This is a genomic window from Thioclava sp. JM3 (assembly GCF_002213185.1).
GTDB classification, from domain to species: Bacteria; Pseudomonadota; Alphaproteobacteria; order Rhodobacterales; family Rhodobacteraceae; genus Thioclava; species Thioclava nitratireducens.
Window position 1 is genome coordinate 331,642 of the sequence record NZ_NBOB01000005.1, and the last position, 55,475, is coordinate 387,116.

General features: G+C 63.9%; 57 protein-coding genes (2 of these 57 only partly in view). 32 read left to right on the top strand and 25 right to left on the bottom strand.

Going from position 1 to position 55,475, the window contains the following annotated elements; all coding sequences use genetic code 11:
- Positions 1-117 carry the final stretch of an MlaD family protein gene (locus B6V73_RS11610; RefSeq protein ID WP_088725313.1) on the top strand. The gene continues 1,908 nt to the left of window position 1, outside the view, so 117 of the gene's 2,025 nt are visible here — the last part of the coding sequence; its start codon lies off the left edge, out of view; it ends in the stop codon at positions 115-117.
- A gap of 12 nt (positions 118-129) precedes the next feature.
- On the top strand, positions 130-693 hold the full coding sequence (locus tag B6V73_RS11615) for a PqiC family protein (protein WP_075776698.1): 564 nt from the start codon (positions 130-132) through the stop codon (positions 691-693).
- Here the strand turns inward: B6V73_RS11615 and B6V73_RS11620 are convergent.
- The 5 genes from B6V73_RS11620 to B6V73_RS11640 form a co-directional block, all read right to left on the bottom strand.
- A complete protein-coding gene (locus tag B6V73_RS11620; RefSeq protein ID WP_240504133.1) occupies positions 681-1,214 on the bottom strand; it encodes a flavin reductase family protein in 534 nt (177 codons plus the stop codon). The genes B6V73_RS11615 and B6V73_RS11620 overlap by 13 nt on opposite strands.
- 80 nt (positions 1,215-1,294) lie before the next feature.
- A complete protein-coding gene (locus tag B6V73_RS11625) occupies positions 1,295-1,762 on the bottom strand; it encodes a DoxX family protein (RefSeq protein WP_240504129.1) in 468 nt (155 codons plus the stop codon).
- Positions 1,759-2,532, bottom strand: coding sequence for a DNA-binding domain-containing protein (locus tag B6V73_RS11630; RefSeq protein ID WP_088725315.1), 774 nt, complete (start codon positions 2,530-2,532; stop codon positions 1,759-1,761). The genes B6V73_RS11625 and B6V73_RS11630 overlap by 4 nt, the downstream gene beginning before the upstream one ends.
- The gene (locus B6V73_RS11635; RefSeq protein ID WP_088725316.1) at positions 2,516-3,358 is read right to left on the bottom strand and encodes a DUF692 domain-containing protein; all 843 of its coding nucleotides are present in this window, start codon (positions 3,356-3,358) and stop codon (positions 2,516-2,518) included. Before B6V73_RS11635 ends, B6V73_RS11630 begins: the two co-directional genes overlap by 17 nt.
- Positions 3,359-3,415: 57 nt before the next feature.
- The gene (locus tag B6V73_RS11640; protein ID WP_088725317.1) at positions 3,416-3,688 is read right to left on the bottom strand and encodes a DUF2282 domain-containing protein; all 273 of its coding nucleotides are present in this window, start codon (positions 3,686-3,688) and stop codon (positions 3,416-3,418) included.
- 154 nt (positions 3,689-3,842) lie between these two features.
- On the opposite strand from B6V73_RS11640, the gene B6V73_RS11645 reads away from it, so the two are divergent.
- Together B6V73_RS11645 and B6V73_RS11650 are read left to right on the top strand one after the other, a co-directional pair.
- Positions 3,843-4,391: a sigma-70 family RNA polymerase sigma factor gene (locus B6V73_RS11645; RefSeq protein WP_088720049.1), complete on the top strand. Its 549-nt coding sequence runs from the start codon at positions 3,843-3,845 to the stop codon at positions 4,389-4,391.
- Positions 4,388-5,017: a DUF1109 domain-containing protein gene (locus B6V73_RS11650; RefSeq protein ID WP_088725318.1), complete on the top strand. Its 630-nt coding sequence runs from the start codon at positions 4,388-4,390 to the stop codon at positions 5,015-5,017. The genes B6V73_RS11645 and B6V73_RS11650 overlap by 4 nt, the downstream gene beginning before the upstream one ends.
- A gap of 3 nt (positions 5,018-5,020) precedes the next feature.
- Here B6V73_RS11650 and B6V73_RS11655 read toward each other — a convergent pair whose 3' ends face one another.
- From B6V73_RS11655 to B6V73_RS11665, 3 genes are all read right to left on the bottom strand, one after another.
- Positions 5,021-5,806 carry a 3'(2'),5'-bisphosphate nucleotidase CysQ gene (locus tag B6V73_RS11655; protein ID WP_088723525.1) on the bottom strand — a complete coding sequence of 262 codons (786 nt, stop codon included), beginning with the start codon at positions 5,804-5,806 and terminating at the stop codon, positions 5,021-5,023.
- Positions 5,793-7,142: a metallopeptidase TldD-related protein gene (locus B6V73_RS11660; RefSeq protein ID WP_088725319.1), complete on the bottom strand. Its 1,350-nt coding sequence runs from the start codon at positions 7,140-7,142 to the stop codon at positions 5,793-5,795. Before B6V73_RS11660 ends, B6V73_RS11655 begins: the two co-directional genes overlap by 14 nt.
- A gap of 69 nt (positions 7,143-7,211) precedes the next feature.
- Entirely contained in the window at positions 7,212-8,702 is a 1,491-nt protein-coding gene (locus tag B6V73_RS11665; RefSeq protein WP_168174889.1) for a DUF2125 domain-containing protein, read from the bottom strand.
- A gap of 118 nt (positions 8,703-8,820) precedes the next feature.
- On the opposite strand from B6V73_RS11665, the gene B6V73_RS11670 reads away from it, so the two are divergent.
- Positions 8,821-9,438: an enoyl-CoA hydratase/isomerase family protein gene (locus tag B6V73_RS11670; protein ID WP_088719978.1), complete on the top strand. Its 618-nt coding sequence runs from the start codon at positions 8,821-8,823 to the stop codon at positions 9,436-9,438.
- Between the two features lie 60 nt (positions 9,439-9,498).
- Here the strand turns inward: B6V73_RS11670 and B6V73_RS11675 are convergent, their stop codons facing one another.
- From B6V73_RS11675 to B6V73_RS11690, 4 genes are all read right to left on the bottom strand, one after another.
- The gene (locus B6V73_RS11675) at positions 9,499-9,840 is read right to left on the bottom strand and encodes a DUF2853 family protein (protein WP_075776688.1); all 342 of its coding nucleotides are present in this window, start codon (positions 9,838-9,840) and stop codon (positions 9,499-9,501) included.
- A gap of 100 nt (positions 9,841-9,940) precedes the next feature.
- On the bottom strand, positions 9,941-10,285 hold the full coding sequence (locus B6V73_RS11680) for a TraR/DksA family transcriptional regulator (protein WP_075776687.1): 345 nt from the start codon (positions 10,283-10,285) through the stop codon (positions 9,941-9,943).
- Between the two features lie 99 nt (positions 10,286-10,384).
- Complete coding sequence (gene ahcY, locus B6V73_RS11685; RefSeq protein ID WP_075776686.1) at positions 10,385-11,776, bottom strand: adenosylhomocysteinase; 1,392 nt, start codon at positions 11,774-11,776, stop codon at positions 10,385-10,387.
- A 73-nt stretch (positions 11,777-11,849) separates the two neighbouring features.
- Positions 11,850-12,359 (bottom strand): hypothetical protein, encoded by a 510-nt coding sequence (locus tag B6V73_RS11690; RefSeq protein ID WP_075776685.1) that lies wholly within the window; start codon positions 12,357-12,359, stop codon positions 11,850-11,852.
- 130 nt (positions 12,360-12,489) lie between these two features.
- Between B6V73_RS11690 and B6V73_RS11695 the strand changes: the two genes are divergently transcribed.
- Both B6V73_RS11695 and B6V73_RS11700 read left to right on the top strand, forming a co-directional pair.
- A complete protein-coding gene (locus B6V73_RS11695; RefSeq protein ID WP_088725321.1) occupies positions 12,490-12,870 on the top strand; it encodes a hypothetical protein in 381 nt (126 codons plus the stop codon).
- A gap of 88 nt (positions 12,871-12,958) precedes the next feature.
- Positions 12,959-13,543: a hypothetical protein gene (locus tag B6V73_RS11700; RefSeq protein WP_088725322.1), complete on the top strand. Its 585-nt coding sequence runs from the start codon at positions 12,959-12,961 to the stop codon at positions 13,541-13,543.
- Positions 13,544-13,597: 54 nt separating this feature from the next.
- Here the strand turns inward: B6V73_RS11700 and B6V73_RS11705 are convergent, their stop codons facing one another.
- The 3 genes from B6V73_RS11705 to B6V73_RS11715 all read right to left on the bottom strand — a co-directional run bounded on the left by B6V73_RS11705 (position 13,598) and on the right by B6V73_RS11715 (position 15,259).
- Complete coding sequence (locus B6V73_RS11705; protein WP_075776682.1) at positions 13,598-13,912, bottom strand: H-NS histone family protein; 315 nt, start codon at positions 13,910-13,912, stop codon at positions 13,598-13,600.
- A 66-nt stretch (positions 13,913-13,978) separates the two neighbouring features.
- Positions 13,979-14,533: an ActR/PrrA/RegA family redox response regulator transcription factor gene (locus tag B6V73_RS11710; RefSeq protein ID WP_088725323.1), complete on the bottom strand. Its 555-nt coding sequence runs from the start codon at positions 14,531-14,533 to the stop codon at positions 13,979-13,981.
- A gap of 63 nt (positions 14,534-14,596) precedes the next feature.
- Positions 14,597-15,259, bottom strand: a complete 663-nt coding sequence (locus B6V73_RS11715; RefSeq protein WP_088725324.1) for an SCO family protein — start codon at positions 15,257-15,259, stop codon at positions 14,597-14,599.
- A gap of 105 nt (positions 15,260-15,364) precedes the next feature.
- Between B6V73_RS11715 and B6V73_RS11720 the strand changes: the two genes are divergently transcribed.
- The 8 genes from B6V73_RS11720 (at position 15,365) to trxA (ending at position 27,336) form a co-directional block, all read left to right on the top strand.
- A complete protein-coding gene (locus tag B6V73_RS11720) occupies positions 15,365-16,747 on the top strand; it encodes an ActS/PrrB/RegB family redox-sensitive histidine kinase (RefSeq protein ID WP_088719983.1) in 1,383 nt (460 codons plus the stop codon).
- Positions 16,748-16,843: 96 nt separating this feature from the next.
- Positions 16,844-18,442, top strand: coding sequence for a PAS-domain containing protein (locus B6V73_RS11725; RefSeq protein WP_088725325.1), 1,599 nt, complete (start codon positions 16,844-16,846; stop codon positions 18,440-18,442).
- Positions 18,443-18,488: 46 nt separating this feature from the next.
- Positions 18,489-18,983 (top strand): tRNA (adenosine(37)-N6)-threonylcarbamoyltransferase complex ATPase subunit type 1 TsaE, encoded by a 495-nt coding sequence (gene tsaE / locus B6V73_RS11730; RefSeq protein WP_088725326.1) that lies wholly within the window; start codon positions 18,489-18,491, stop codon positions 18,981-18,983.
- Positions 18,976-19,971, top strand: a complete 996-nt coding sequence (locus B6V73_RS11735; protein WP_088725327.1) for a phosphotransferase — start codon at positions 18,976-18,978, stop codon at positions 19,969-19,971. Before tsaE ends, B6V73_RS11735 begins: the two co-directional genes overlap by 8 nt.
- Entirely contained in the window at positions 19,947-20,630 is a 684-nt protein-coding gene (locus B6V73_RS11740) for a nucleotidyltransferase family protein (RefSeq protein WP_088725328.1), read from the top strand. The genes B6V73_RS11735 and B6V73_RS11740 overlap by 25 nt, the downstream gene beginning before the upstream one ends.
- Positions 20,623-23,574 (top strand): double-strand break repair protein AddB, encoded by a 2,952-nt coding sequence (gene addB, locus B6V73_RS11745; protein WP_088725329.1) that lies wholly within the window; start codon positions 20,623-20,625, stop codon positions 23,572-23,574. The genes B6V73_RS11740 and addB overlap by 8 nt, the downstream gene beginning before the upstream one ends.
- Positions 23,571-26,960, top strand: coding sequence for a double-strand break repair helicase AddA (addA, locus tag B6V73_RS11750; protein ID WP_088725330.1), 3,390 nt, complete (start codon positions 23,571-23,573; stop codon positions 26,958-26,960). The genes addB and addA overlap by 4 nt, the downstream gene beginning before the upstream one ends.
- A 55-nt stretch (positions 26,961-27,015) precedes the next feature.
- A complete protein-coding gene (gene trxA / locus B6V73_RS11755) occupies positions 27,016-27,336 on the top strand; it encodes a thioredoxin (protein ID WP_075776673.1) in 321 nt (106 codons plus the stop codon).
- Positions 27,337-27,383: 47 nt separating this feature from the next.
- On the opposite strand, the gene B6V73_RS11760 is transcribed toward trxA, so the two are convergent.
- Complete coding sequence (locus B6V73_RS11760; RefSeq protein WP_088725331.1) at positions 27,384-28,289, bottom strand: hypothetical protein; 906 nt, start codon at positions 28,287-28,289, stop codon at positions 27,384-27,386.
- Between the two features lie 93 nt (positions 28,290-28,382).
- On the opposite strand from B6V73_RS11760, the gene hslV reads away from it, so the two are divergent.
- The 4 genes from hslV to B6V73_RS11780 are packed head-to-tail and all read left to right on the top strand — an operon-like array spanning position 28,383 to position 32,457.
- Positions 28,383-28,940 carry an ATP-dependent protease subunit HslV gene (gene hslV, locus B6V73_RS11765; RefSeq protein WP_075776671.1) on the top strand — a complete coding sequence of 186 codons (558 nt, stop codon included), beginning with the start codon at positions 28,383-28,385 and terminating at the stop codon, positions 28,938-28,940.
- Entirely contained in the window at positions 28,933-29,994 is a 1,062-nt protein-coding gene (locus tag B6V73_RS11770; protein ID WP_088719989.1) for a hypothetical protein, read from the top strand. The genes hslV and B6V73_RS11770 overlap by 8 nt, the downstream gene beginning before the upstream one ends.
- A gap of 3 nt (positions 29,995-29,997) precedes the next feature.
- Positions 29,998-31,305 (top strand): ATP-dependent protease ATPase subunit HslU, encoded by a 1,308-nt coding sequence (hslU, locus tag B6V73_RS11775; protein ID WP_088725332.1) that lies wholly within the window; start codon positions 29,998-30,000, stop codon positions 31,303-31,305.
- A 60-nt stretch (positions 31,306-31,365) separates the two neighbouring features.
- Entirely contained in the window at positions 31,366-32,457 is a 1,092-nt protein-coding gene (locus tag B6V73_RS11780; RefSeq protein ID WP_088725333.1) for an alpha/beta fold hydrolase, read from the top strand.
- Here B6V73_RS11780 and B6V73_RS11785 read toward each other — a convergent pair.
- Genes B6V73_RS11785 through B6V73_RS11795 form a run of 3 tightly spaced genes read right to left on the bottom strand, consistent with a single transcriptional unit; the run spans position 32,454 to position 34,593 of the window.
- Complete coding sequence (locus tag B6V73_RS11785) at positions 32,454-33,047, bottom strand: Smr/MutS family protein (protein WP_088725334.1); 594 nt, start codon at positions 33,045-33,047, stop codon at positions 32,454-32,456. The genes B6V73_RS11780 and B6V73_RS11785 overlap by 4 nt on opposite strands.
- The gene (locus B6V73_RS11790) at positions 33,044-33,928 is read right to left on the bottom strand and encodes an MltA domain-containing protein (RefSeq protein ID WP_240496964.1); all 885 of its coding nucleotides are present in this window, start codon (positions 33,926-33,928) and stop codon (positions 33,044-33,046) included. The genes B6V73_RS11785 and B6V73_RS11790 overlap by 4 nt, the downstream gene beginning before the upstream one ends.
- 5 nt (positions 33,929-33,933) lie before the next feature.
- Positions 33,934-34,593, bottom strand: a complete 660-nt coding sequence (locus B6V73_RS11795) for a Tim44/TimA family putative adaptor protein (RefSeq protein WP_088719992.1) — start codon at positions 34,591-34,593, stop codon at positions 33,934-33,936.
- 118 nt (positions 34,594-34,711) lie between these two features.
- Between B6V73_RS11795 and B6V73_RS11800 the strand changes: the two genes are divergently transcribed.
- The 5 genes from B6V73_RS11800 to B6V73_RS11820 all read left to right on the top strand — a co-directional run bounded on the left by B6V73_RS11800 (position 34,712) and on the right by B6V73_RS11820 (position 41,992).
- Entirely contained in the window at positions 34,712-35,236 is a 525-nt protein-coding gene (locus tag B6V73_RS11800) for an FxsA family protein (RefSeq protein ID WP_075776664.1), read from the top strand.
- A gap of 59 nt (positions 35,237-35,295) precedes the next feature.
- Positions 35,296-35,808 carry a protein-export chaperone SecB gene (secB, locus tag B6V73_RS11805; protein WP_075776663.1) on the top strand — a complete coding sequence of 171 codons (513 nt, stop codon included), beginning with the start codon at positions 35,296-35,298 and terminating at the stop codon, positions 35,806-35,808.
- 138 nt (positions 35,809-35,946) lie between these two features.
- Positions 35,947-36,471: an NUDIX domain-containing protein gene (locus B6V73_RS11810; protein WP_075776662.1), complete on the top strand. Its 525-nt coding sequence runs from the start codon at positions 35,947-35,949 to the stop codon at positions 36,469-36,471.
- A gap of 113 nt (positions 36,472-36,584) precedes the next feature.
- Positions 36,585-38,378: an autotransporter assembly complex family protein gene (locus B6V73_RS11815; RefSeq protein WP_088723563.1), complete on the top strand. Its 1,794-nt coding sequence runs from the start codon at positions 36,585-36,587 to the stop codon at positions 38,376-38,378.
- On the top strand, positions 38,378-41,992 hold the full coding sequence (locus B6V73_RS11820) for a translocation/assembly module TamB domain-containing protein (protein ID WP_088725335.1): 3,615 nt from the start codon (positions 38,378-38,380) through the stop codon (positions 41,990-41,992). Before B6V73_RS11815 ends, B6V73_RS11820 begins: the two co-directional genes overlap by 1 nt.
- A gap of 50 nt (positions 41,993-42,042) precedes the next feature.
- Here the strand turns inward: B6V73_RS11820 and B6V73_RS11825 are convergent, their stop codons facing one another.
- Positions 42,043-42,921: a YihY/virulence factor BrkB family protein gene (locus B6V73_RS11825; RefSeq protein WP_088723561.1), complete on the bottom strand. Its 879-nt coding sequence runs from the start codon at positions 42,919-42,921 to the stop codon at positions 42,043-42,045.
- 317 nt (positions 42,922-43,238) lie between these two features.
- Between B6V73_RS11825 and B6V73_RS11830 the strand changes: the two genes are divergently transcribed.
- The 4 genes from B6V73_RS11830 to B6V73_RS11845 all read left to right on the top strand — a co-directional run bounded on the left by B6V73_RS11830 (position 43,239) and on the right by B6V73_RS11845 (position 47,851).
- Positions 43,239-44,981 (top strand): alkaline phosphatase PhoX, encoded by a 1,743-nt coding sequence (locus B6V73_RS11830; RefSeq protein WP_088725336.1) that lies wholly within the window; start codon positions 43,239-43,241, stop codon positions 44,979-44,981.
- Between the two features lie 79 nt (positions 44,982-45,060).
- Positions 45,061-46,695: a hypothetical protein gene (locus B6V73_RS11835; protein WP_088725337.1), complete on the top strand. Its 1,635-nt coding sequence runs from the start codon at positions 45,061-45,063 to the stop codon at positions 46,693-46,695.
- Between the two features lie 89 nt (positions 46,696-46,784).
- Positions 46,785-47,564, top strand: a complete 780-nt coding sequence (locus B6V73_RS11840; RefSeq protein WP_075776657.1) for a MipA/OmpV family protein — start codon at positions 46,785-46,787, stop codon at positions 47,562-47,564.
- 56 nt (positions 47,565-47,620) lie between these two features.
- Entirely contained in the window at positions 47,621-47,851 is a 231-nt protein-coding gene (locus B6V73_RS11845; protein WP_088725338.1) for a CerR family C-terminal domain-containing protein, read from the top strand.
- Positions 47,852-47,903: 52 nt separating this feature from the next.
- Here the strand turns inward: B6V73_RS11845 and B6V73_RS11850 are convergent, their stop codons facing one another.
- Positions 47,904-48,077, bottom strand: a complete 174-nt coding sequence (locus tag B6V73_RS11850; RefSeq protein ID WP_075776656.1) for a DUF1328 domain-containing protein — start codon at positions 48,075-48,077, stop codon at positions 47,904-47,906.
- Between the two features lie 177 nt (positions 48,078-48,254).
- On the opposite strand from B6V73_RS11850, the gene B6V73_RS11855 reads away from it, so the two are divergent.
- From B6V73_RS11855 to B6V73_RS11865, 3 genes are all read left to right on the top strand, one after another.
- Positions 48,255-48,449, top strand: coding sequence for a PLD nuclease N-terminal domain-containing protein (locus tag B6V73_RS11855; protein ID WP_088719999.1), 195 nt, complete (start codon positions 48,255-48,257; stop codon positions 48,447-48,449).
- A gap of 109 nt (positions 48,450-48,558) precedes the next feature.
- On the top strand, positions 48,559-48,978 hold the full coding sequence (locus B6V73_RS11860; protein WP_088720000.1) for a phage holin family protein: 420 nt from the start codon (positions 48,559-48,561) through the stop codon (positions 48,976-48,978).
- Positions 48,975-50,198 (top strand): hypothetical protein, encoded by a 1,224-nt coding sequence (locus tag B6V73_RS11865; RefSeq protein ID WP_088720001.1) that lies wholly within the window; start codon positions 48,975-48,977, stop codon positions 50,196-50,198. Before B6V73_RS11860 ends, B6V73_RS11865 begins: the two co-directional genes overlap by 4 nt.
- 163 nt (positions 50,199-50,361) lie before the next feature.
- Here the strand turns inward: B6V73_RS11865 and B6V73_RS11870 are convergent, their stop codons facing one another.
- A complete protein-coding gene (locus tag B6V73_RS11870; protein WP_075776653.1) occupies positions 50,362-50,559 on the bottom strand; it encodes a CsbD family protein in 198 nt (65 codons plus the stop codon).
- 156 nt (positions 50,560-50,715) lie between these two features.
- Here B6V73_RS11870 and B6V73_RS11875 point away from each other — a divergent pair, with 156 nt between their 5' ends.
- The gene (locus B6V73_RS11875; RefSeq protein WP_158275111.1) at positions 50,716-51,777 is read left to right on the top strand and encodes an AI-2E family transporter; all 1,062 of its coding nucleotides are present in this window, start codon (positions 50,716-50,718) and stop codon (positions 51,775-51,777) included.
- 22 nt (positions 51,778-51,799) lie between these two features.
- Here B6V73_RS11875 and B6V73_RS11880 read toward each other — a convergent pair whose 3' ends face one another.
- From B6V73_RS11880 to B6V73_RS11890, 3 genes are all read right to left on the bottom strand, one after another.
- Positions 51,800-53,374, bottom strand: coding sequence for a phospholipase D-like domain-containing protein (locus B6V73_RS11880; RefSeq protein ID WP_088725340.1), 1,575 nt, complete (start codon positions 53,372-53,374; stop codon positions 51,800-51,802).
- A 61-nt stretch (positions 53,375-53,435) separates the two neighbouring features.
- Complete coding sequence (locus B6V73_RS11885; RefSeq protein WP_077701063.1) at positions 53,436-55,286, bottom strand: sensor histidine kinase; 1,851 nt, start codon at positions 55,284-55,286, stop codon at positions 53,436-53,438.
- Positions 55,283-55,475: the final stretch of an RNA polymerase sigma factor gene (locus B6V73_RS11890; RefSeq protein ID WP_075776650.1), read on the bottom strand. It continues 413 nt past the right edge of the window; 193 of the gene's 606 nt are visible here — the last part of the coding sequence; the start codon falls outside the window, past its right edge; it ends in the stop codon at positions 55,283-55,285. The genes B6V73_RS11885 and B6V73_RS11890 overlap by 4 nt, the downstream gene beginning before the upstream one ends.

Below are 55,475 nucleotides of genomic sequence, written 5' to 3' on the forward strand. Positions count from 1 at the left end.
AACTTCTCGAACGAAACCCTCAGCACACTACGTGAGCTGCGTCGGGCGATCTCGAACATCGGCTCGCTCGCGCGTATGATCGAACGAAATCCGCAGTCCTTCATTCTGGGCCGCTAACAGGAGATGACGATGAAAGCTCTGAGCCTGATCCCGCTATGCCTCCTGGGCCTCGCGGCCTGTTCCGATCCCGAGAAGATCGCACGCTATCCGATCGACCCGCCCACCGCTGAAAAGGCGCTGCCGAACCGGCTTGGCCGGGCCGAACTGCGCGAGGTGTCGCTGCCGGACTACGCGGGCGGACAGGAGATCGCCTTCCAGACCCCGGACGGGGCGCTGCGCTCGAACCCGGACAACCTTTGGGCGGATGATCCCGCGCGTTCGGTGACGCTGGCGCTGGCGCGGCAGATTTCGTCTCTCTCCGGCGCGACGGTGATCTCCGAGCCGTGGCCGCTCGCCGATCCGCCCACGCGCAAGATCGAGGTCCGGATCGAGCAGATGCTGCCGGGCGCCGATGGTCTGCTGCATGTCTCGGGCGTCTATTTCGTCTCGGCGAACGGCTATGAGCGCAGCGGCGAAACGGTGCGTCGGTTCGATTTCACGGTGCCGGTCGGCTCTCAGGAACCGCAGGCCATCGCAAAAGCGAACAGCGCGGCGGTGACGCAGCTTGCGCGGCAGATCGCTCAGCTACGCTGATCGGGAAGGAACCGCCCGAACTGGCCGCCCGCAAAGAGCAGCGGATCAGTCCCTGCGCCTTTAACGAAGCGGGTGACGCGGCCGATGATGATCGTGTGATCGCCGCCGTCGTGGCGCGCCTCGGTGACGCATTCGAACCGGGCGAGCGTGTCGTCGATCAGCGGTACACCGGCCGCGTTCAGCCTGTAGGATAGCCCCTCGAACCCCTCGCCGCGCTTCGTGAACCGCTTTGCCAGCGCTTCCTGATCGTAGCGCAACACATGCACCGCGAAGGCATCGGTTGCAGTGAAATGCGCATGCCTGAACGAGGAGCGCGCAGCCGACCAAAGGATCAGCGCCGGATCGAGCGAAACCGAGGCGAAGCTGTTCACCGTCATCCCGACGGGCTCCGGCGCATCGTCATGCGCGCAGGCGGTGACGACGGTCACACCGGTCGCGAACTGCGCGAGCGCATCGCGCAACAACCGCGTATTCGCCGGATCGGGCTGGTGGCCGCGACCGTCGCTTTCGGCATGGTTCATGGCCGCTTCGATATCGTCGCTCTCGCGCATCCGCTCTCCTTTGCGCTCACACATAATCGTGCAGGCGGGGAGAGCAAGGCTCAGCGTTCCAATCCAAGGAGCTTGTCGAAAGAAAGCCGCCCGGGGCCCTTCATCAGAACCGTCAGAAGCGCGATTGCCCAAAGCCCATGCGTCACCCATGCGCTGGGATAGACGAAGAACTGGATCACCAGCGTCATTGCCAGAAGCGCGAGCGCTGCAAGTCGGCTGCCAAGGCCGAGGATCAGCAGAAGTGGGAAGAAATGCTCCGAGAATGTCGCGAGCACCGCCGCCCATTGATGCGGAATGAGGGGCAGGTCGTATTCGTATTGAAAGAGGGTGAAGGTGGAATCCTTGATCATGAACCCTTCCACCTTCGTCCGACCGGACATCCAGAACACCATCGCTGGAAAAAGCCGCGCTCCGATCAGAACAATCTCCTCCGGTAGGCGCTGGGCTAGATCGGAAAACCGATGATACAGCCTGAATAGACCCTGTTTTGACGTTTTCATCTCGATCGCATCGGTCATGAGGCGTCTCCTTTTTCGATGCCCGCGCCGACGATCAGCGCATTCTCCAGCAGCAGCAGAAGCGCTGCGTTGAGGTCAAAATCCGCTCCCGCCCGGTCTTGTGCGCGGGCGACGGTTTCGCCTGCACATAGGGTCGAGACGAAGCGACCGGTCGAGCTACGAACGACGGACGTGATCACATGAGCGATCCCGCGCCGCGCAATCAGCAGTGTCTCCGGCCTCCATTCGGTCGCCCGCGGTGGAGCGGGGCCACCTGGTTGTTGCGAGGCCCAGATCGAACCCGCAGGCGTCAGGAGCTGAAGAACCTGCACCGACGGATGCAGATCGAGACACAGATGAGTGCCCGCGCGTTTGGCTGTCTCTTGCAGGCGTTCCCGCGCAATAGGCTCTGAGTCGGCTGCGTGATAGGCCCGGCTGCGCGCCCATTCGATGCGGGCGACGTCGGGCAGATAGCTTAGCGATTGCAGCGAAGGTTCATCTGCCAGATAGGCCGGAAACGCGCCGCCCCATTCGGTCAGAACGGGCGTGTGCGGCGGGTGCTCGGCGATATAGGCCCGGGCGAGCCCCCTGAAGCAATCCGCGCCAAGAAGCCGCTCGATCGCCGGGAAATGCCGCGCGAGGGCCTGTGTCAGCCCATGCGCCACGTTGTTGCGGTAAACGTCGAAGCGGCGCTCGATCTCGGCTGGATCTTGGGCGGTTGCGTTTTGCGGCGCGGGCCCTCCGGTCAGGCCCTCGCGGAAACCGCGGGCGAAGTCACGATGCGAGGGCATGGTGGTCTCCCGACAGGATCATCGACGCACGCTCGGCCTCGGCCGTCAAGGTGGCGAAGTCCGGCACGTCGTTGTCCCACTCGATAAGGCTCGGTAGCGGTCCGGTTTTAGAGACTGTTTCGGCGTAAAGTGACCAAACCGGCTCCGCGACTTCGCGCCCGTGGCTGTCGATGAGCAGGGGCCCGGAGGGCAGCTCTTCCTCTTCATGGCCTGCCAGATGGACCTCGCCGACACGGTTCAGCGGGAACGCCTCGAGATAGGCGCGCGGATCCTGTCGGTTGTTCACGCAGGACACGAAGACATTGTTCACATCCAACAGCAATCCGCAGCCGGTCCGCTGGCTGATCTCGGTCAGAAACTCGGTCTCGGGGATCTCGGAATTGTCGAAGAGTACATAGGTCGCCGGATTTTCGAGCAGCATCCGGCGGCCGAGATGCTCCTGCACCTCATCGACGTGATCGCAGATCAGCGCGAGCGTTTCCGCAGTGTAGGGCAGGGGCAGCAGATCGTGCATCCAGACGCCACCATGGCTTGCCCAGGCGAGGTGTTCCGAGAAGCTCTCGGGGTCGTATCGGTCGCAGAGCGCCTTGAGCCGCGCGAGGTGGTCGCGATCCAGCGGATCGGGCCCGCCGATCGAGAGGCCCACGCCATGCACCGAAAGCGCGTAGTCCGCGCGCAGCCGCTCCAGCATCGCATGCGGCATCCCGCCCGCGCCCATATAGTTTTCCGCGTGGATTTCGAAGAACCCGAGGTCCGGTTTCGTCTCTGATATGGCGGGAAAGTGCTCTGGCTTGAAGCCGAGGCCCGCTTTGCGTGGCAGGGTCATGGCAGCCTCCATTGATGAGAAAGCAGGGCGTACGCCGACCGCACGCCCCGCTTGGGGTCACATCTCTTTCGGTTCGAGCGAGCCCATGCCGTGCGGCGTCTCGATCGAGGTGCAGGTGCCTGCCGGGACGAGTTTCCAGGCGTTGCCCTGATAATCCATAGTCGCGGTGCCGGCGCAGGTGGTGCCGGGGCCGGCGGCGCAATCGTTCTGCCCGGCCATCGCGACGCTGTAGCATTTCTCCATCGCCTGATCTTCGGCATGGGCGGCGCTGGCCAGCCCCATCGCGCATGTCAGAGCAGCGGCAAAGCCAAGGGTAGTTTCGGTCGTCATGGTAGTCTCCCTGATTGGTTGGGGCCTCTTGCGGCCCTGATCACCGTTCGCGAGAGGTCACGGCGTCGTTACGATGCTCACGCCAGCGTGAACGAAAAAAGTTTTTCGCTCCGGCTGTAACGAAGGCATGATCGCGAACGAAGGGACGGCGATGATGCATGATCGGCGGGCAGATTGGTCGCAGCTCCTGCGGGCTGCGAATGCGGGCGACAAGCGCGCCTATGGCTTGTTCCTGCAAGCCGTGACCCCCGTGCTTCGCTCGGTGGTGCGGTCGCGTGGCGGAGGGTTGTCAGAGGCTGATTGCGAGGACGTTGTGCAGGAGGTTTTGCTCGCCATCCATCTGAAGCGTCACACTTGGCGCGAAGATGAGCCTGCTGCGCCGTGGTGTTACGCAATCGCCCGGCACAAGGTGGTCGACGCCTTTCGCAAACGCGGGCGACGCATCCATCTTCCGGTCGAGGACTTCGCCGAGGTGCTGCCCGCCGCGCCTGAGGCGGATCCTACAGAAAAGGCCGATATAGAGACGTTTTTGACCCATCTGGAGCCCCGCGCAGCGCAACTGGTGCGCGCTATCGGGCTCGAAGGGAAAAGCATCGCGGAAACCGGCGATGCGTTAGATATGAGTGAGGGAGCGGTGCGGGTCATGCTGCATCGTTCGTTGAAAAAACTGGCCGCGCTTCGCGAGAGGCTGATCGAGATATGAAGACCGAAGACCTGATATCCGTATTGCAACAGGACACGTTGCACGAACCCCGCCCGAAACAGGTGCTGGGCCGCTGGCTTGTGCCGGCGCTTTTCCTGTCAGCGCTGTTCGTGATTTCGGTCTACGGTTTGCGGTTTCCGCTGCAACAGACCCTTATGACGCCGGAAATCGCCCCGAAATTTTACCTGCCGCTGGTCTTGGCCGTGCTCGTGACGCCGATGGCAGTGCGCTTGGGACGGCCCACGACGAAGGTGTCGACCGGGTGGCTCTGGATCTTCCCGGCACTCGGGGCCGCGCTTCTGGTCTATGCCTACCTGACCACGCCCGACGGGCAGCGGATGGCGGATTTCAAGGGTGAGACGATCCTGCCCTGCCTTATCTCCGTGCCGATGCTATCCTTCCCGGCCTTGGGCGCGCTTCTCGTGAGCCTGCGTAAAGGGGCGGTGACGCGCCCGGCGCGGGCCGGGGCGCTCGCGGGCCTCGCCGCCGGAGGAATGGGTACCGCGATCTACGCCTTGCACTGCACCGAGGACAGCCCGTTGTTCTACGTCACGTGGTATGGCGCGGGGATCGTCGTCGTGATGCTTGTGGGTGCTTTGCTCGGGAAGCGCGTTCTGCGCTGGTAGACCCTAATCAGGCCAAAACGCCAGATTCTCGATGAATTTCTCATGCAGGACCGGGTTGGCGACGACAAGCCCGCTCGATTGCGGCGGGGAGCGGTTGAACCGCAGCGCGCGTCCATTGCGATCCGTTGCCAGAAGCCCGGCGCGTTGGGCGATCAGGCTCGCGGCGGCGATGTCCCACTCCCACGCCGGACGCAGCGAGATCGTCGCGTCGAACCTCCCTTCGGCCACCAGACACAGCCGCCACGCCAGCGACGAGCGGAAATGGCGCTGATAATCCGGCTGACCGTGCCGCCAGAAGCTTGGATTGTCGGAGAGTTTCGAGGTCAGAACCGTCGCGCCGGACAGCACTTCTTGTGCACCGGGCCGCAGCGGCTCTCCGTTCAGGCAAGCCGGACCGTCGATCGATGCCGAATAGGTGAGATCGTGCACCGGCAGATGCACCACGCCCGCCACGACCGCGCCATCGCGCACCACGGCCAGCGCATGTGCGAAGCCGCCATCATGGGCGAGAAAGGCGCGCGTGCCGTCGATCGGATCGACGATGAAGGTCGAGCGCGCCGCAAGACGGGCCGGATCGTCGGTGCTTTCCTCGGACAGCCAGCCGTAATCGGGCCGGGCGCCGCGCAGACGCTCTTCCAGCAGCGCGTTCACCGCTAGATCGGCCTCGGACACCGGACCGGCCCCGTCGCCTTTGTCCCAGGCTTCGGGCGCTTTTTTCCAGTATGTGAGCGCGAGCGCACCGGCCTCTTTGGCGGTCTCGATGAGCAGGGGAAGATCAGTCTCCGGCAAGCGTCATCCCTTCGAGGAGAAGCGAGGGCACGATATGGCTCAGATGCATCCGCGCGTCATTCGCGGGCCGGATGCTGCGGAGCATGTCGCGCAGGTTGCCCGCGATCGTGCACTCGTTGACGGGATAGACCGGCTCGCCGTTTTCGACCCAGAAGCCCGAGGCCCCGCGCGAGTAATCACCGGTATTGGGGTTGATCGTCGCCCCGATGAAGGAGGTTACCAGAAGTCCGGTGCCCATTTCGGCCATCAGTTCCTCGCGGGTCTTGTCGCCTTGAGTCAGGGTCACGTTACCGATGCCGGGCGAGGGCGGAGAAGAGGTGCCGCGGCTGGCATTTGCGGTCGATTGCAGCCCCAGCTTGCGCGCGCAGGCGAGGTCGAGCGTCCAGCTTTTCAGCACGCCGTTCTCGACGATGGCGCGGCGCGCGGTAGCGAGCCCTTCCGCGTCGAAGGGGCGCGACCCGGAGACCCGTTTGCGATGCGGCTCCTCAATCAGCGACAGGCCGTCGGGCAGCACTTGGTCGTCCAGAGCGTCGCGCAGCCACGAGGCCCCGCGGCAGATTGCCTGCCCGTTCACCGCGGACAGCAGATGCCCGATCAGGCTGCCCGAGACGCGCTCGTCGATCAGCACCGGATAGGCGCCGGTTTTCGGGCGGCGCGGATTGGCGCGGGCGGCAGCGCGTTCACCGGCCAGTCGCCCGATCTCCTGCGCAGTTGGCAGGTCGGACTGGAAAACACGGCTCTCGGCGGCCCAGTCGCGCTCCATCCCAAGCCCCTCGCCGGAAATCGCGACGGCGGAGACAACGCGCGAACTGCGGTCGTAGCCGCCCGCGAAACCGTTGGAGGCGGCGACATGGACACGCCGATAGGAATAGGCGGCGGAGGCGGATTGAACTTGCGTGACGCCTTCGACACCGAGCGCGGCTGCTTCGGCTTCGAGCGCGTCGCTTTGCAGCGCCTCGGCGGAGGGTTCGGCGCTCGGATCGGCCAGTTCCATTCCGTCGGCATCGCGACGGTCGGTCAGCTGTGAGGGCTCGGCGAGGCCGATGAACGGATCTTCCGGCGCTTCGCGGGCCATCGCAATCGCGCGCTGGGCCATTTCCTCGAAGGTGCGCGCGGAAATATCGGAGGCGGAAACGCAGGCTTGCTTGCCACCGAGGAGGACACGCAGCCCCATCTCGACGCCCTCGGACCGCTCGGCCTGTTCGAGACGGCCTTCGCGGACATCGATCGCAACCGAGCGCCCATCGACTGCAATGGCATCGGCGGCCGGGGCGCCTGCGCGCTTCGCGGCCTCGAGCAGCGATTGGGTCAGATCGGAGAGGGAGGGCTTGGTCATTTCCACCTCGTGAGAAAAACGCGAAGCCGCCCGGAGATCCGGACGGCTTCGCGCCGTGGGTTTCAGTGTTTACTGGACGCGTTGGCCGTTGACGAGGATTTCCCCGCCATCCTTGAACTCGACCTGCGACGCGTAGGCGTCGTCGCCCGTGGGCTTGGCGTAGAGGCCCAGCATCATCCGCCCGAACATGATCTGATCCTGCGGCACGAGGCCCATCGAGACCAGCTTGTCCATCAGCGCGTTCGCCCCGGTCAGCGTCAGGTCGATCTTGCCCGTGGGCATCGGCATCGGCCCGCCATTCTTCAGCTCCAGCGCGCCCTTGCCGTTCAGATCGGCGCCGACCATCGACAGCTTGATGTTGTTGATGTCGACGGTCTGGACCTCCATCGGGGGCGAGTCCATCGCGGCGGCGGCGGGGCTGAACAGATCCTCGGTGAGCTTCATCTTGCCCGAGAGATCCACCTGCAGCGTCGCCGGGTCATGCGGCAGATCGCCGTTAGGATCGAACATCGCCCAAATGTTGTCGGAGACCGAGACGCCGTTGAAGCCGAGCTTCGCCTTGTAGTCCTGCGCCGTATCCGCTTTTGCGACCGGCATCGCGAATGTCATGTCCGCCGACTGGATATCCGCGGTGATCGGGAAAGGCAGGTCGGGCGTGGCGATCTCGATGTGGCCGTTGTTGCTCTGACCGCCGAAGGACAGACCGTCCTTCGACATCGTGACGTCGAATTTCCCGCCCTCGTCGGTGGTCTTCTGATCGACCTTGCCGTTGGGTCCGTCCGCGGTGGTCGCCCAGTTCGAGCTGGCATAGGTCATCGACAGATCGAGGTTCGCACCGGCATTGAGCGCTTCGTCGAGCTTTTCGGAGGAGACGTCCTTGGGCATCGCGAAACTCCCCTCGTAGGAGAGATCGTTCATCTGGCCGTTCATGTTGAACGTGCCGCTGCCCTCGGGATCGGCCCCGGAGGCGGTGAGGTCGAGCGTGCCGATCGCCATCTTCGAGTCGACCGAATGCATATCGCCGTCGACGACGTGGTAATTGCCCTTGGTGTCCTTCAGCGCAAGATACATCTTGATCGGAACATCCTGCCCCTCGGCGGAGACGGTCTGGTCGAGATCCACGGTCAGTTTCGGCGCGTCGATATCGTAGGTCAGATCGCCCGGCGACCCGGAAACGATGATCTTGCTGTCGGTCTGGGTCATCGTCATCTTCATGGCGACGTCCGAGGTGTCGGTGCCCGGCTTTCCGGTCATGTCACCGGTCATCTTCTCGGGGAAAATGGTTTCCACCGTGCCGTCGCCGCGGTCGCGCAGCTTCAGTTCGGGAACGTCGAGCGTGAGGCTCATATTGTCGACATTGCGCACCATCTTCACGTCGGAGACGATGAGCGTGTCGCCCTCTCGGTTCTGACCGCCGACCATCACCTCGTAGCCGTAGGTCTGGTATTCGGATTGCCACGCCTGCCAGACCTGCTCCGCGGTTACATCCGCGAAAGAGGCCGTGGTGGACAGCAGCGAAACCACGACGGCGCCGGAACCGACGGTTTTGAGCCATGCCATAAGAGGGTACCTTTCCACTGAGAACCAAGTCGCGGCCATCCTCCTTTGGGTCAGGCCGATGGTCAAGCCTTCGCGGGGCTGCTAGAGGGGTTTCACGGGAGTTGTGAGGAGGCTGGGAATGATCCGCCACGAGATCGAGAACGGGCTGTGGCGCGTGACCATCGACCGGCCTGAAAAAGCCAACTCGCTGACCGGCGCGATGTTGGGCGAGATCGCCGATCTGGCCGAGCGTGCGGGGCGCGAGGAGGCGCGGGCTTTCGTGCTGACCGGGACCGGCAAGGTGTTCTCCGCCGGGGCCGATCTGGCAGAGGCGAAGACGGGAACGCTCGCGACCGACCCGGTCTGGGAACGGCTTTCCGGCGCGATCGCTTCGCTGCCCTGCCTGACGATCGCGGCGCTGAACGGCACTTTGGCCGGGGGCGCGATGGGCATGGCGCTCGCTTGCGATCTGCGCATCGCCGTCCCGGGCGCGAAATTCTTCTACCCGGTGATGAAGCTCGGCTTCCTGCCGCAGCCCTCGGACCCGGCGCGCATGGTCGCTTTGGTCGGGCCCGCGCGGGCCAAGATGATCCTGATGGCGGGGCAGAAGATCGAGGCCGAAGAGGCCTTGAGCTGGGGGTTGATCGACCGGATCGTGCCGCGCGAGACGCTGGACGAAACGGTCGCGACGCTCGCTGCCGATGCGCTGGGTGCGCGGGCTGCGCATGTCGCGGGGATCAAGGCGCTGATCCGCTAAGGCGAACGGCCCGGACAGGCCGGGCCGCGGGGCGTCACATTCTACGCGAGGCTGTCGCGATCAGGCGTACACGCTCTCTTTGCCGAAATGCTTGGTGAGCATGTAATAGATCACGGCGCGATACTTGTTGCGCTCGGACCGGCCGTAGGTCTCGATCACGCTGTCGATCGCATCCATCAGTTCGGGGCCGTCGGAGAGGCCGAGTTTCTTGACGAGGAAGTTGTCCTTCACGGTTTCCAGCTCCCCCTTGTCCGTGGCCGCGACGGTCGATGCATCCGCATCGTAGATCGAGGGGCCGCAGCCGATCGTCACCTTGGTCAGAAGCTCCATGTCAGGGGCCATGCCGCATTTGGATTTCAGATCCTCGGCGTATTTCTCAATCAGCTCGTCTCTTTTACCCATCTGTCCCACCTATCAGGTTGCTTTGCCCAGAAATGAAGGCAGGCGCAGGTTAAGCCCAGATAGGGAAATTACAAAGTGTAAATCCCGGACCTGTCGCGCCTCAGCCTCCGCCGCGACAGGAAACGCATTGTGTGAAGGTCGGGTCGAGTTCGAGGCGCTTCTCGGGGATCGGCTCGCCGCAGCTGTCGCAATAGCCGAATTCGTCCTCTTCGATACGCTGGAGCGCGGCCTCTATCGCTGTGATCCGATGTTTGCGGCGACCGTCGACCGCATTGGCCATCGCCTGATTCTGCAACGCGTCCATGCGCGACAGCCGACCGACGCTTTGCTGGTCCAGCTCGACGGGTTTGCGGGTCTGCGCGGTGTCCTGCGAGGCGGTGCGCAGCTCTGCCAGCTCCGCTTCCAACTGCGGTTTGAAACGCGCGGCAAGGTCTTCGGGTGTCATCGCTCTCCTCCTGTCCCAAGGAAAACCGATCATCGCCCGCGTTGCACGTAAAAAGGCCGCGCCTTGCCGCGCGGCCTTCGAAATCGCGATGTGATCCGGTCAGTAGCGGTAATGCTCGGGCTTGAAGGGGCCTTCGACCGTGACGCCGATATATTCCGCCTGATCGGGCTTGAGCTGGGTCAGCTTCACGCCGATCCGGTCCAGATGCAGGCGGGCGACCTTTTCATCGAGGTGCTTGGGCAGGATGTAGACGCCCGGCGCGTAGTCATCGCCCTTGGTCCACAGCTCGATCTGCGCCAGCACCTGATTGGTGAACGACGCCGACATCACGAAGCTCGGGTGGCCGGTGGCGTTGCCCAGGTTCAGCAGGCGGCCTTCCGACAGCAGGATGATGCGCGAGCCAGAGGGCATCTCGATCATGTCCACTTGCTCTTTGACGTTCGTCCATTTGTGGTTCTTCAGGTTCGCGACCTGAATTTCATTGTCGAAATGACCGATATTGCCGACGATCGCCATGTCCTTCATCTCGCGCATATGCTCGATCCGAATGACGTCCTTGTTGCCGGTGGTGGTGATGAAGATGTCGGCGCTGTCGACCACGTCTTCCAGCACGACGACCTCGAACCCGTCCATCGCAGCTTGCAGCGCGCAGATCGGATCGACCTCGGTGACCTTCACGCGAGCACCTGCACCGCGCAGCGAAGCGGCGGAGCCTTTGCCCACATCGCCGTAACCGCAGACGACGGCGACCTTGCCGGCCATCATCACGTCGGTCGCGCGGCGGATGCCGTCAACGAGGCTCTCTTTGCAGCCGTATTTGTTGTCGAACTTCGACTTGGTGACCGAGTCGTTCACGTTGATTGCCGGGAAGGGCAGCAGTCCCTTCTTGTGCAGATCATAAAGGCGATGCACGCCGGTCGTGGTCTCTTCCGAGACGCCCTTGATCGCGTCGCGCTGCTTGGTGAACCAGCCGGGGCTTTCCTTCATGCGCTTCTTGATCTGAGCGAACAGCGCCTCTTCCTCTTCCGAGGTGGGCACTTCGATCAGGTCGGTCTCACCGTTTTCGACCCGCGCGCCGAGCAGGATGTAGAGCGTCGCATCCCCGCCGTCGTCGAGGATCATGTTGCAGGTGCCTTCCTCGAACTGGAAAATCTGGTCGGTATAGGACCAGTATTCCGCGAGCGTCTCGCCCTTGATCGCGAAGACAGGCGTGCCGCCCGCAGCAATAGCCGCGGCCGCGTGATCCTGCGTCGAGAAGATGTTGCACGAGGCCCAACGCACATCGGCGCCAAGCGCCTTCAGTGTTTCGATCAGCACAGCGGTCTGCACTGTCATGTGCAGCGACCCCGCGATGCGCGCGCCTTTCAGCGGTTTGCTCTCGCCGAATTCTGCGCGGCAGGCCATCAGGCCCGGCATTTCGGTTTCGGCGATGTCGAGCTCCTTGCGGCCATATTCGGCCAGAGCGATATCCTTGATTACGTAATCGGCCATGCGCGGCTCCCAATCTGAATTTGGGAGCTATGTAGCACCGGGACCGTAAAGCGGCAATGAAGGCCGATCACGATCAGGTGGCGGGAAGAATCCCTTCGCGATGCAGAAGCGCTACCGGGTTCTTGCCACGCTTCCAGTCGGTGCCCGACGATACGATGCAGGAGACGTTGTCGGCGCGGGTATAGACCGCAGTCCAGGTGCCCATGAGGCTCGACGCGTAAAGCTCGACCTTGCGGTGATCGCCGAGCTGTTTCGTCATCGCGGGCTTCTCCGCGAAATCGTGATTGAGGGAATCCACCAGCTTCGCGCGCTTGTCGCAATATGGTTGGTTGGGGCTTTGTGCCTCGCCGATCGCGGTGACGTCGTCGAAGGCGGACAGATCGCCATAGGGAATTTCGGAGGGGATATCCTCCATCGGGCGCCCGTTGCCCTCGTAGCCGTCGAGCATGACCTGCCGCGCCGCTTGGGGATGCTGGGCAGGCGTCACAGCCTCGTCGCTGCGCACGGCGGCGATGGCGATGGTCGCGGGGATCGAAATGATGGCGATCCCGGCGGTAAGAAACGTGGTTTTCGAGGTTTGCATTTTCGCGTCCCCTTTTTCTCTCCGTGTCAACCCGAGAACTCGCCATGCGCGGAAATGTTCCTCTTTCTGTGACGTTTACAGCCGGATTGGCTTTGGCTAGTCACAGATACGCGCTGTATGAGAGGAGCGAATGGAGATCGATCTGGCCTGCTCGAAACCGGCGCAGCACCGCAATGCGATCGCGTTTTGCTGCGACGGCGCTTACCCGCCTTATGCGGCGCATGCGGCCGCCCAGATTGCCGCGCTCCATCCGGATCGGGATTTCGACATCTGCATCGTGAGCGCCGAGCCGGTCACACTTCCGGATTCGCCCGAGGCGTTGGGTCTGCGGCGGTGCAGTTTCGATCCGGAGCCGATATTCGCGGGCTTTTCGACGGATCGCGGACGCGGTTCGGGCATGTATGTGCGGCAGATGCTCCCGCAGATTTTTGCGGATGACATCGGCCCGACGAAGCCGTGTAAAGCGCGACCCGAGACGCCGCAGCCACGCTTTGGCCGGGCAGCAAGCTGATGAAGAAAATGCTCGTTCGGCGTCTCATCAACAGAAACAAGATGGCGCGCTATCTCGCGCGTTCTCCCGACGACTATACGGTGATCACATGAAACGCGCTTGGCAAAGGATGCTCTCGGGACGCCGGCTCGACCTGCTGGACCCGACGCCCGTCGATATCGAGATCGAGGATATCGCGCATGGTCTGGCTTTCGTGGCCCGCTGGAACGGGCAGACCTTCGGCGACTGGCCTTATTCGGTGGCCGAGCATTCGCTGCTGGTGGAGCAGATTTTCTGCCACCAGAATCCTAAGATCGCGGCGAAATGGAAATTGGCGGCGCTTTTGCACGACGCGCCGGAATATGTACTGGGCGATATGATCAGCCCGGTGAAAGCGGCGATCGGCGAAGGCTACGGCGCGCTCGATAATCGTCTGATTGCGGCGGTGCATATACGGTTTGGTCTACCCGCAGCGCTTCCCGTGCGAATCAAACGCGCTATCAAAAAGGCGGATATCGTTTCGGCGCGGTTGGAGGCCGAACAGATCGCCGGATTTTCCAAGGCGGAATCCGACAAGGTTTTCGGCAAACTCGCGCCCGAATATGCCGAGACCTTTAAAATACACCTGCGGCCACCGTCGGAAGTGCGCGCGGATTATACCGCACGCCACGAAGCGCTTCTGGCAGAGCTGTAATGCGAAAAGCCTGCCATTTCGGCAGGCCTTGCATAAAGGTATCCAACTCGAGACTCAGATCTTCAGATCGTCGAGCGATTTTCCATTATCGAGAGCGGCTTGCACCCAACGCGGCTTGCGGCCACGGCCGGTCCAGGTTTCGCTGGGATTGTCGGGATTGGCGTATTTCGGCGGCACGGTGCGGCGCGGCTTGGCCGAGCCCGAACCGGTCAATTCCGCCAACGAATAGCCCATATCGCGTGCCGCGCGCTCAAGCTGATCGATCGCTTCTTTCTTCTTGCGATCCTCGTAGCTGGAGATCGCCTTGTCGACTTGCTTGCGAAGAGCCTTGAGCTCGTCGAGGGACATATCATCTAGATTCATTTTAATGCTCCGAATTGCATATTCCGAAGCATTAAATAGAAACGTAAATTAATTAACAACCTGACCAAAACGTCAGCGGGGGCTCCGTTTGGCCAAAATCCGCTGAAGGGTCCGGCGGTGCATATTCAAACGGCGCGCGGTTTCCGAGACATTCCGGTCGCAAAGTTCGTACACACGTTGAATATGTTCCCAACGCACGCGATCCGCGCTCATCGGGTTTTCCGGCGGCGGCGGGGAGACTTCGCCTTTCGCCAATAGCGCATTCGTGACGTCAGTGGCATCGGCAGGCTTCGCGATATAATCGGTCGCCCCCATTTTTACGGCGGCCACCGCGGTCGCAATCGCCCCGTATCCGGTCAGGACCACGATTCGAGCATCGGCACGCTTTTCACGAAGCGCCTCGACCACATCGAGCCCATTTCCGTCCTCGAGCCGCAGGTCGATCACCGCATAGGCGGGCGGGTTCGATTGCACGATGGCGCGGCCTGCAGCCACGGTTTCGGCCGTCTGGGTCTCGAAGCCGCGCTTCTCCATCGCGCGCGCCAGCCGCGTGAGAAACGGCACATCATCATCGACGATCAGAAGCGATTTGTCCGGACCGATATCCGCGCTGATGTCTTCAGCCATTATCGTAACTCCCTGTCGTCGAGTTTAACGTTTGATTGGTTTTAGACGCGCGCGCCTACTCGGTCAATTTCCGGCTGCGCCGTCGGGATTGGCCTTTTTCCATGCGTCGACGAAACAGGCGACGCTGTCGGCCATCTGCTCCGGCGTGGTGTCGCGGTTGTAGTATTCCGCAAAACCGGAATCGGGGAAGACCAGGTAGCTCTGTGTCGAGTGGTCGATCAGCGTGTAGGGGTCGTTCGGATCCTGCACTTTGAAATAGGTACGATATTCCTGCGAGACCTTCTTGATCTGCTCCGACGTGCCGGTCAGTCCGATCATTTTCGGATGCATGAAATCGGTGAATTCCTTGATAAGCTCCGGCGTGTCGCGCGCGGAATCGACCGAGATGAAGACCGGCGTCACCGAATATCCGCGCTTTTCGAGGAGGCTCACGGCCTCGGCGTTGCGTGCGCTGTCGAGCGGGCAGACATCGGGGCAGTAGGTATAGCCAAAATAGAGAATGCTCGGCTCGGTGATGACATCCGCATCGGTCACCTCCTTACCGTTCTCGTCGGTCAGCGTGAAAGGACCGCCAATCTCGCCCGCGCCGCCTGCGACGACACTCTGGCGGCATTGCGCGAAAATATCGTCGTCCTGGCTGCGGGTCGCCGCGAACCAGGTAACGCCAAGGCCGATGACCACGATCGCCGAAGCGCCGATGGCGGAAATTTTCGCAATACGGTTCATATTGTCACTCCTCTCACGGCTGCATTGATCGCGCGGCGGGCGGCGATTATCAATGCTTTCATGCCGCCAATTCCGGCGATGTGCGCTTTGGACGCGGGAGACGACATGGCTCAACGCCTCGAGGCCCAACCCGGCCCGGCCGAGATTCACCACGACTGGGTGCGCCTCCGGACGCTGATCTTCCTGCGCTGGACCGCGATCGTGGGACAGCTTGGCGCGATTTTCGTGGCCTATTTCGTTTATGATATCGCGTTGGATCTGGCGCTGTGCCTCGCCACGGTGGCGGCAGCGATCGCGGCCAATCTCGTGGCGATTTTCCTGTTTCCCGACACCAAGCGCCTCACCCAGCCCGAAGCGGCGGCGACGCTGATGTTCGACATGGCGCAGCTCGCGCTGCTGCTGTCGATTACTGGCGGGATGAACAACCCCTTCGCGTTGCTCATTCTGGTGCCCGTCACCATAGCGGCGACCGCACTGGAGAGATCGGCCACGATCCTTCTCGGCCTTGCGACAATGGTGATGATCTCGATCGTCGCCGTGGTCTACCTACCTTTGGTCAGCAAGACCGGCGAGGTGATCGCGGTGCCGGACGTGTTCGAATTCGGCTACTGGCTTTCGATCATCATCGGCGTCGCCTTCCTCGGGGCCTATGCCCATAAGGTGGCGAGCGAAGTGCGCTCCATGGGCGATGCGCTCCGCGCGACGCAGCTCGCCTTGGCGCGCGAGCAGAAGCTGACCGATCTCGGCGGCGTCGTCGCGGCCGCCGCGCATGAGTTGGGCACGCCGCTTGCGACGATCAAGCTGGTCAGTTCGGAGCTGGCAGACGAGCTCGAAGACAGCCCCGATTTGCGCGACGACGCGCTCCTGATCCGCGAGCAGGCCAATCGGTGCCGCGACATCCTCCATTCCATGGGTCGGATCGGCAAGGACGATCTGCATATGCGCAGTGCGCCGATCGTCGCCGTTCTGCGCGAAGCGGCGGACCCGCACATGGAGCGCGGGATCGAAATTCATTTCGACGCCCATCCGATTGTCGAGGGGCTGGAGCGTCAGCCGACGATCTACCGCTATCCCGAACTGATCCATGCGCTGCGCAATTTCATCCAGAACGCCGTCGATTTTGCCCAATCCACCGTCTGGGTCGAGGCGGAATGGGATGACGAAGAGATCACCGTGCGGATCAGTGACGACGGCAAAGGCTATCCAGCGAGCGTGCTCAACCGGATCGGCGATCCCTTCCTGCAACCGCGGGCAAATGCGGCGGAACGCAAAGGTTACGAGGGGATGGGGCTTGGCGTGTTCATCGCGAAGACCTTGATCGAGAGGACCGGCGGGCGGCTCACCTTTTCCAACGGGGACGTACCCTTTGCGCCCCGCGCCGCAGCGCCTGTGCGCTCCGGCGCGGTTGTGGAGGTCGTCTGGCCCGCTACCCGCCTTCTGGCACGGGACGAGGCAGGGCTTGGCCTGAACCAACCGATCGCGGTCTGATCCCCATCGACGCCTGCATGCTCGACGTGAGTTAACGTCGGCTTAACGATTCTCCCGCACCTTCGACCTCGCGACAGGTTTGAAAGGCCGAAGGATATGAGGACTGCATGGCTCGAGGCGGCGATGATCGCGCTTACCTCGGTGGGCGCGGCTTTGGTCGGATTGCTGCTGACATGGATTGCCGTGGGGCGCGGGCCGAGGCGCAAGCTCACCCCCGCCGCGCGGGAGGACGTCGAGGAGGTGGCCTTGCTGTTCGATGATGAGGCGCTTGTGGATGCGACACCGCCGGCGCGGCGCTTGCTGGAAACGATGCCCGTCGGGGTGACCGATTGGGCCCGTTTCACCGCCTTCGCCGCGCCGCGGTTTCCGGAGTTTCAGTCCCGGATCGCGCGGCTCTCCGAGTTCGCGCGGCTCGAGATGACAGAAACCGCGACCCGTGGCGACAAACCGCGACTGCGCCTGACTGCCGAAAACCTGCGCGGCCTGGCGCGGATCACCCTCATCGATCCGGAGGGCGAAGGGCAGGGCCAGCGCGTCGACAACCTCTCGCTCCGGGCGATGGAGGACGAGTTGGAGATGATGCGCGCCACGCTCGACCGTTCCCCCGTTCTGATCTGGCGGATCGAGAAAAATGGCGAGCTGACCTGGGCGAACAGAGCCTACCTCCTGCGCGCAGGCGCCTTCGACGCGGATGAAGAGGGGTTCGGCTGGCCGCTGCCGAAGCTGTTCACGCTGCCGCCGGACGCGTTCAGCGGCGGCGGGCCCCACCGGCTCGAGCTGACCTCGCCCGCGCCAGGCGCTTCGGATGTCGCGACCTGGTTCGACTGTCATTCCGTCGTGCTCGAAGGTGGTACGCTCCATTTCGCGCTCCCCGCCGAGGCTGCCGTCCGGGCCGAGCAGGCGCTGCGCGATTTCGTCCAGACCCTGACCAAGACCTTTGCCGATCTCCCGACCGGGCTCGCCATTTTCGACCGGGACCGCCAGCTGAGGCTGTTCAATCCCGCATTGAGCGACCTGCTTCAGCTTGGCCCGGAATTCCTCGCCACGCGCCCTACGCTCTACGCATTTCTTGACAGGCTGCGCGAGACCAAAATGGTGCCCGAGCCGAAGGACTACCGAAGCTGGCGGCAGGAAATGACCGAGCTGGAGCGGGCGGCCGCCTCGGGGTTCCACGCCGAAACATGGAACCTGCCGGGCGGGCAGACCTATCGCGTCACCGGACGCCCGCATCCGGACGGGGCGGTGGCGTTCCTGTTCGAAGACATCTCCTCGGAAGCGTCCCTAACCCGGCAGTTTCGCGGTGAAATCGAAATGTCTCAGGAGATCTTGGACAGGATCGGGGACGCGATCGCGGTGTTCCGTCCTTCCGGCGAATTGGCGATATCGAATGCTGCCTATGGCGCGCTCTGGGGCGTCGATCCCGAGGCGACGTTGGGCCGGGTGACGTTACTCGATGCTGTAAAGCAATGGCAGGCCTGCGCCGAACCCAGCGCTTTCTGGTCGTGGCTGCAAAACCTCGCGCGCGAAATCGGCGCACGCGAGAACCTGACCGAAGAGATTACGTTGCTCGACGGTCGGCGGGTAACCTGCCGACTCGAGACGCTCTCGGGCGGGGCGTTCCTGCTGCGTTTCGCTGTTGCCGAGACTTCCGACACGCCGCCGCCACGTAAGGCCGAGGCCATCATCGCTCAGTAAGGCTAGCCGCTTGGCAAAAGGGCGATGCGCGCGCTAGAAGCAACCCATGCCCGCGCCGACGCACGCCCCCGTTTCAACCGAAATGCCCTGTCTCGATCTCCCTGATCCCGAGGCGACAGAGCGGCTTGGCGCGCTGTTTGCCGAATTCGCCGTGCCGGGCGATGTGCTGCTCCTCGATGGCCAGATCGGCGCCGGCAAAACCCATTTCGCGCGGGCCCTGATCCAGACGCGGCTCGGCGTGGCCGAAGACGTGCCCTCGCCGACCTTCACGCTGGTGCAGACCTACGAGGCCGATTGCGAAATCTGGCATGCTGACCTCTATCGGCTCACCGACCCCGACGAAGTTCTCGAACTCGGGCTGGATGCGGCGTTCGACAGCGCGATCTGCCTGATCGAATGGCCCGACCGGCTGGGCTCGGCGGCTCCGAAAGGGGCGCTTCGGCTGCGCTTCGAGCAAACCGAAGACGGCGCGTCGAGAAGGGTCTGTTTCGAGACTGTTACGCCTCTCGCGCAGGAAGTTCTGGAGGCATGGAATGGCTGACGAAGCCAAGGTTCATAGCTTCCTCGCCGCCGCGGGATGGCAGGACGCCGCCCGCAGCCCGCTCGCCGGAGATGCCTCCGCCCGCAGCTACGAACGCCTGACCCGCGGCGCAGATCGCGCCGTGCTGATGAAGGCCCCTGACGGCTCCGAGATCGCGCGCTTCACCCGGATCGGTGATTGGCTTGCGGAGGCGGGGTTTTCGACTCCGCGGGTGCTCGCGCGCGACGATGCGGCGGGCCTGCTGTTGCTCGAAGATTTCGGCGACGCGCTCGCGGCCCGTCACCTTGATGCGACACCCGAGGATGAGGCCGCGCTCTATGCCCTGATCACAGAATTCCTCGCCGAATTGCGCCACCACGCGCCGCCCGCAGACCTGCCGCTGCTGGACGGGTCGGCACTAGCCGAACTGCTGGATCTGGTGCCGGAGTTCTATCCCTGCACCGACCGCACCGCCGCGGATAGGCTGCAACAGGCGATCACTCGCAAATTCGACACTATTCCAGCGTGGACGCCGGTTTTGTGCCTGCGAGATTTCCATGCGGAAAACATCATTCTGCTGGATCGTCCGGGCCTGCGTCGCCTCGGTCTTCTCGACTATCAGGACGCGCTGCGCGCCCATCCCGCCTATGATCTGGTCTCCGCGTTGCAGGACGCGCGCCGCGATGTGAGCCCGCAGGTCGAGGAAGCCGAAGTTGCCCACTACTGCGCGCTGACCGAGGCCGACACTGGCGCGTTCCACCTCGCCTACCGGCTGCTCGGTCTGCAACGTGCCATGCGCATTCTTGGAATTTTCGCGCGGCTTTGTGTCCGGGATGGGAAGCCGCAATATCTTGAGTTTATGGCGCGCGTCTACGACTATATCTCGCGTAACCTCTCCAGTCCGGCTCTTGCGGATCTGGCAGAGCTCTTCCACGCCGCCTATCCTGCGCCCGACCCGAATTTGATTGCTGATTTGAGACGAAAATGCCCGACCAGCCAGACGCCTTGATGCTCTTTGCCGCCGGTTTCGGCACGCGCATGGGTGCGCTGACGCAAAACCGGCCGAAACCGATGATCGAAGTCGCGGGGCGGCCCTTGATCGATCACGCGCTCGACCTTGCGCGGGCAGGCGGGGCGCGGCGGCTCGTGGCCAATGTCCATTACCTTGCTGATCAGGTGATCGCGCATCTGGCCGGTCAGGACGTCGCGATCTCGGATGAGCGCGACGAGATTCTGGAAACCGGCGGCGGGCTGCGCAAGGCGCTGCCGCTGCTGGGCGAAGGGCCGGTGATGACGTTAAATACAGATGCGGTCTGGACCGGCGAGAACCCCGTGGCCCGGCTGCGCGAAGCCTGGCAACCAGAGGACATGTCGGCGCTTCTGATGCTGGTGCGGCCAGAGAATGCCCGCGGCCATGCGGGTGCGGGCGATTTCGCAATGGATGAAACCGGTCGGCTGAGACGCGGGCCGGGCTATGTCTATACCGGCGCGCAGATGCTGAATCCTGCTGGAATAGGGTCTATCTCCGAGCAGAAATTCTCGCTGAACCTCCTTTGGGATGAGATGATCGCGGCGGGGCGTGTCTTCGGGCTCGTGCATGACGGGGGGTGGTGCGATGTCGGACGACCCGAGTCTATTCCGCTGGCCGAGGCGATGCTCGATGAGTGACGGCGCTGCCTCCGTCTACTCCCTCCCGCCCGGCGTCGATTTCCCCCGTGCGCTGGTAGCGGGCCTACGAGCGCGCTTCGCCGACAAGCCGCCCGAGGCACTGGCGCGTGTCACGCTCTATCTGAACTCTGGACGGATGCGTCGCCGTGTGCGCGAGATCTTCCTCGAAAGCGGCGCGCTCTACCTGCCGCGTCTGCTATTGGTGAGCGATCTCGGGGCAGATCCGCTCGCGGGTCTGCCGCTGCCCGTGCCCCCGCTGCGCCGCAAGTTGGAACTGGCCCAGTTCGTCGAGCAACTCACCCGCGCCATGCCTGAATTCGAAGCCGGCGCGAGCCAGTTCGCGCTGGCCGAGAGCCTCTATTCTCTCCTCGCAGAGATGAAGAGCGAGGGCGTCCATATCGACGATCTCGATCAGCTCGAACTGACCGAGACCCATGCCCGGCACTGGCAGGAGAGCCTGCGCTTCATCCGGATCATTGCGCGCTATTTCGACAACGAAGTCGAACTGGACCGCGAGAGCCGTCAGCGGATGGTCGTCGAGGCAGTAATCGAGCGCTGGCGCGAAAGCCCGCCTGCCGATCCGGTGATCGTCGCGGGCTCGACCGGTTCGCACGGGGCGACCTCGCTCTTCATGCAGGCGGTCGCGCGGTTGGAAAACGGGTCGATCGTGCTCCCCGGCTTCGACCGCGACATGACGCAGGCGGCGTGGGATAGTCTCTACTCCGGCCCATTTCCGCTCGAGGACCACCCGCAGTTCCGCTATCGCAGCTTGCTCGATAAGCTCGGGCTCTCGGCGGAGGACGTCGTCGATTGGGACGAGATCTCCGCGCCGGACCCGGACCGCAATCGCCTCCTTTCGCTGGCGCTGCGACCGGCGCCGGTTACCGACCAATGGCGGCGCGAAGGCGCTGGGCTGGGTCCGCTCGTTCCAGCCTGCAAGGGCCTGTCCCTGATCGAAGCGCGCGATCCGCGCCATGAGGCGCTGGCGATCGCGCTCGCGCTGCGCGATGCGGTCGAGCGGGGCGTCAGTTCGGCCCTGATTACGCCGGACCGTCTTCTGGCGCGCCGCGTGGCGGCGGCGCTCGACCGATGGGGCCTGGTGCCCGACGACAGTGCGGGTCAGCCACTGCAGCAGACAGCGGCGGGGCGCTTCCTGCGTCAGGTCGCGGCGATGCGGGCGCGTCCCGTCGGGATCGCCGATCTGATCGCGTTGCTGAAACATCCGTTGACCGCGACCGGCGACGCGGAACGCGGGCCGCACTTGCGCAACACGCGCGAACTGGAGCTTCGCCTGCGCCGCTACGGGCCCGCTTTCCCGGATCGGGACAGTCTCACGAAATGGGCAGAAAAAGACCCCAACTCACGGGAATCCTGGGCGCATTGGCTCTGCGATATTCTCGAGGATTTCGCCGCACCTTCTGCGGTCGCGCTGTCCGATCATGTGGAGCAGCACTTCCGGCTCGCCGAACGGGTCGCCGCCGGACCGAGTGCCGCGACCGAGACCAGCGAGCTGTGGCGCGAGGCCGCAGGGCGCGAGGCGCGCCGCCTGATGGAAGACCTGCGTAGCCAGTCCGGCTTCGGCGGGCATCTCGGCGCGCTCGATTACGCCGATCTTGTCAACCGGCACCTCCAGAGCGGGCTCGTGCGGCAGACGCTCGCCGCGCACCCGCTGATCGCGATCTGGGGGACGCTGGAAGCGCGCGCGCAGGGGGCCGAACTGGTGATCTGTGGCGGGCTGAACGAGGGAAGCTGGCCGGAGGCGCCAGCTCCCGATCCATGGTTCAGCCGGCAAATGCGGCTGGAATCGGGTCTATTGCTGCCCGAAAGGCAGGTCGGCCTGTCCGCGCACGACTTCCAGCAAGCGGTCGCCGGGCCGCAAGTAATCCTGTCGAGATGCGCGCGGGATGCGGAGGCGCAGACGATCCCGTCGCGCTGGCTCAACCGGCTTTTGAACCTAGTCGACGGCCTTCCCGATCAAGGCGGCACCGAGGCGCTGGCCGAGATGCGCGGGCGCGGCAAGCGCTGGCTCGACCTGGCGGACGCGCTCGAGACGCCGCGGATCACGCTGCAGCCTGCCAAACGCCCGTCGCCACGTCCGCCGGTCGACGTGCGCCCGCGCGAGTTGCCTGTCACCGCGATCGAGACCCTGATCCGCGACCCCTACGACATTTACGCGAAGCGCATCCTGAGACTGCGAGTGCTCGATCCGCTGCGCCCCGAGCCCGATGCCTTGCTGCGGGGACAGGTGCTGCACCAGATCGTCGAAACCTTCGTGAAGACCTATGACGAGGCGGCCACGATCGAAGCGGCGCAGGCGCGTCTGATGGAGATCGCTGAGGAGGTGATGACCCGGGACATTCCGTGGCCCAGTGCGCAGCGCATCTGGCTCGCAAGGGTCCGGGGGATCGCCGAGACTTTCTGCCGGGCCGAGGCCGAGCGGCGCGCGCAAGGCGCGCCCATGGTGATAGAGAAAAAAGGCTCTGTTTCACTGCAAAAGCCGATTTTCACTCTGACCGCGAAGCCCGACCGGATCGACATTCTCGAGGACGGGCGCGCGTGGATCTACGACTACAAAACCGGCACGCCACCTTCCGAGCGAGAGGTGATGGCCTTCAACAAACAGATGCTTCTGGAGGCGGCGATGGTCGGGCGCGGGGCCTTCGAGGCGATCGGACCGCGCGAGGTCGCGGGCATGTCCTATGTGCGGCTGGGCGGCGACGGCGCCACCACGCAGATCAAGGGCAAATCCGGGGATCGCAGCGAGACGCCCGAGGAGAGCTGGGAGAAATTCCGCAAGCTGATCACGCGCTATTTCGAGCCGACGCAGGGCTTCACCGCGCGGCGCGCTCCGCAGAAGGCCCGGGCGCGGACGGATTACGATCAGGTTTCGCGCTTCGGGGAATGGGATGTCACCGATGAGGCCGAGGGGGAGGACGTGTCATGACCCATCCGGCCAGCCTAAGACAGCATCAGGCGTCGCAACCGGACAGCTCGGTCTGGCTTGCCGCGAATGCGGGCTCGGGCAAGACCAAGGTGCTGACCGACCGCGTCGCGCGCATGCTTTTGGCCGGAACAGAGCCTCAACGCATCCTGTGCCTGACCTACACCAAGGCCGCCGCGGCGGAGATGCAGAACCGTCTGATCGGTTTGCTGGGCGGCTGGGCGATGATGGACGAGGCGAAGCTGCGCGAGAAGCTGCGTGCCCTCGGTGCCGACGAGGCGCTGTCGGCCGAGGATCTGGCGAAAGCGCGGCGGCTGTTCGCCAAGGCGATCGAGACGCCGGGCGGCCTGAAGATCCAGACCATCCACGCCTTCTGCGCCGGGCTTCTGCGTCGCTTCCCGCTCGAGGCGAAAGTCTCGCCCGGATTCTCGGAGATGGACGACCGCGCCGGGGAATTGATGCGCGAGGATATCCTCGAGGAGATCGCGACCGGCCCGGATTGCGACCGGCTCGATGCGTTGCTGGGCGTCTATTCCGGTGAGGACCTGACCACCCTCGCAGCCGAAATAAGCCGGAATAGGGTCGGTTTTGCAGGCGATCGGGGCTTGCCCGATCTGCTGGAAGCCTACGATCTGCCGCGGGATATGACCGAAGAGGCGCTGCTGTCCGAGGTCTTCGACGACGGCGATCTGAAGATGATCCGCGACGTCGCGCCCGCGTTCCTCGCGAGTTCAAAGAACGATCAGCGCGTCGGCGCGGGGTTGGCGGCGGCGCGTACCCGCGATCTGGACGCTGTGCAGGCGCTGCAAGACGTGCTTTGCGTCAAGAAACCGAAGGAGGGCCCGCCCTATCAGCCCAAGCTCGACAAGGTCGCCACCAAGGCGCTTGCGAAATCGCTGGGCGACGGCACGATGGCGGCGCTGTCCGATCTGTCCGAGCGCGTCTCCGAGAACCGTCCCCGCCGCCTCGCCTTCGTCGCGGCGAAACGCGCCCATGCGTTGCACCGGTTCGCGCAGGTCTTCCTGCCGCGGCTCGACGCCTATAAGGCCGCGCGCGGCTGGCTCGATTTCGACGATCTGATCGACCGCGCGGCGTCGCTCCTGGATGAGCCGTCGGTGGCGCAATGGGTGCTGTTCCGCCTTGACGGTGGGATTGACCATATCCTTGTCGACGAGGCGCAGGATACGAGCCCCCGGCAATGGCGGGTGATCGAGCGGATCGCCGAGGAATTCACCTCCGGCGAAGGCGCGCATAAGGGCGAGCGCACGTTGTTTGTGGTGGGCGACCGCAAGCAGTCGATCTATTCCTTCCAAGGGGCCGATCTTCAGCAATTCGAGGAAATGCGCGCCCATTTCGCCCGAAAATTCGCGGATATCGGACGTTCGCTCGCGCCGCTGGAGCTGGAACATTCCTTCCGATCATCCGCCGCTGTGCTGCGTTCCGTGGACCTAGCATTCGCGCGCGGGGCCGAGCAGGGCCTGGGCGGGGCGCCCTCGCATATCGCCTTCCACGAGGCGCTTCCGGGCCGCGTCGATCTGTGGCCCGCGATCGAGTCGGTAAAGACCGATGACGAGGACGATTGGGAGAGTCCGGTCGATCTGACCAGCGCGGAATCTGCGATTTCGCAGCTGTCGCGCATGATCGCCGCCGAGATTTCCGCGATGATCGCGCAAGGTGTGCAAATCCCCGATCACGAGGCGCCCGGCGGCGCCCGCCCGGTGCATGAGGGCGATTTTCTGATCCTCGTGCGGCGTCGCTCGGAACTGTTTTCCGAGATCATTCGCGCCTGCAAGTCGATCGGGCTCGCGGTCGCGGGGGCGGATCGCCTGAAGCTCGGTGCGGAGCTTGCGGTGCGTGACATCCGCTCGCTACTGAGCTTCCTCGCGACGCCGGAGGACGATCTGTCGCTGGCGGAGGCGTTGCGCTCGCCGCTGCTGAACTGGTCCGAGCAGGAGCTTTACCAACTCGCGCAGCCCCGGAAGGGCTATCTCTGGGAGGCGCTCCGCCGTGGCGAGATGCGCCCTGATACGCAGGAGATGCTGAAAGATCTGCGCGATCACTCGGATTTCCTGCGGCCATTCGAGCTGATCGAACGCCTGCTGACCCGGCATGGCGGGCGCGAGCGGCTTCTGGCGCGGCTTGGCCCCGAGGCGGAGGACGGGATCGACGAGCTGATCTCGCAGGCTCTGGCGTTCGAGCGCAATGAAGTGCCGAGCCTGACCGGCTTCCTCGGCTGGCTCGATGCGGATGACGTGCAGGTGAAGCGGCAGCTAGACGGGGCAGGGCGCGCGATCCGGGTGATGACGGTCCACGGCTCGAAAGGGCTCGAGGCGCCGATCGTGATATTGCCCGATACGGCGAAGAAAAAAGAGCCTAATCCGCCTAAAATCCTGCGTCTGGACAATGGTGTCGCGGGGCTGCGGCAGCCAGCGCCGGACGCGCCAGAGGCCCAGCTTTCCGCCGCGGGAAAAGAGACGACCGCCCGCGCGGAAGAGGCGCAGCGACTTCTCTACGTCGCGATGACGCGGGCGGAGAAATGGCTGATCGTGGCCGCAGCGGGCGAGGTCGGCGAGGGCGACGAGACCTGGTATAGCCGGATGAAATCGGGCCTCGAAGCTGCCGGGACCGAGGACGTCACGGGCCTTTCCAAACCGCTGCAAGAACTGGGCGAGTTCCCTCGCCACGCGACCGGCACATGGCCCGAAAACGCTGCGGCGCCAGCAGCCGCGGAGGAGGTCACGCGACTGGATCTACCCGCATGGAGCCTCAAGCCGGCAGCTGCCATCGAGCCCCCGCCGCGCCCGCTTTCGCCCTCCGATCTGGGCGGAGCCAAGGCTCTGTTCGGTGATGGCGAGACGATGGACGAAGACGAGGCGCTGCGGCACGGGCGCAACCTGCACCGGCTTCTCGAGCATCTGCCGGAACGGCCGCGCGACCAGTGGGAAGACCTTGCCGAACTCTTGCTGTCCGAGGGCGAGGATGCGCTGCTTCCGGGTGAAATAGAGCCTGTTTTGGCCGAAGCTGTTCGCGTGCTCGAAGCGCCGGGCATGGCGGCCTGGCTGGGGCCGGACTGTCTGGCGGAGGTCGAGATCACCGCCGCGCTGGAGGAATTCGGCGGCCAGCGAATTCACGGTTTCCTCGACCGTCTGCGGATTGATGCCGAAGGGGTTCACATTCTCGATTACAAATCCAACCGCATCGTCCCCCCGTCGCCCGATCAGGTGCCCGACGGGATCGTGCGACAGATGGCCGCCTATCGCGCGGCGCTACGCCAGATTCACCCCGGACGCACGATTACCTGCGCGATCCTGTGGACACAGGACGGAACGATCATGCCGCTCGCAGATGCACAGCTAGACGGGAGCTTGCGCACGCCCACTGTATCTTGACGCCGCCGGGGGCGGAACTTACCTTCCTTGCCGACCCAATATTCAGGAGGCTGACATGGCTACCGTTGCTGTTACCGACGCCACTTTCGATCAGGAAGTGCGTAAGTCCGACGTTCCCGTCGTGGTGGATTTCTGGGCTGAATGGTGCGGCCCCTGCCGCATGATCGGCCCGTCGCTCGAAGAGATTGCCGAGGAAATGTCCGGCAAGATCAAGGTCGTGAAAGTGAACGTCGACGAGAACCCCGACAGCCCGGCGACGCTGGGTGTTCGCGGCATCCCCGCCCTGTTCCTGTTCAAGGATGGCGAGGTCGTCTCGAACAAGATCGGCGCAGCCCCGAAAGCGGCGCTGCAAAGCTGGATCAACGAATCGATCTGATCTGCGGATCAGGTTTGACGGAAAAGGGCGCTCTCGGGCGCCTTTTTTCATATCGGCCAGCCGAAATGGCGAAGCCGGGAGCGCAGGCGGTCCTCGAATTCGGGGCGGCCTGCGTTGAGCGATTGGAGTTGCAGGAACCAGTAGAGGTAGCGCGCCACGGGCGGCGTCTCGCGCAGTTTCTCGAAAGCGGCCTCGATCCCGTCGCGCGGCACCGATCCGGCGATGTGGTGGAAATCCGACAGGCCGAACAGGATCGCCGGTTTGCGCAGGAAAAACCCTTCCAGCGCGAGCGCGCTGTTTTGTGTGGCGACGAAGCGGCAGCGGCGGAGCAGTTCGCGGGAACCGCCGGACTGGAAGCGAAAGCGTGGGTGACGGGCCGAGATCGCCTCCAGCGCCTCGATTCCGCGCGCTGTGTAATCCTCGTTCGGGTGCAGCGTGGCCACGACCGGGCCGGAATGACGGGCCAGCACCTCCTCGATCATCTGCACCGGGCTCACCGACTGGAACGAGCGGTGGTCCAGCAGTCGCCCTTGCAGCGGAATGAAGGCCAGATCCTCCTCATCGGACGGTTTTACGCCGGGATAGAGCCTGTTTCGCGTGGAAAAGAAGAATTGCGCGGCGGCGTCTCCATCCACCTCATCGGCATCGAACGCCGCCTGAGCGACCGGCCAATCCCACCGTTCCGCCTCCGCCTCGACATGCCAGAACGCCCCCACATAGGTCCGTCGGCAGGTCAGCGCCCGCGCATGGGTCGGCGGCTCCATCCGGTAAAGCGCATAGCCTTCGCGTGCAGGGACCGCCGCGCGCGCCTCGGGGCCGGTCCGGTGCAGGCTAACGGTCCAATCCGCCGCCTCCACCGCCCCGATCAGCCGCTTGAAGAAATTGTGTTCGCCAGCCCGGACCTGCTCCAGAATCCAGTCATCGAGATAGATCGAAAGGTGCTGCGCGCTCATGCGGTGACGCTAGCCGCAGGCTCCCGCACCGGCAAGCGGGGTTGCAGCCCCGGCCTGCGGGTTACATATCTTTGGCGCAAACGGAGGACTATTATGGCCGAAGAGAAATTCCCGGGCTGGCACGGCACGACGATCATCGGCATCCGCAAGGGTGGTAAAGTGGTGGTCGCGGGCGACGGGCAGGTCAGCCTTGGCCAGACCGTCATCAAGGGCTCGGCGCGCAAGGTGCGCCGCCTGAGCCCCGGCGGTCACGACATCGTCGCGGGCTTCGCAGGCTCGACCGCGGATGCGTTCACCCTGCTGGAGCGGCTCGAGAAGAAGCTCGAGGCTTCGCCCGGTCAGCTGATGCGCGGCTGTGTTGAACTCGCGAAGGATTGGCGCACGGACAAATATCTGCGCAATCTCGAAGCGATGCTGATCGTGACCGATGGCAAGGATCTTTACGTCCTGACCGGCGCGGGTGACGTGCTGGAGCCGGAACACGGCATCGCCGCGATCGGCTCGGGCGGCAACTTCGCCCTCGCCGCGGCCCGCGGGCTGATGGAAACCGATCTCGACGCCGAGGCGGTGGCCCGCAAGGCGATGGAGATCGCGTCGGACATTTGCGTCTACACCAATGGCAACCTGACGGTGGAGAGCATCGGTGGCTGAGCTGACGCGCGACGATCTGCGTGCGGCGGTCGCGGCTGGCCATATCAGCGAGGCGCAGGCCGCCTCGGTGATGGCGCTGGCGAGCAACCGCCTCGCCGGTCGCGCGGCCCTTCCCGCCGAGGACGAACCCTTCGAGCTGTTCAAAGGCTTTGCCGAAATCTTCGTGACCGTCGGCCTCGGCATCCTGATCTTCGGGTCGTTCGGCTTCCTCCTCTTCGCGGGCGGCAAGCTGGGTTACGCGATGCTGATCCCGTTGATTGCGTTGCTGGGGGAATATTTCACCCGCAAGCGCCGGATGGTGCTGCCCTCGATCCTGCTGACGCTCACGCTGGGCGGGGCAGTTCTGGCGAGCTTCCTCGGGATTCCGATCCTCGGGATGCGCTTTGTCACCCAAGACCCGAACTTCGATCTCGCACTGGTCGCGACCGCCGTGGCGCTGATCGCGTGGTTCCTGCGCTACCGGGTGCCGTTCTCGATGTTCCTCGTGGGGCTTTGCGGGCTGGGCCTGCTGCTGTCCTTCGCGAAGGGCTTCGACCCCGAGGCGCCGATCTCAAAAACGGTCGACCTGTTCGATCTGTCCAACGGCTCGGCGCTGTCGCTGGCGATGCTGGTCTTCGGGCTCTTGGCGCTCGCAGGTGGCATCTGGTTCGACATGCGCGACCCGCATCGGCTGGGTCGGCAATCGGCCTCGGGCTTCTGGCTGCACGTTCTGGCAGCCCCCGCGCTGGTCAACACGCTCGCTCTGACCTTCTACAAGATGGGGCCGGGGACGGGCTATGTGCTGCTGCTCGCCACGCTGGCCGTGTTCGCCGCGTTGGCGCTGATCATCGACCGGCGCTCCTTCTTCACGGCCGGGATCGGCTACATGATCTTTCTCAGCTTCTATGCCTTCGGCAATGCCACCGATCCGCGCAGCTGGTGGATCACGCTGATCCTGATCGGCCTCTTTCTCACCGCGCTCGGCTCGTTCTGGACCGAGCTGCGCACGCGCCTGATGCGCGCGCTTCCCAATTTCCCCGGCAAGCATCGCCTGCCGCCCTATGCCACGGAGTAATCCATGACCGATCTGACCCCCCGCGAAATCGTCTCGGAACTCGACCGTTTCATCATCGGCCAGAAAGACGCCAAGCGCGCCGTCGCCGTTGCGCTGCGCAACCGTTGGCGCCGTCAGCAACTGCCCGACGATCTGCGCGAAGAGGTCTATCCGAAGAACATCCTGATGATCGGCCCGACCGGCGTCGGCAAGACCGAGATCTCGCGCCGTCTGGCGAAACTGGCCCGCGCGCCGTTCCTGAAGGTCGAAGCGACGAAGTTCACCGAAGTGGGCTATGTCGGCCGTGACGTGGAGCAGATCATCCGCGACCTGGCCGATGTCGCGATGGTCCAGACCCGCGAGTATATGCGCGAAGAGGTGAAGGCGAAGGCGCATCAGGCCGCCGAGGATCGCGTGATCGCCGCGCTCGCCGGCACCGATGCGCGCGAAAGCACCCGCGAGATGTTCCGCAAGAAGCTGCGCGACGGCGAGCTCGACGGCAAGATCATCGAGCTGGACGTGGCCGATCAGTCCGGTGGGATGCCGCTCGGGATGATGGGCGGTCAGCCGGGTATGGAGCAGCAGATGCAGGGGCTTCAGGACCTGTTCAAAGCCTTCGGCGGCAATCGCACCACGCGGCGCAAGATGACCGTCTCGGAAAGCTACGAGGTGCTGATCTCGGAAGAGGCCGACAAGCTTCTGGACGACGAGACGGTGAAGACCGCGGCACTCGAAGCCGTTCAGCATTCCGGCATGGTCTTCATCGACGAGATCGACAAGGTCACGGCGCGCTCGGATGCGCGTGGGGCCGATGTCTCGCGCGAAGGCGTGCAGCGCGACCTGCTGCCGCTGATCGAAGGGACGACCGTTTCGACCAAGCTCGGCCCGGTGAAGACCGACCATATCCTGTTCATCGCCTCGGGCGCGTTCCATATCGCTAAGCCGTCCGACCTGCTGCCTGAATTGCAGGGTCGTCTGCCGATCCGCGTGGAGTTGCAGGCGCTGACCGAGCAGGACTTCACGCGCATCCTGTCGGAGACCGACAACGCGCTGACCCGGCAGTATCAGGCGCTGATGAAGACCGAAGAGGTCGAGGTCGCCTTCACGGAGGATGGTATCGCGGCGCTCGCCCGGATCGCGGCAGAGGTCAATCGCTCGGTCGAGAATATCGGCGCCAGAAGGCTCTATACCGTCATGGAACGCGTGTTCGAGGAGCTGTCCTTCACCGCGCCCGACCGTGGCGGACAAAGCGTCACCGTCGACGCGGGTTTCGTCGAGAAAGAGCTCGGCGATCTGACCCGCGACACCGATCTGAGCCGCTACGTCCTCTAGGGCACTGGCACCCCGCGCGCGCTCTGGTATCCTCCTGCGGGATGATGCAAGGCACGGGCGATGGCGCGGTTTCTGATCGTAATCTTGATGCTGAGCTTGGCCGCCTGCGCACCGCGCGGGCGGCTTGCCTATCTCGATCACCCGGTCGCCGATGCGCGGTCTATTTTCGTGGGCTCGACACGGGCGCCTGACCCGCAGACCGGCCAGCCCTTCGGCACCGCGCGAAGTCAGCATCTGCGGCTCGCGCGGTTCGATGTCGCCACACCGCCGGATCGCAAGGTGGCCGAAATTTCTTATCCGTTGACCGACACTGCGCCGGTCGATCCCCATAAGCAGTTCCTCGTCTCGCAATCCGAGATCGACATGCCTCGATCCGCCTTCCAGTCGGAGCTGCGCACGGCGCTGCGCAAACATGACGGACAGGCGGTGCTGTTCGTCCACGGTTTCAACAACTCCTTCGCCGAAGGCCTGTACCGGATGGCGCAGATGGGCGCGGATTTCGATCTGCCCGGCGTGATGGTGCATTACTCCTGGCCGTCGCGGGCGAATGTGCTGGGCTATGCCTACGACCGGGACTCGGTGCTCTTCGCGCGCGATGGGCTGGAGGAATTGATCGACGATCTGAACGCGGCGGGGGCGAAACGCATCCTGATCGTAGCGCATTCTCTGGGCTCGGAATTGGTGATGGAGGTGCTGCGTCAGGAGGCGATTGCGCATAAACAGGGTCGATTTTCGACGATTTCCGGGGTGGTCCTGATCTCGCCCGACATTGCGGTGGATGTGTTCAAGACGCAGGCCGACGCGATCGGTACCTTGCCGACGCCATTCATAATCTTCACCTCCTCGAAGGACAGAGCGCTGCAGCTGTCGGCGCGGCTGACGGGCAAGCGTGACCGGCTCGGCAATCTCGAAGATGTCTCCCGCATCGCACGCTACAGGGTGACGGTGATCAACGTCTCGGCCTTCAATACCGGGGACGGCCATTTCAACGTCGTCACGTCGCCCGCGCTGATCCGGCTGCTCGACAGCGCGCAGCAGGTGGCGCAGGTGCTCGAGGTGGAACAGCTGGGGCGCACGGGGCTGGGCGATGCGGTGGTGCTGACGGTCGAGAACACGACGCAGATCATCCTCGCGCCGATTTCGGGCGGTTAGTGCATTCGCCGCAGATAGACGTAATAGGCGCCCGCGCCGCCATGTTTCAGATGTGCCTCGTTGATCTGCATGACGGCGGGCGCGAGCGGCATCATCCGCAACCAGTGCGGCACCTGATGGCGCAAAACGCCGACGCGCCGCGGGATCGGGCCGTCATCGTCGCCCCGCTTGCCCTTGCCCGTGATCACAAGCACCAGCCGCTTGCCGTGGCTTTGCGAATTCAGGATGAAGCGGATCAGTTCGGGATGCGCTTCGGCCAGAGTCAGCCCGTGCAGGTCGAGCACCCCTTCGGGTTTCAGCTTGCCGCGGGTCATCGCCTTATGCGCCTTGCGGTCCATCGTGACCGGTTGGCGCGCAAGATGCTCGCCCGGCTCCGGGGCCAGATCGTGACGGCTGGACGAAGGCTTTGCGTGCTGACCCAGCTCGAAGCTGCGTAGACCTTCGGCCTTCGGTTTCGGCTTGGGTTTGGGCGCAAGAAAAGACTCTAATTCGGCTCGATCGGCCTTTTTGGGGCGGTAATTCTCGGTGGTCGCCGCCACGCGATCCCAAAGCGCGCGCTCCTCGGGGCTGAGTTTGCGTTTGCGGCTCATGCGCGCCTCCGCAAGCCGATCATCCGGCCCTTGGTGTTGATCGCGCCTGCGATGCGCCCGGCATCCGCGCCGGTGCCGATGAAGAGATCACCGCGTCCCGCGCCCTTGATCGCAGAGCCCACATCCTGCGCCACCATCAACCGCTGCCCGAAGCCAGGGCAGTCGATCCAGACCGGGCTGCCCAGCGGCACGACCTCGGGGTCCACGGCGAGGCTGCGTCTTGCGCTCACCGGACGCCCCATCGCGCCCAGGGGGCCGGTATCACCCGGGATATCCAGCACCCGGAAGAACACGAAAGACGGATTGTGGTTCAGCAGCTCCTGCAACTGATCGGGGTTCTCGGCGGCCCAGCGTCGGATGAACTCGGGCGTCATCTCCTGGGCCGGGGCCGCGCCGCGCGCGATCAGCTCCTTGCCGATGGAGCGGTAGGGATGCCCGTTCTTGCCGTCGAAGCCGAGCCGCAGGCTGTCGCCATCCGCAAACCGCACCCGCAGCGAGCCTTGCACCTGCGCGAGATAGGCCTCGATCGGGCTCTCGAGCCAGACCAGCTCGCGCCCCGCCAGCAGATCGCCCGCGGCGATCTCGGCGCGGGTGTACCAAGGCGAATTAGACCCTATTTCAGCCGGTTTCGCATAAAGCGGCCAGGCGAAGCGGTCGGATTTCTCGCGCGCGCCGGGCAGTTCGGGTTCGTAATACCCAGTGAAATGGGCAGCGCCCTCTGGGGCTATTTCATAGGGGGCGAAATAGGTCTCGAAAGCGGCTCGGGCGTCGTCCAGCCCGGCGGTGTCCATCCCGTAGAGATCGGCCGTAACGCAAAACGCCGCCCAAGCGGCGGCGTGATCGTCCCGGGCCCAGCCGGGAATATCTTCGAAGGACAGCACTGGCCTCAGCCGCCCGTGGCGACGAGCTGCCAGTTCGGGTCTTTCGCACCCATCTTGCGTGCGAATGTCCAGATGTCGCGCTGCTTGCGCGGCGTCTTGGGATCGCCCTCGACGACCTCACCCGAGGCATCGCGCGCCACCGAAATGATTTCTGCGCCGAAGCGCACGGTCACCTCTGCCTCGTTCGTGGAATGGTCGAAATCGGCATTGCTCAGCACCAGTTCGCGCAGGCCGAGGAATTCTGCCTGAACGTCGAGGCCCTTCTCCTTGCGCGCTTCCACGGCACCTTCGAAGGCCTCGTAGACTTCGGGCGACAGGAAGGGGCGCACCTTTTCCAGATCGCCGGTCTCGAAGGCCATCAGGATCATCTCATAGGCGCCACGTGCGCCTTGCAGGAACTGCGACACTGAGAAGCTGGGCTCGACGCGCTTCATCGCGGCCAGCGCCACGGCGGAGGTCGAGCCTTCGGGAACATGATCGATGATGTCGTGATCAGGCCCGCCCTCGATCACGTCGAAGTCACGCTTCGGTGCGGGCGTCGCGGGCGTTTCCGGCGCGATCGGCTTTTCATAGCCTTCACGGGTCCCGAGCACGCTTTTCAGCTTGAAAATCAGGAAGATCGCAATCGCCGCGAGGACGATAAGCTGAATGACGGCACCGGACATCGAGACCCCTGTGTTTGGCTTCGTGTTTGTTTCTAGGTCAATCGCTACTTATGTAAGGCGTCAACCAGTTCAAGTCCACCGGCGCAGCTTGCCGGAAGACGCGATAAAAGAGGATGCCATGTGGATCTTTCTGGCCTTTGTGGCCGTGCCGCTGATCGAGATCGGTCTGTTCATTCAAGTGGGCGGGCTGATCGGCCTTTGGCCGACGCTGGGGATCGTGTTGCTGACCGCGATCGTCGGTACGTCGCTGGTGCGTCGGGAAGGCGCGCGGGCGCTCGACGATCTGCGCAGCTCGCTCAATGAATTGCGCGATCCTTCGCGGCCGCTGGCGCATGGTGCGATGATTCTCGTTGCCGGGGTGCTGCTGCTGACGCCGGGCTTCTTCACCGATACGGTCGGTATCCTGCTGCTGATCCCTGGCATTCGCGACGCGCTGATGAAGGCCGTGGGCAGCCGGGTGAAGGTGCAGCGCTTCGAGATGGGCGGCGCCTACCGGTCCAACCAGTACGACCCCCGCCGCGATGCGCCGCGCCGTCCGCGCGATCCGGAGATCCTCGACGCTGACGAGGTCGAGGAAATGACTCATCGCGACCACCCGAACGGCAAGCCCTCCGACGGGCCGTCCGGCTGGACGCGTCATTGAGAATTGAGGCTTCTCCCAGCCGGTGCTAAACCTCGCACAATTAATTTTGGGAGAGGTCGATGACTGACGAAGCAAATGGCGAGACCAACGGCGCCGCGGATCCGCAGCAAGAGCAACAAGGGCTCCGCATGAACATCCTCGCGCAATTTACGCGCGACCTGTCATTCGAGAACAATGTCGCCACCAAGGGCGTGCAAACCAGCGACATCCAGCCCGAGATGCAGGTGCAGGTTTCGCTCGACGCCAAGAAGCGCAGCGTCGAGAACCAGTACGAGGTGATCACCAAGTTCAAGATCACGGCGAACAACAAATCCGACGGGGCGACGCTTTACCTGCTCGAGCTTGATTACGGCGGCATTTTCCACGTCGAGGGCGTGCCGGAAGATCAGTTGCATCCCTTCCTGCTGATCGAATGCCCGCGCCAGCTATTCCCCTTCGTGCGCCGGATCGTCTCGGACGTGACGCGCGATGGTGGCTTCCCGCCCTTCAACCTCGAGATCGTCGATTTCGTCGCGCTTTATCGCAACGAACTGGCGCGCCGTCAGCAGACCGAGGCGCCGACGACGGCCTGATCCGTCAAGCAGGCCTGGGGCGCGGCATCGTGCCTCAGGGACAAGCTGACGCCGTGACTCTGTCCGGTCACGGCTCCATTTTGCACTGCGTGACCCGCCTGCAAGCCGGGCGGGATCACCGGATGCAAAAGAGGACTCATGGGCCAGATTCAGGCATGGATCGGGGGCGCGCTCGCCCCCGTCGACGCGATGGACGCACATCGCGAGGGGCTCCGCCACCGGGCGGTCTCCATTTTTGTCATGGATGGCGAGAAGCTTCTTCTGCAGAAGCGCTCGACGCATTGCCTGCAAGCCCCCGGTCTCTGGTCGAATACCTGCTGCAGCCATCCCGATTGGGGGGAGCGCCCCGAAACCTGCGCGCGGCGGCGGCTGCGCGAGGAATTGGGCATCGATGGGCTCTATCCCGCTCATGCAGATCGTATCGAATACCGCATGGATATCGGCGACGGCCTGATCGAGCACGAGGTGACCGACATCTACATCGCCTATGCGCAGCGTGGCCTTACCGTGACCCCCGATCCAGAGCTTGTCTCGGAGACTCGCTGGCTAAGCCTTTACGATCTCGGTGCGGAGGTGAAACGCTATCCCGAGCGGTTCTCGCGCTGGCTGCGGTTCTACATGCAAGAACATGTCTCCCGCATTCTGCCCGCACTGATCTGCTGAGCGGCGGGGATTTCTGCCGATCACCTTCAGATGCTACGCGGAATTCCGCGCTTGCCCTAGCTTTCACTTCGCTTACCTGTAACTCTGCTTCCGATTGGGCGGGGGCATGAGTAATGGGACCGAAGACCATCCGAGTATTTCATCTGAGCGTGGCGGCGCTTGCGATCCTCGCGACCCCGGCACTCGCATATTCATTGAAGTTCAATACTCCCGGCGCATCCGACGATCTGCGCAACACGATCAAGGGCGCGTCGCTTCTGGCGCAATCCGCAGACGACAAGAGCAAGGACGCGCAGGACGTGCTTGCCGAGGCGCGGGCCGACTACAACCGTATCGTTTCGGCGCTGTTCGGCGAGGGGCGCTATTCCGGCACCGTGTCGATCAAGCTTGACGGGCGCGAGGCGGCCTCGATCCCGCCGCTCGATGCGCCTTCTACGGTGAACAACGTCGTCGTAACCGTGACGCCCGGCCCCGAATTCACCTTCTCGCGCGCCGATATCGCGCCGGTCGCGCCGAAAACCGATCTGCCCGAGGGCTACAAGGTCGGCAAGGTCGCGAAATCGGGCGTGATCGTCGATGCCGCGAGCGCCGCCACGACCGGCTGGCGCGATGCGGGTCACGCGAAGGCCGAAGTCTCCTATCAGAACATCGTCGCGGATCACCGTGCCAATCAGTTGGCCTCCGATGTGCGCCTGGCTCCGGGGCCGCTGGTAACCTTCGGCCGGCTCGAGACCTCCGGCAACAAGCGCCTGCGCACGAAACGCCTGCGCGAGATAGCGGGCTTCCCCAAGGGCGAGGTCTATGATCCGAAGAAGCTCGATCAGGTCCAGTCGCGGCTGCAGCGCACCGGGATTTTCTCCTCTGTCGCGATTACCGAAGCGAAGACGCTCAACCCCGATGACAGTCTCGACGTGAATCTCGCCGTGGTCGAGCAGAAGAAACGCAAGATCGGCCTCGGCGCGGAACTCAGCTCCAGCGACGGGCTCGGCCTCAACGGCTATTGGCTGCATCGAAACCTCTTCGGCGGCGGCGAGCGCTTTCGCGTGGATGCGGGCATTTCGGGCATCGGCGGCGCGACGGGCGGCACGGATTACTCGATCGGCGCGCGGATCGACCGCCCGGCCACCTTCAACCCGGAAACCAGCGCCTACATCACCACCGAGATCAGCCAGAAGAACGAAGAGGATTACACCGAGAACGCCTTCGATATCGGCTTCGGTCTGACACGGATATTCAACGACAAGCTGACTGGCGACGTCTCGATCAATTACGGCTGGTCCAAGGTGACCGACGATTCCGGCGAGACCTATTTCCGGCAGGTCTATCTGCCGACAAAACTCACCTGGGACGATCGCGACAACGCGCTCGACCCGACCAAAGGTTATTACATTCAGGCCGGGGTGACGCCTTTCGTGGGGATCGGCGGCGATACCGGCACCGGGGCACAGGTCACGGGCGATCTGCGCGCCTATAAGGGCTTCGGGCAGAACGATCGCTTCGTGTTGGCGGGCCGCGTGCAACTGGGCGGCGTCTACGGCTCGAACCTCGAGAACACCCCGCGCGACTACCTTTTCTACTCGGGCGGCGGCGGCACCGTGCGCGGCCAGCCCTACCAGTCGCTCGGCGTTGAAGTGCTCGAAGGCGGTACGCTGAAAACCGGCGGCACCGAATTCGTGGGTTTCCAGGGTGAAGCGCGCATCGGCATCACCGACAAGATTGGCGCGGTCGCCTTCTATGACTACGGCTATGTCGCAGGCGGCGGGCAATCGGGCTCGCAGGCAGGCGCAGGTCTCGGCCTGCGCTACAAGACGGGCATCGGCCCGATCCGTCTCGACGTCGGCTTCCCGGTCTCGGGCGGCACCGGATCGGGGGCGCAACTCTATATCGGTATTGGGCAGGCCTTCTGATGAAACGTTTCGCCATCCTTCTCGCTTTCTGCCTGACGCCTCTGATGGCTGCGGCGCAGGACAACTCGCCGCAAGCTGCGGACGGGGCAGGGGCCGCGACAGAACAGCAGACGCAGCGCGACCGCTCTTACCTGACGGGGCTGATCGAGGATAACCTCTCGGGCGCCGGGCGCACCGTGCGGCTCGACGGGTTTTCGGGCGCGCTGAGTTCGCGCGCGACCTTCGATCAGTTGACGATCTCCGACAAGGATGGCGCATGGATCACGATCAAGGATGGCGCGATCCAATGGAACCGCTCGGCGCTGCTGACCGGCAAGATCGAGATCGATGAGCTCTCCGCCGCCGAGATCGACCTGCCACGCCTGCCGACATCCCAGAGCAGTTCGACCGCCCCCAGCCCGGAGGCCAAGCCCTTCCAGCTTCCCGACCTCCCGGTCTCGGTGAAGATCGGCAAGATCGACGCGCAGAAGGTGATCCTCGGCGAGCCGATCCTCGGCCAGGAGGCGACGGTGAAAGTCACCGGGTCGATGTCGCTCGCAGGCGGCGAAGGCAAGGCGAAGCTCGATATCACCCGGATCGACACCAAGAAGGGCAAATTCTCCCTCACCGCGTCTTACGACAACGGCACCCGCGATCTAGGCCTCGATCTGCTGGTGGATGAGGGCAAGAACGGCATCATCGTCCAGAAGATCGGCCTGCCGGGCAATCCGGCGATGACGCTTGCAGTGTCCGGAAGCGGGCCGCTCGACGATTTCACCTCCGACATCGTGCTGAGCACCGATGGCCAGCAGCGTCTGGCGGGGCAGGTCTCCATAGGCAGCAAAACGCCCGACGGCGCCCCGGCGGGCAGTCCGCCGGTCACGACATTCTCCGTCGCGCTGGGCGGCGATATCCGCCCGCTTCTGCCACCCGATTACCACGAGTTCTTCGGCAACGAGGTTGCGCTGGTCGCGGATGGCACCCGCACGGTTTCGGGGCAGACCACGCTCAACACGCTCGATCTTAAATCGCGCGCGCTGCAGCTGAACGGCTCGGCGCAGATCGGCGCGACCAACATGCCGGTGAAATTCGACCTGAAGGCTGACCTCGGACTGGGCAACGGGCAGGAAGTGCTGCTTCCGATCTCGGGGCCGAAAACCTACGTGCAATCGGGCAAGCTGGACCTCGGCTATGACAAGGCAGAGGGCGACGGCTGGAAACTCTCGGGCCGCCTGAACCAGCTGCGCCGCGAAGATGGCACAAAGATGCTGACCGCGAATCTCTCGGGCTCGGGCCGTATCCGGCAGGCCTCGCCACCCTCGGTCGGTGGCACGGTTCTGCTGGGAATCAACGGGCTGGAGCTTTCCGACCCGAAGCTGAGCGCGGCGGCCGGCAGCGCCGTAACCCTGCGCACCGTGTTCTCGTGGCAGCAGGACAAGCCTCTGCGCTTGTCGCAACTGGCGCTGAAAGGCACCGGTTACAGCCTGAATTCGAACCTGACGATCGACAATATCAGCGAAGGTATCACCGTCGAGGGCGCGGCGCAGATCGACCATTCCAACCTCGCGATGCTGTCCGATCTGGCGGGGCGCAAGCTCGGCGGTTCGGCGCGGATGACGGTCGCGGGGAAATACACCGTCCTCAGCGGCGCCTTCGACGCCAATCTCAATCTCGTCGGTCAGGACGTCTCGATCGACCAGCCGCAGGCGGATCGTGCGCTGGCGGGTCGGTCGGAGATCGCGATCTCGGCCAAGCGCGACGAGACCGGCGTGACGCTGGATTCGCTTAACGTGCAGACGCGGGCGGGCACGCTTCAGGCGCAGGGCACGCTGGCCAGTCAGGATGGCAAGCTGACTGCCACGCTCGACACCAACGATCTTTCGGTGCTGGGCGGCGGCTATCGCGGCGCGCTGGCGGCCGATGCGACGGTGACGCTGAACGGAGAGCGCTACGGGGTGACGTTGAAGGGCACCGGCAAATCCCTCGCGATCGGGCAGCCCGAGGCCGACAAGCTTCTGGCCGGCACAACCAATCTCGACCTTCAGGCGAGCTACGCCAACGGCGCGGTCGAGGTGCAAAGCCTCAAACTGAGCAACCCGCAGCTCGACGTCTCGGCGAAAGGGACGGCGGGCGAGAGGTCGCGCAAGATCGACCTGAACGCACGTCTGGCGAATGCGGCCCTGTTCGCGCCGGGCTTTCCGGGGCCGGTGACGGTGTCGGGCACGGTGGTCGATGACGGCAGCGGCTATCAGCTGAACCTTTCGGGCACCGGCCCGGGTGGCACCGATGCGAAAGTCTCCGGCCGCGTGGCGTCGAATTTCGGCGATGCCGATCTTTCGATAACCGGACAGGCACAGACCGCGCTCGCCAACAGCTTCATCGAGCCGCGCTCGGTGCAGGGCCCGCTCAGCTTCGATCTGCGGCTGAACGGCAAGCCGGGGCTGTCGGCGCTGTCGGGCACGGTCTCGGCGAATGGCACGAAGGTCGTTGCTCCGAACCTCGGGATGGTGCTGGAGGATGTGAATACCCAGGTGCAGCTGTCGAACGGCGCCGCGCAGCTCGGTTTGACCGGGCGGCTCGGCACGGGTGGGCAGATCACGGTCAACGGGCCGATCAACCTGTCGGCGCCCTACAACGGCAACCTGACGATCCGTTTCGACCGCGCGCGGTTGAAGGATCCGGAGCTTTACGACACGCGCGCTTCGGGCACGATCACGATGGACGGGCCGCTTGCGGGCGGTGCGAAGATCGCCGGGCGCATCACGCTGAGCGATACCGAATTGCGGGTGCCGTCTTCGGGCGTCGGCGGCGGCGCCTCGGTCCCCGCCGGGATCGAGCATGTCGGCGAAAGCGGCGCGGTGCGCCAGACGCTCAAGCGCGCCAACCTGCTGAACAACGGCCAGAGCGATGCGAGCGGCGGCGCCAAGGCTTCGGGCCCGTCCTATCCGCTCGACGTCACCATTGCCTCGGAGCGCGGCATCTTCGTGCGCGGCCGCGGTCTGGATGCAGAACTTGGCGGCTCGCTGCGGGTCTCGGGCACCACGTCGAACGTGATCCCGATCGGGCAGTTCTCGCTCGTGCGCGGACGGCTCGACATTCTCGGGCAACGCTTCACGCTCGATCAGGGCCGGATCGCGCTGGAGGGCGCGCTGGTGCCCTATATCGACTTCACCGCGACCACGACGCAGAACGACTACACGATCTCGATCAACATTCAGGGACAGGCGAACGAGCCGAAGGTGACCTTCACCTCCTCTCCGGAGCTGCCGCAGGATGAGGTTCTGGCACGGCTTATCTTCGGACGCTCGATCGACAATCTCTCGCCTCTGCAGGCGGCGCAACTGGCCTCGGCGGTCGCGACGCTCGCCGGCAAAGGTGGCGAGGGGATCATCGGCAAGCTGCGGAAGAATTTCGGGCTGGACGATTTCGACGTCTCGACCGATGCGCAGGGCAATACCCAGCTCAAGGTCGGGAAATACCTGTCGGACAATATCTATACCGATGTCACGGTGGGCGGCGACGGCACCTCGCAGATCAACCTGAATCTCGATGTCACCAAAAGCCTCACCGCGCGCGGCACCGTCGGCTCCGACGGCAAGAGCGGGATCGGCCTCTATTTCGAGAAGAACTACTGAGCGATAAGTTTCACTTCATTTCCGCCCCGGGAAAAAAGTGAAACCCATGACTACTCGCCCCCGGGCTCGGCGTCGCCTTCGATCGCGTCGCGCAATTTTTCCTGCGTGCGGCGCTTGCGGAAGGCGGTGAGTTCGGCGTTCAGCGCAGCCCCCATCAGCACCGAAAAAGCGCTCAGATAGAGCCAGATGAGCAAGGCGATCACCGCCCCGATCGAGCCGTAGATCTTGTTGTAATTGCCGAAATTCGACAGGTAGAAGGTCAGCCCGATCGAACTCAGCCCCCAGAGCGCCGTTGCCAACACCGCGCCGAGCGTCAGGATCGGATCGCGCTTGCCCACCGTATTGGGACCGTAGCGATAGAGGATGCCAAGCGCTGTGAGCATCAGCAAAAGCATCGCCGCCCAGGGCAAGCCCGAGAGCAGGATCTTTGAATATTCGTGGAACGGCAGGAAATTGATGACGATTGGCACGACGACGACCGTTGCCATCGCGGCCAGCATCACGCCGACAAGCGCGATCGTCATCAGGTAGCCCATGATGAAGCTCCAGATCGTCGCGCGGGGCCGCGTGCCGTGGATCACGTTGAGCGAAAGCACCAAAGCCGCGACGCCCGCGCGGGCGGAGAACAGGGTCACGGCGGCCGAGAGCACGACGCCCAATCCGATTGATGCACGCGGCCCGATCAGCCAACTCTGGATCTGCTCGTTGAGCAGCCCATAGGCTTCGGGCGGTATGAAATCGTCGGCCACGTTTAGATAGGTGCGGATTACCGTCGGATCGGCAAAGGCGCTCCACAATGCGATCGTTGCGGAGATGCCGGGGAAGATCGCTAGCATGGAATAGAAGGCGACCCCCGCCGAGACGAGGGTGATATTCGACTCGAAAAGCCGCCCGAACAGGCTGACCGCGAATTTCGCCGTTTCTCTCACGCGCCACTCCTCGTTTCACCCACCATCGCGCAAGCCCCGCGTGATCGCAACGCGCGGCCCGCGCTTTGCTGAAAGCTGTTGCGCCACAGGCGCTTGGCGTTGGGCGGGCGGGGCATGCCTAGGGCGAGGGGGAGGCGAAATGCAAAAAACAGGGTGGAATAGGGTCTGTTTTGGAGCAGGGGCCGCCGGTGCTGCTGGCGCCCCGCGCGCCCCCGGCGAATGGCGGCGCGCCCGTTCACGCAAACGCGACATTGTCACAAAAGGGAATCACTTCGCCGTTAGGAGCGTCGTGAACGCAACTAGCCAAGGGATCAGCCATGTCGCTTCGCACCACCCTCCTCCAAGCCACCGCAATTGCCGTGCTGCCGCTCGCGGCGCATGCCGGCGATATCTCCTTCTCGTCCGTTCCTTTCGCCAAGGACGACGCCGCCAAGCGTGAGGCGATCGCCTCCGACACGGTCACCGTCAACGGCAAGGACTACAAGATCGGCTATCACGTGATGGCGCGCTCGGGCGACAAGATCGGTGACAACACCTTCGCGCTGCTGACCGACAAGGACGGCAAGCCGGTCAAGTCGGCCGACGGCTCCGAGCACATCTCCGAATCCGCCGATTTCACCTCGCTCATCCGTCAGGGCGACAAGCTCTACTCGGTGACGCATTTCGAGTCGCGCCCCGGTGCGATGTATCTCAGCGAAGTCAGCCAGGATGCGGACGGCAACCTGAAGCTGGTCTCCACCAAGCCGATCGACTTCTCCGAATATCATGGTCTCTGGGTTCCCTGCGCGGGGTCCGTGACGCCGTGGGAAACCCATCTGGGTTCGGAAGAATATCCGGCCGATGCGCGCGCGATCGAAGCGGCGACCTCGCTCGACGAGATCGACGATTACGATTTCCCGATGGTGCGCTATGCGGGCGTGAACCCCGAGGGCATGAGCCTCGAGCAGTTCCGCGACGCCTACAAGCCCTATCGCTACGGCTACCCGACCGAGATCACCGTCTCGGAAGACGGCTCCGCCGAGGCTGACAAGCATTTCGCGATGGGCCGCGTTGCTGTCGAGCTGGCCTATGTCATGCCCGACCAGAAAACCGCCTATATCTCGGATGACGGCACCAATGTCGGCCTGTTCCGCTTTGAAGCCGACACCGCAGGCGACCTGAGCGCCGGGACGCTCTACGCGGCCAAGTGGAACCAGACCTCGGATCAGGATGGCGGCGCTGCCGATCTGGAATGGGTCGATCTGGGCCATGCCGACGATGCGACGATCCAGAAGGCGATCGAAGCCGGCACCCGGTTCTCGGACCTCTTCGAGACCGCCGAAATCGGTGAGGACGGCTCCTGCCCGGCGGGCTTCTCGGCCGCGAACGCCGAAGGCAATGCCGAGTGCCTGAAGGTCAAGGACGGTATGGATGCGATCGCCTCGCGTCTGGAAACCCGTCGCTACGCCTCGATGAAGGGTGCCACGACCGAGTTCCGGAAGATGGAAGGCATCACCTACGACTCCGACAAGCACCAGATGTACCTCTCGATGTCCTCGGTCGAGAAAGGCATGGAAGATGGCGCCAAGCAGGACATGGGCGGGATGAACGCGATCCGCCTGCCGCAGAACAAGTGCGGCACGGTCTACGCGCTGTCGCTCGACGACAACTACGACGCGACGAAAATCTCGGGCTTCATCTCGGGCATGCCGAAGAAGACCGAGAACAACAGCTGCGATATCGACGGCATCGCGAACCCGGACAACATCACCTACATGCCGGGCTACAACACGCTGATCATCGGTGAGGACACCGGCTCGGGCCACCAGAACGACGTGATCTGGGCAATGAACACCGACACCAAGGAGCTTACCCGCATCCTGTCGACGCCCTACGGTTCGGAAACCACCTCCACCTACTGGTACCCGAACGTCAACGGCCACGGCTACCTGATGGCGGTGATCCAGCACCCCTACGGCGAGAGCGACGAAGACAAGCTGACCGACCCGGCGCAGGCGCGTGCCTATGTCGGCTATGTCGGCCCGTTCCCGCAAATGGATGACACCGTGAAGACCCAGTAACGGGCGCTCGCGAGACACTTCTGGCGAGGCCCGGCGGCAACCCGGGCCTCGCCTTTCTTTCAAGACCGAGGACTGACGGATGCTGCGGATTTCGATACTGGCGCTGTTGAGCATGACCACGATGGCGGGGGCGGTCGATCTGAAGACCACGGTGCTGGACAATCCGACGGCCTATATTCCTCCGCAATGCTATACCAAGACGGAAGACAAGGCGGGCGCGGTGCATAACCCCTGTCAGACCTGTCACACCTATCCGCGCCATCCGAATTACGTGCGCGATGCCGATCTGCAGACCGAATATGCGTTTCCGGGCCCGGCGCTGAAGAACCCCTGGAGCAACCTCTTCGTGGATCGCCGCGCCGAGGTGGCCGCGACGAACAGCGCGGAAATCCGCGCCTATGTGCGGCAGGACAATTATCACGATGCGGCGGGCGGGATCGCCCTCGCCGCCAAGCTCGCCGATCCGCCCGCGGATTGGGACGTGAACGGCAACGGGGCGTGGGACGGCTATATCCCCGACGTGCAATTCGCCTTCGACGACGAGGGCTTTGACCGCAGGCCCGACGGTAGCCTGACCGGCTGGCGCGCCTTCGCCTATCAGCCGCTGCCCGGCACGTTCTGGCCGACCAACGGCTCGACAGACGACGTGATGATCCGTCTGCCGGAGGTGTTCCGTCAGAATGCCGACGGGGTCGAGGATATTGCCACCTACAAGACCAACCTCGCGATCGTGCAGGCGCTCATCACCCGTGCCGATGTCGCGATCGAGCCGACAGATGAGGCCGCGATGGGCGTCGATCTGGACCGCGACGGTAAGATGGGGCAGGCGGAGGTGGTGAAATTCGCCTTCGCGCCGCTCGACGGGATCACGATGCATTGGGCGGGGCGCGCGGGCGTGGACGGCGCCGAGCTTGCCGCCGGGCTTTACCCGGAGGGCACCGAATTCGTGCATTCCGTGCGCTATATCGACCCGACCCTCGAGGGCATCCAGATGGCCGCGCGGCTGAAAGAGCTCCGCTACATGGTCAAGACTGATTGGGAAACCTATGCCGATCTGGAAGAGACCGCGTTGGCCGAGCTGAAGGAAGACAACGCCTTTCCGGATCGCACCAAGCAGTTCTTCGGCAGTTCCGAGACCGGCGTGCCCAACACGTTCGGCTGGCGGCTGCAGGGCTTCATCGAGGATGCGACGGGCGATCTGCGCCCGCAGAGCTTCGAGGAGACCGTGTTCTGCGTCGGCTGTCACGGCACGCTGGGCGTGAACGACGACTCCACCTTTGCCTTCGCCCGCAAGCTGGGCAAGGAGGCCTATCGCGGCGGCTGGTATCACTGGACGCAGAAGGGCCTCGCGGGCACCCCCGACCGGGTGCGCGCCGACGGCAGCGGCGATTACGCCCATTACCTGCGCACCAACGGGGCAGGGGACGAGTTCCGCGCCAATGCCGAAGTGATCGAGGCGTGGCTGAAAGCGGGCAAGTTGCCGCCCGAGAAAGAGGCGGCCCTGGCCGAGGATGTCGGCCCGCTGATCCTGCCTTCGCCGGAGCGTGCCGATGCGCTGAACGCAGCCTACCGGATGATCGTGCGCGACCAGAGTTTCACCCAAGGCCGCGATGCGACCATCGCCCCGGTCGACGGCACGGTCTGGCGTGAACTGGAGCAGGATCAGCCGACAGGCATCGAGGAAATCGCCCAGCCGTGGTATAAGCGCCGCTAATCGGCAGCAATCTGCGCCGGCCGATTGCGTTTTTCGCCGTCAATTGGCAGTGTTCGCACAAATCGGGACATTTTTTCGGGAGCGCCACCATGGCAAAAGTCATCCGCCAACTTTCCGCAAGCGCCGCCATCGCGGTCGCTGCTGTCTGCACCGCGGCGAGCGCGCAGGCAGAAAGTGGCGTGACCTTCACCATCGGTGCGGGCGCGCGCTATGCGCCGTCCTATTTCGGCGCGGATCACTACGACACCAAGCCCACCGCGAAGGTGAAGCTCAACAGCTTCACGCTGCAGGGGATGCGTTTCGGCTCGGACGATCCGAATTACGAAAAGCTGGGCCCGAACGTGCATGGCTCCTTCCGGCTCGTCGGCGGGCGCAATTCCAGCGATTATTCCGAAATCGCGGGTCTCGACGATGTCGACACCTCCCTCGAACTGGGTCTCGGGCTTGGCTACCAGGCGCCGCAATGGGGCGCTTTCGCGGATATGCGCTACGGCGTGGTCGGGCATAACGCCGTCGTCGCGGAAATCGGCGCCGATTGGAAGCCGATCAAGACCGACAATTTCAAGCTGAGCATCGGCCCGCGCATCTTCTATGGCTCCGGGCTCTACAACCGCACCTATTTCGGCATCAGCCCGTCGGAGTCGACGGCGAGCGGTCTGGCAGCCTATTCGCCCGATGGCGGCCTCGTCTCGACCGGTCTGGAACTGTCGGCGACCTATCAGCTCGGCAATAATTGGGCGGTGGAAGGCAAGCTGAACTACGACCGCCTGCAGGGCGATGCGGCGAACAGCCCGATCGTGCAGCAGGGCTCGCGCGAACAGAGCTCGGTCTCGCTGATGCTGACCCGTCGGGTGACGTTCCCGTTCTGATCGGATCCCTTCTGATCGGGACAAAGCTTCCTACGAGTCACGTGAAGCCAAGCCGCATGGGTCGCCCGTGCGGCTTGCTTTTTCGGGGCCTCGCTGACGCAGCGCTCAGGGTTTTTGCGATGAGTGGTCAGGTCCTCTATGGCCGGCTCGGCGCGGAAATCGTGCGCCGAAAGATGGGCTGGACGGAAATCGGCGAATCGGAAACCGCGCAGATATCCCGCGTCATCGCCGACAATCTCGACGCGATGCTGGCGCAGGCGCGCGCGAGCGCGGCGCCCGGCGCATGAAAAAGGCCGCCCCCGGTGGGAGCGGCCTGAAATATTCCTAGCGTCTTCGCACTTACACCGGCGGTTTGCCTTTTACCGCACGGGCGACCATGGCCACCACGAACAGGATCAGGAAAACCACGAAGAGGATCTGTGCGATCCCGGCAGATGCGCCTGCGATGCCGCCAAAACCGAGCGCTGCGGCAATCAGCGCAATAACGAGAAAAGTCAGAGCCCAACCAAGCATGGGTATTCTCCTTCGGATGTTGCGTACATTAGCGCTGAGTGCTGCGCCTTCATGGCATCCAAACGTGCGCATTTCACGAAAGTTCCATTACCCTGGGTCAGTGATTCCGAGGAACATCCAACGCTTTCCGGCGTTTGGGGCGCGATTCATGAGTTCACGAAAAAGGGAGATGGCGACATGGAAATGAATATGACTGGCCTCGGTGGCTTTTGGGGTATCGTCCTGCTGGCACTCGATATCTGGGCGCTCGTTTCGATCATCGGGTCGAATTCCAGCACCGGGAAGAAAGTGCTCTGGGCGCTTCTTGTCTTCTTCCTGCCTCTGATCGGTTTCCTGATCTGGCTGGTGGCCGGGCCGCGCGCTTCGAAATGACGAAATCGGGGGTGGTGGAGGCAGCGGCCGTCACGGAACCGCATTCCGCAACCCGCGTTGGAACCACAGAAATCGCGGCGAGAAGTCGCGACATGTTTGGGAGAGGTCGATGAATTACCACGATACCGAGAATTCTGACGGCCACGAGGGCCGCGGGACGGTGAGCGATTTGCTGAACCGCGTGATCGAGCAAACGCGCGAGATCGCACGGACCGAAGCGGAATTGGTGCGCGCTGAAGCGGCCCACCGGGCTGGTCTGGCACGCAATGCCGCGATTCTCGGTGGGGTCGCCCTGGTTTTCGCCCTCGGCGCGATCTTCCCCCTGACGCAATCCGCCATCTACGGGCTGGAATGGGCCGGCCTCGATCGGGGCCCCGCGACGCTGATCGTCGGCGCGGTGCTACTGATTCTCGCCATCCTCGCGGCGCTGATCGCCGCGTCGAAGCTGCGCAAAGTGTCGAGCCCGCCCACCCGTCTCAAGGAAAACCTGTCTGCTGACGCGCAGGCGCTAAAGGAGAGCTTCAAATGACCGAGAAGAGAACCATTCAGGACATCGAGAACCGACTGCGCCAAGACCGCGCCGATCTCGCATCGACGCTCGGCGATCTGACCGCGCGTATCGCGCCGGATTACCTCTCCGAGCAGGTGTCGCAGGCCGTGCGCGATTACGCCGCGCCTGCCGCCCGCAGCGCCGAACAGGCCGTGCGCAAGAATCCGGTGGCCTTCGCCCTCGCCGGCGCCGGTATCGCATGGTTCCTGCTGCGCCAGCGCAACTCGGAGAGCATCGAGGAAGAAGATTTGGTGGCCGATGCCGATCCGCTCGTGATGCCGAGCGACGCGGGTGCCGACGGCTGGATCGACGAGATCGATACGCTGCGCCATGACGCCTCGGTCCGTCTCGAAGATCTCGAAGCCGAGCAGCGCAGCTCGACCGACAAGGCGCGCGACTTCGTCAAGGAGCGCTCCGAGGTGATGCAGAAATTCGCGAGCGACCTGCGCAACACGCTGTCCTCGGGTCTGAGCGACCTCAACGAGGATGCGCGCGATCGCGTGGTGCGGGCTCGCGAAAGAGCCTATTCCGCCCGGATTCGCCTGCAGGACGGGGCGACCCATGCCGGGTCGACCAGCAAGCAGATGGTCAAGGATCACCCGCTGATCGCTGCCGCCATCGGCTTCGCCGTCGGGGCCGCGATCTTCAACGCGGTGCCCAAGCCGGACGTCAATGTCAGCCGTCGCAGCTTCGGGCCGCGCGCCAACCGCCTGTTCAACGAGGCAGAGCGTCTGTACCGCGACGAGAAGCGTCGTGCGGGCAAGGTGGCCGACCAGTTCACCGATGAACTGAAGCGGACCGCCCGCTCGGTGATGAGCTCGGCCGGTGACGAGGCGCGCAGCGCCGCACGCGATTTCGGCGATCAGGCGATGGCTGCCGGAGAGCAGCTGATCGACCGCCTCTCGCGCCAGTTGGCGGAGGAAGCCAATCGCGCGCTGCGCGATGTCGGTCAGTCGCTGCAGAAAGGCGAAGACGAGGTCCGCGCCGGGGCCCAAGAAGCCAAGGATGCCGCGCGGGCAAAAGCCGAGGATGTGGCGTCCAAGGCCGAGGCGAAGACCCACGAAGCGGCCGAGAAGGTGAAGGCGAACCATTCTTCGTCCTCTTCGTCGAGCACCTCGTCGACTGGTTCCGGCTCGTCCGGCGCCGGCTCGACCGGCGGGGGCAGCGCGTCGTCGTCGAGTTCGAAGGCCACCCACTGAACAGTGGGGCAGTATGCAGAAAGGCCGGGCATCGCGCCCGGCCTTTTTCTTTGCGCGGTTATCGGTGGGGATGCGAGACCGACACCCAAAAGAAAACCGGCGCCGCGATCTCTACGGCGCCGGTTTGCATGTTTTACGCTGAAACAGGGTCTGTTTCTGAAGATCAGATCGAGCTGGACCAGGTGTCGACTTCGCGCTCGGCGTCTTCCTTGGTCTTACCGTATTTCTTCTGGATCAGGCCGACCATCTGCTCGCGATGACCTGCGGCTTCCTGAAGTTCGTCGTCGGTCAATTCGCCCCAGTTCTCGCGGGCCTTGCCCTTCATTTCGTTCCAGTTGCCTTTTATTTGATCCCAATTCATGGCGTCGCTCCTTTCAAGATGAAGACGCGGGTTCAGGCGTCTTTCATCAACGTTTCGCCGGGAGCGATGTTCCTCTGTACGGCAGCACAAAAACAGGGAACCCGCTATCGTCCGACGGCGTTGGATCGCGAAACCAAGAGGGAAGTAATTCTCGAAATGCATCGCCTGGAGACCCTGTCGCGCATCGCCATGATCGTGATCGCTGTAATCGCTGTCGTGGCTGCGCTGAGCCAGGTGGAAAGCCTACTCGCGCCCGTCGTGCTCGCGCTCGTCGTGGGGATCGTGCTTTCACCGATTTCCGATGCATGGGAGAAAAGAGGTCTGTCGCCTGTCTGGGGGGCGCTTACCTCGCTCGTGATATCGCTGATGATCGCCGTGCTGCTGGTCCTCGTGATCCAGCCGGTCGTCTCCGAACTGATGCGACAGGCGCCGAAGGTGATGGACGACATGCGCTCCACCATCATTCATATGCGCCACATGTTCCAAGGCATCCAGGACGCCTCGAAAGAGGTCAGCGACGCGATCACGCCGGCGACGGATGGCGCCAAGGATGGCGGCGGCAATGGCGACAAGAGCGCCGTGCCGGATGCCAAGGATCTCGTGATGCTGGCGCCGTCCATCATCGCACAGGCGCTGATCTATGTCGGGGCGCTGTTCTTCTTCCAGCTTTCGCGCGGCGAAATCTACAACTGGATCGCGAAGCACCTCGCGGAGCCTTCGAGCCGCGGCGCTACGGCTGCACGGTTGCGCAAGGCGGAGACACGGGTGTCGCGCTACTTCCTCACGATCACGGTGGTCAATGGCGGTCTCGGGCTGGCGGTGGGCGTCGCGATGCAGCTGATCGGGCTCCCGAACGCGCCGCTTTGGGGGCTTGTGGCCTTCCTCATCAACTACATCCTTTATCTCGGCCCCGCGGCGCTCATCATCGCGCTAGGATTCGCAGGCGTGGCCACGTTCGACGGGGTGCGCGTGATCCTGCCGCCGCTGATCTATATCGTGCTGAACGCGACCGAAGCCCAGTTCGTGACCCCTGCCGCGATCGGGCGGCAGATGCGCCTCAATCCGCTTCTGGTGTTCCTGTCGCTGACCTTCGGGATCTGGCTCTGGGGGCCGCTGGGCGGGATCGTGGCGATCCCGCTGCTGCTCTGGGCGCTGGTGCTGACGAACAGCTTGCCCGACCCGAAATCCGAGCCGGAGCAGAAGCTCGAAGCCGACTGAACCGGCGGGTCGCAGCGACGGATCAGACCATTTCTTCCGGAATGAACGGCAGTTTGCGCGCGATCTTGCGCGCGGCCTCCACGTCATAGGGGAGCACGAAGCCCTCGCGGTCCTCGGGGGCTTTCGTGGCATTCGCGCGGGCCAGCTCCGCCCAGGCAGAGACTGCCCGCGTCGGGTCGAAGAAGGCCTCTTCGGGCGCGGGCGGCAGCCAATGGCGCATCAGGCGGCGACGCATGGCCGGGATGCCGTCGTTGCGGCGCAGATAGACACCCGCCTCGCTGTCCCAATGCAGCGACCGCGCATTGAGATTGGCGGAGGTGATCAGCGCGGCGTCCTCGTCGAAAATCGAGACCTTCGCATGGACGTAAATCAGCGGCGCGCCGCCGGTGCGCAGCGCCCCCTCATCACCGGGGTCGGCAAGGCAGGGCTCTGCCGGGCAGCCGATGAACAGACGATTGCCGAAGGCTTCGCGGAGCGTATCCAGCGCGCGCACCTGAAGATATTCGCCATAGCGCACGTCGCTGGTCGGGCGATCGGCCAGCATCAGCGTTTCGGGCGCGGCGGGCAGGATCAGGATCAGGTTGAGATTGGGGTTCTCCCGCGCCGCCCGGGCCAGGTGGTGCGCCAGAGTGCGCGAGCGGAAGAACTGACTCTCGAGATAGATCAGCTTCTGCGCCCGCGCGATCAGCATCTCATGCGCGTTCTCGATCTCGGTCCGATAGAACTTCGGCCCGATGCGGAAGGTCGCGAATTTGCGCCGCTGCGACAGGGTGCGCAGCAGGCGGCGCGGCGGTTTGGCGCGGTTTTCGCCGGAGCAGCTTTCGTGGAAGCTCTCGAGATGGGCCTTCGCCTCGGCGACGACGGGGCCGGTCATCATGAGCTGCACATCGTGCCATGTCATCTCGCCGTCGCGCTCGTGCACGGGGGTGTCGAAGCGCCGGTTGTCGAGATCCAGCCCGCCGATATAGAGCTTCTTGTCGTCGAACACGGCGAGCTTCTGGTGGTGTGTCGCCGGGAACAGCTTCGGCGGCGTCGCGACGAACTTGCGGCGGATTTTGCAATCCGATCCGGCCTCGAGATATTCCCGCAGACCCGGCATGTCGCGCATCGCGGTCAGCCGCTTGGCCTCGTCCATGTCGTTGAGCCACGACGTGTGCTGCCCGAGCTTGTGATAGACATAGGGCCAGAAGATCGTGCGCGGCACGATGCCCGATTGCGCCGGGTGCATCAGCGCACGCAATTTCAGCTTCGCCTTGGGACCGCCCGCCAGTTCGCGCGCGGCGCAGAACATGCGGATCGACGACCATGTCATCCGGTGAAGATTCGGCTTTGCGCAGGGGTCGAAATCGGTCAGGTCGATCTGTATCCTCACGCCGCGCTTCAGCATGTGAATGATCAGGTCGAACCACGTCTTGCCGATCGCGCGCCCGCGGTCGGATTTCAGTGTGGTGTTGAGGTCGAAGACGCGGAATGAGCAATGAATGGAATGACGCGCGTCGAGAAAGGCATCCTCGAGCACGGGATAGGCCTCTGCTGCGGTCAAAAGCAGCTTTACGCGGCTCTCGGCGTGAACTCCGGCTTGTTTAAGACGTTCCATGCGGCTCGTTGGGTTGAACGGCCGCGAGGGTGACCTGTGGTCGCCGCGGCTGGTATCTCATTCAATGGCTCTCATCAGAAACTGTTTCGGGCGTCTCGGATTTCAAGCGTTCTTCGTGACGCAATTCGCTCTCGACGAGGGGGCGCAGTGCGAACGCGGCGCTGAGCATATACTCGTCTTCGTCGGTCTGGATCTCGATCGAGCCGCCCAGCTGCTGCACGAAGGCGTTCAGCAGTTGCGAACCGAGCCCGGTGCCTTCGACGGCCTCCAGCGGCGGGGCGTCCCTATCGACGGTATTGCGCACGCAGAGCCGCGCCTGCATCCCTTCGAGCCTGCGCAGCGAGATGTCGAGCTGCGGTTTGCCGTCGCGGGCAGAGGCGTATTTCATCGCGTTTGTCATCGCTTCGGTCAGCAGAAGCGAGAGGGGCACAGCCTGATCGGGGGTCAGGTGGATGTCGTCGATATTGCAATCGACCGCGATATGGCGGCCCGGCCCGGTCGCGAGCCGGGTGATCTGGCGCACGATGTCGGGCAGCAGTTCCTGCGCCTGAATGTCGGTGAGGCCTGAGGTCTGGTAGAGTCCGCGGTGGATCGTGGCGAGCGAGATGACCCGCTCCTGGAGCGATTTCATAAGCCCCTTGGCTTCGGGCGTGCGCGCCTGCCGCATCTGCATGTTGATGATCGAGGCGATGAGTTGGAGGTTGTTCTTCACCCGATGGTGGACCTCGCGGAGCAGCACTTCCTTGTGGTGCACCATGTCCTCGAGCTCGGCCTCGTCATGCAGGATGGTTTCTGTCATCCGGTCATAGGCCTCGGCGAGGTCGCGGATTTCCGACGGTGCGGTCGACAGGTTGAGATTGCCCACGATCCGGCTGCCGGTGGCGAAGCTGGAGATCGCGCTAGACAGTTTGCGGACATGCCCGATCACCAGCTTCTGCATTGCGAAGTAGGCGACCAGCAGGCTCGCCATCCACATCAGGGCCGGGAACAGCACAGGCGAAATATCAGCGAAGGGACTAAGCGCCGAGGCCGCCTGTGCGGGCCAGCTGCCAAGCGCGTAGAGCTGGTTGGGCACCAGTTCGACGACGGAATAGACCCGTTCTATTCCGAGATTGGAGTCCCCCGAGAAAGTCACCGCGCCATTGCCCGCCAGCAGTTTCAGAGAGCGGTCCACCGGCAGGTGCGACTGGGTGTTCGATAGCCCGTCCGAGGAGGTCAGGATCGTGCCTTCGCGGTCGAAGGTCATGATCACCAGCGGCCGGTCATCGGCGAGCTTCGGTCCATCCTTGGCCAGCGAGAGCGAGGAGTGGCTCATCGAGATCGCGATGATCCCGATATGATCGCCCGCCGCGTTGTAGACCGGATGGGCCACGCCGAGCACGGAGGTGCCCGACACCGGCGCATCGCGGTTGACGTAGAAGCTGGTGCGGTCCGCAGTCAGCATCTTCTCGAAGACGTCCTGGTTCTTGAAGTCGTAACTCTTGCCCGAATTCGAGCAGGTCATCTTGCCGCTGTCTGGGATGAAGGAGACGAGCGAGAACTCCGGAAAGGCCCCTGAGATCTGCCGCATCCAGTTCGAGCAGGCCTCGGCATTGCCCACGAGCGGCTGGACCGTGCTGGCGAGGACGCGCGCGGCGTCCTGCGCGTGCTGGATCACCCGCGTCTCACCGGCGACGGCGCGCATCGTCTCGCCCATGAGGGCGGCTTCGGACCGCGCCTGCGCTTCGCGCACGACCGAGGTCGATTGCAGCACGGCGATGATCAGCAGAGGGAAGAGAGCAACTGCCAACATGAAGGCGAGGCGCACGCCAAGCCCGTCGAAAAACGGAATGACGCCCCGTTTCCTGGCTCGGAACGGGGCGTGATCACTGTAGTGCTCGTCGTCTGCCGCTTTCGCGGCTTCCGAATTCATGCGGCGGCAACTCCGGATTTGCCCATCACGGCGAGGGAATTTCGATCCGTGCCGGACAGGATATCTTCACCTTCCTCGAGCCCGAGCATTTCCGCAAGCCGGGCGCGTGCGCGGTTGGCGCGGCTTTTCACCGTGCCCACGGCGACGCCCATCATGCCGGCAGCTTCTTCGTAAGAGAAGCCAGATGCG

Coding starts and splice junctions, on each gene's coding strand:
- B6V73_RS11615 (WP_075776698.1), top strand. CDS start 130: ATGAAAGCTCTGAGCCTGATCCCGCTATGCCTCCTGGGCCTCGCGGCC.
- B6V73_RS11620 (WP_240504133.1), bottom strand. CDS start 1,214: ATGAACCATGCCGAAAGCGACGGTCGCGGCCACCAGCCCGATCCGGCG.
- B6V73_RS11625 (WP_240504129.1), bottom strand. CDS start 1,762: ATGACCGATGCGATCGAGATGAAAACGTCAAAACAGGGTCTATTCAGG.
- B6V73_RS11630 (WP_088725315.1), bottom strand. CDS start 2,532: ATGCCCTCGCATCGTGACTTCGCCCGCGGTTTCCGCGAGGGCCTGACC.
- B6V73_RS11635 (WP_088725316.1), bottom strand. CDS start 3,358: ATGACCCTGCCACGCAAAGCGGGCCTCGGCTTCAAGCCAGAGCACTTT.
- B6V73_RS11640 (WP_088725317.1), bottom strand. CDS start 3,688: ATGACGACCGAAACTACCCTTGGCTTTGCCGCTGCTCTGACATGCGCG.
- B6V73_RS11645 (WP_088720049.1), top strand. CDS start 3,843: ATGCATGATCGGCGGGCAGATTGGTCGCAGCTCCTGCGGGCTGCGAAT.
- B6V73_RS11650 (WP_088725318.1), top strand. CDS start 4,388: ATGAAGACCGAAGACCTGATATCCGTATTGCAACAGGACACGTTGCAC.
- B6V73_RS11660 (WP_088725319.1), bottom strand. CDS start 7,142: ATGACCAAGCCCTCCCTCTCCGATCTGACCCAATCGCTGCTCGAGGCC.
- B6V73_RS11665 (WP_168174889.1), bottom strand. CDS start 8,702: ATGGCATGGCTCAAAACCGTCGGTTCCGGCGCCGTCGTGGTTTCGCTG.
- B6V73_RS11670 (WP_088719978.1), top strand. CDS start 8,821: ATGATCCGCCACGAGATCGAGAACGGGCTGTGGCGCGTGACCATCGAC.
- B6V73_RS11675 (WP_075776688.1), bottom strand. CDS start 9,840: ATGGGTAAAAGAGACGAGCTGATTGAGAAATACGCCGAGGATCTGAAA.
- B6V73_RS11680 (WP_075776687.1), bottom strand. CDS start 10,285: ATGACACCCGAAGACCTTGCCGCGCGTTTCAAACCGCAGTTGGAAGCG.
- ahcY (WP_075776686.1), bottom strand. CDS start 11,776: ATGGCCGATTACGTAATCAAGGATATCGCTCTGGCCGAATATGGCCGC.
- B6V73_RS11690 (WP_075776685.1), bottom strand. CDS start 12,359: ATGCAAACCTCGAAAACCACGTTTCTTACCGCCGGGATCGCCATCATT.
- B6V73_RS11695 (WP_088725321.1), top strand. CDS start 12,490: ATGGAGATCGATCTGGCCTGCTCGAAACCGGCGCAGCACCGCAATGCG.
- B6V73_RS11700 (WP_088725322.1), top strand. CDS start 12,959: ATGAAACGCGCTTGGCAAAGGATGCTCTCGGGACGCCGGCTCGACCTG.
- B6V73_RS11710 (WP_088725323.1), bottom strand. CDS start 14,533: ATGGCTGAAGACATCAGCGCGGATATCGGTCCGGACAAATCGCTTCTG.
- B6V73_RS11715 (WP_088725324.1), bottom strand. CDS start 15,259: ATGAACCGTATTGCGAAAATTTCCGCCATCGGCGCTTCGGCGATCGTG.
- B6V73_RS11720 (WP_088719983.1), top strand. CDS start 15,365: ATGGCTCAACGCCTCGAGGCCCAACCCGGCCCGGCCGAGATTCACCAC.
- B6V73_RS11725 (WP_088725325.1), top strand. CDS start 16,844: ATGAGGACTGCATGGCTCGAGGCGGCGATGATCGCGCTTACCTCGGTG.
- tsaE (WP_088725326.1), top strand. CDS start 18,489: ATGCCCGCGCCGACGCACGCCCCCGTTTCAACCGAAATGCCCTGTCTC.
- B6V73_RS11735 (WP_088725327.1), top strand. CDS start 18,976: ATGGCTGACGAAGCCAAGGTTCATAGCTTCCTCGCCGCCGCGGGATGG.
- B6V73_RS11740 (WP_088725328.1), top strand. CDS start 19,947: ATGCCCGACCAGCCAGACGCCTTGATGCTCTTTGCCGCCGGTTTCGGC.
- addB (WP_088725329.1), top strand. CDS start 20,623: ATGAGTGACGGCGCTGCCTCCGTCTACTCCCTCCCGCCCGGCGTCGAT.
- addA (WP_088725330.1), top strand. CDS start 23,571: ATGACCCATCCGGCCAGCCTAAGACAGCATCAGGCGTCGCAACCGGAC.
- trxA (WP_075776673.1), top strand. CDS start 27,016: ATGGCTACCGTTGCTGTTACCGACGCCACTTTCGATCAGGAAGTGCGT.
- B6V73_RS11760 (WP_088725331.1), bottom strand. CDS start 28,289: ATGAGCGCGCAGCACCTTTCGATCTATCTCGATGACTGGATTCTGGAG.
- hslV (WP_075776671.1), top strand. CDS start 28,383: ATGGCCGAAGAGAAATTCCCGGGCTGGCACGGCACGACGATCATCGGC.
- hslU (WP_088725332.1), top strand. CDS start 29,998: ATGACCGATCTGACCCCCCGCGAAATCGTCTCGGAACTCGACCGTTTC.
- B6V73_RS11780 (WP_088725333.1), top strand. CDS start 31,366: ATGGCGCGGTTTCTGATCGTAATCTTGATGCTGAGCTTGGCCGCCTGC.
- B6V73_RS11785 (WP_088725334.1), bottom strand. CDS start 33,047: ATGAGCCGCAAACGCAAACTCAGCCCCGAGGAGCGCGCGCTTTGGGAT.
- B6V73_RS11795 (WP_088719992.1), bottom strand. CDS start 34,593: ATGTCCGGTGCCGTCATTCAGCTTATCGTCCTCGCGGCGATTGCGATC.
- B6V73_RS11800 (WP_075776664.1), top strand. CDS start 34,712: ATGTGGATCTTTCTGGCCTTTGTGGCCGTGCCGCTGATCGAGATCGGT.
- secB (WP_075776663.1), top strand. CDS start 35,296: ATGACTGACGAAGCAAATGGCGAGACCAACGGCGCCGCGGATCCGCAG.
- B6V73_RS11810 (WP_075776662.1), top strand. CDS start 35,947: ATGGGCCAGATTCAGGCATGGATCGGGGGCGCGCTCGCCCCCGTCGAC.
- B6V73_RS11815 (WP_088723563.1), top strand. CDS start 36,585: ATGGGACCGAAGACCATCCGAGTATTTCATCTGAGCGTGGCGGCGCTT.
- B6V73_RS11820 (WP_088725335.1), top strand. CDS start 38,378: ATGAAACGTTTCGCCATCCTTCTCGCTTTCTGCCTGACGCCTCTGATG.
- B6V73_RS11830 (WP_088725336.1), top strand. CDS start 43,239: ATGTCGCTTCGCACCACCCTCCTCCAAGCCACCGCAATTGCCGTGCTG.
- B6V73_RS11835 (WP_088725337.1), top strand. CDS start 45,061: ATGCTGCGGATTTCGATACTGGCGCTGTTGAGCATGACCACGATGGCG.
- B6V73_RS11840 (WP_075776657.1), top strand. CDS start 46,785: ATGGCAAAAGTCATCCGCCAACTTTCCGCAAGCGCCGCCATCGCGGTC.
- B6V73_RS11845 (WP_088725338.1), top strand. CDS start 47,621: ATGGGTCGCCCGTGCGGCTTGCTTTTTCGGGGCCTCGCTGACGCAGCG.
- B6V73_RS11850 (WP_075776656.1), bottom strand. CDS start 48,077: ATGCTTGGTTGGGCTCTGACTTTTCTCGTTATTGCGCTGATTGCCGCA.
- B6V73_RS11855 (WP_088719999.1), top strand. CDS start 48,255: ATGGAAATGAATATGACTGGCCTCGGTGGCTTTTGGGGTATCGTCCTG.
- B6V73_RS11860 (WP_088720000.1), top strand. CDS start 48,559: ATGAATTACCACGATACCGAGAATTCTGACGGCCACGAGGGCCGCGGG.
- B6V73_RS11865 (WP_088720001.1), top strand. CDS start 48,975: ATGACCGAGAAGAGAACCATTCAGGACATCGAGAACCGACTGCGCCAA.
- B6V73_RS11870 (WP_075776653.1), bottom strand. CDS start 50,559: ATGAATTGGGATCAAATAAAAGGCAACTGGAACGAAATGAAGGGCAAG.
- B6V73_RS11875 (WP_158275111.1), top strand. CDS start 50,716: ATGCATCGCCTGGAGACCCTGTCGCGCATCGCCATGATCGTGATCGCT.
- B6V73_RS11880 (WP_088725340.1), bottom strand. CDS start 53,374: ATGGAACGTCTTAAACAAGCCGGAGTTCACGCCGAGAGCCGCGTAAAG.
- B6V73_RS11885 (WP_077701063.1), bottom strand. CDS start 55,286: ATGAATTCGGAAGCCGCGAAAGCGGCAGACGACGAGCACTACAGTGAT.